This is a genomic window from Mesorhizobium montanum, from assembly GCF_033977145.1.
GTDB lineage: Bacteria > Pseudomonadota > Alphaproteobacteria > Rhizobiales > Rhizobiaceae > Mesorhizobium > Mesorhizobium montanum.
Map to the genome: position 1 here is coordinate 1 of NZ_JAVIJF010000028.1, position 56,274 is coordinate 56,274.

Below are 56,274 nucleotides of genomic sequence, written 5' to 3' on the forward strand. Positions count from 1 at the left end.
GTAATCCGGACCGAACTTCATGCCCCACCGGCGGATTGTCTCATACGAAACCACGATCCCGCGCTCCAGCAGCATTTCTTCGGCCAGACGCTGGCTCAAGGGGAACCTGTAGTAAAGCCAGACTGCATGGGCGATGATCTGCGGCGGGAAACGATGGCGCTTGTAGCTGACGGTCGCGGCGTTCATGCCATGGTCTATGCCGCAAATCCCTGAACGCGAGTTAAGTCAATAACGCCCTGGCCGAACTCCGCCCAGCCCAAGCCGTTCGGCAGCACGCTGGGCGGGATGATGCGAAGGAAAGTCAATCAGAAATGGCATCAATCCCGGATCCGGTGACATTCCTTCACATTACCGCCACCTCGCGATTAGGCGGCTTGGACGAACCCGCTTCGCGGGAGAGGGCTTGCACGGAGGTCATTGATCAGACGGAAGCGAGGCATCCTGGCATGATTGGCCGGACGTAGCCGCCCGCATTCACAGAGGCTTGCTTGAGGCAAGGTGTGCTGCTGCCCACACGCGCAGTGTCACTCTCAAGGAGCCTTCAATGACGCCGCTTCGACTACGCATGATGAACGACATGCAGATCCGCAACCTGTCGCTGCATACACAGGACTCGTATCTGCTGCAGGTTTCGCAGTTTGCCCGTCATTTCGCAAAGTCGCCTGACTTGCTCGGGCCGGAAGATGTCCGCACCTACCAGATCCATCTGACAAATGAGAAGAAGCTGGCGCCGGGGTCGATCAGTGTGGCCGTTTCGGCGCTCCGTTTCCTGTATCGCGTCACGCTCGGCTTCGAATGGGATTTCGATCTGATCATTCCGTGTCCCAAGGTGCCGAAGACGCTTGCCGTCATCCTCGGCCCCGAAGAGGTGCTGCATTTCCTCGGCTGCGTGGAGAGCCTGAAGCACCAGGCGATCCTGACGACATGCTACGCCGCCGGCCTGCGCATTTCGGAAGCGGTGCACCTGAGGCCGGAGGCCATCGATCGACAGCGGATGGTACTGCGGGTCGATCAGGGCAAAGGCCAGAAAGACCGCTACGTCATGTTGTCGGCCCGGCTGCTGGAGACGTTGATCGACTATTGGCGAGCCCTGCGGCCGAAGACGTGGATGTTTCCCGGTGCCTTCGAGGACGTGCCAATAACAACCGGCGCGGTCGAACTTGCTTGTCGCAAGGCGCACCGTTTGTCGAAGCTCACCAAGCCTGTAACCCCTCATTCCCTGAGACATGCCTTCGCCTGTCACCTGCTCGAGGCCGGCACTGATCTTCGCACCATCCAGCTCCTGCTCGGCCACCGCAGCCTGTCGACCACCGCGCAATACCTGCGGATCGCAACCAGCAAGGTCTGCGCGGCGACGAGCCCGCTGGAGCTGTTGCCACGGCCGGTGCCCAAGCCGGCACCAGCGCTACCGCCCGAACATTTCTGACGGCCGTCCCATTATGGGGCGATCGGGTCCGGAGGTGGCGGATGTATTCCGTCGCTATGGTGCTGCATGGCGTGAGCAGCATGGGGCGTCGCTGTCGACCGAACGGCGCGCGGCCATGACTGCCATCGAGCGCTGCCGGACGGCGGCGCTCGGCGGCCATGTCGAACAATGCGATCGCTGCGGCGAGCGACGGATCGCCTATAACAGCTGCCGGTCGCGCAACTGCCCCAAGTGCCAATCGCTCGCGCGCGCGGATTGGGTCGAAGCGCGCCGGGCGGAACTTCTCGACACGCAATATTTCCATGTCGTCTTCACCGTGCCCGACGAGATCGCGGCGATCGCCTTCCAGAATCCCGCGGCGGTCTACGACATCCTGTTCCGCGCGACCGCCGAGACGTTGCGTACCATCGCTGCGGATCCCAAGCATCTCGGCGCCCAGATCGGGTTCTTCGCAGTGCTTCACACCTGGGGGCAAAACCTCTCCCATCACCCCCACCTCCACTGCGTCGTCCCGGGCGGCGGGCTGTCGCCGGACGGGAGCCGGTGGATAGCATGCCGTCCCGGCTTCTTCCTTCCGGTGGCCGTGCTCTCGCGACTGTTTCGCCGGCTGTTCCTGGAAGAGCTGCAGAAGGCCTTCACGGCCGGCAAGCTATGCTTCTTCTCGTCATTGTCGGGGCTCAGCGACGCCGCCGCATTCCGCCGTTATCTGAACCAGGTGCGCGGCATCAACTGGGTGGTCTTCGCCAAGGCCCCCTTTGCCGGTGCCGAGCAGGTGCTGACCTATGTCGGGCGCTACACGCACCGCGTGGCGATAGCCAACAGCCGCATCGTCGACATCGAGGACGGCAAGGTCCGTTTTCGCTGGAAAGACTACCGCGACGGTGACCGGCAGAAGGTGATGACGCTGGAGGCCGGCGAGTTCATCCGACGCTTTCTGGTCCACGTTCTGCCCAACGGGTTCAAGCGCATCCGATATTACGGGCTCCTGGGCAACCGCCATCGCAAGGAGAAGCTCGCCCGCTGCCGCGACCTGCTTGGGATGACGCAAGCCGATGCACAGGCCGAACCAAAAGACAGCGCCGACTATCGCGACAAGGTCGAGAAGCTGACCGGAAGATCCCTGCGCGAGTGCCCGACCTGCCACCAGGGGCTGATGGTATGCGTCGAGGTGCTGGAGCCGGCGGCGTCAAGGACCGTGCCATTTTCGGATACGTCATGACGAGCGGCTGCACGCAACCATCGCCGGTTCGACATGCTGCCCGCCGCGGCGGGCAACGGGCACCTTGTTGCCGGACTTGCCGAATTGGCTGGTCGACACTTCGTTCTTGTCGTCCTTGCGTCTCACGACGACGCGCTTTGACGTGGACTGTTCATCATGAGGCTGCGATTGGTTACGTGCCTCGGGCAAATCAGCGCCAGCATGCGCAAGGGCGAAGCATTCAAAACCCAAAGCAGAAACGTCGCGCCCACGGCTTCGTCCAACACGTTTTTAGCTTACCGGCGCAACTAATGCCGGCGCTCGCATGGGAGCCACTCACGACAGCGCCGCCAACCTAAAAACGCTCTCAAATATGCTCACCTGACCATATTCCGGCGAACCGGGACAGATGTTTTTGTGGGTGCTCACCGCGTCGGTCGCTCGAGGCATAATAGACCGCCGCCGGCGGCGCGGCGCCGCCGAATGACTGATCGTGGCGCACATACGTCCAGATACGGCCTGTTGTGCATTTGCTCTTTGCCAACACGCGGATTGCCGTGTCGTCGCCATGAAGGCTCGGCCGCGAACACATGAGCCTCGATCAGGTTGAAGATTGGCATGAGGGCAAAGGTCCCGTGACCAACCTGAAAGGCCAGTGTCGAGGTCGGCATGTCGATGCCCTCTCACTTGACTCGCGTGCTCTGCCGGTTGAGCGGGATGTGCATACCGAACTTGTCGAAGAGGATGGTCGCCAGCAGCTGTGGGCCGATGAAGCCGCGCGGCGTGACATGGAATGGCGCCGGCGGCTGGGTGATCGCCTCGCAATCCCGGCACGTAAATTTCTCCCGGACCGTTTCAATGACTTGAAGCGGCGCAGAATCTCCTCCAGCGTTCCGGTCACGTCCTCACCCAGCTTGGACAGCCGCGATCCGCCGCAGGCAGTGGGAGGCTCGATGACGACGCGCTCGCGCTCGATATTCTCTGGCCAGGGTTTACGCACCGGCCGCTTGCGCGTGAAGGAACGCACTTTCTGGGTCTTCGCCGCCGCGGCGGCTGCGGCAAGCTCATACTCGCTCGCCGACGTCGCGAGGTCTTGGAGTTGCAAGTCCAACTGCTCGATCAGCCTTGCCGTGCGCTCGGAGCGCTGCCCGTACAGATCGCGTTTCAGCCTCTCGATGCGCAGCTCGAGATGCGCAATCAGCGGCTCGTTGTCGGACAACATGGCCTGCGCGTTGGCGGCTTTCACCTGCCAGTTCCCAGCATCTGCGACAGCCACATCGCATTCAGCCTGCAGCGTCTCACGCTCGGCAAGCAGCGCCATATAGGCGCTGGCAAGATCCGAGGGCAGATCAACCGGCTTTGAAGTCATGCGCCGTTGAATCACATTTCCTTGTTTTTCAATTAAAAATACTACAAGCCCGGATTGGGCGGTATGTTTCCTGAGGATTCCGTCCGTCTATCCCGGACAACATTTAGCTCAGTTTTGCAGGATATACTGATACTACTTCGTCATCAACTGTTGACCAGATGAAGCGACCGCACTCGATCCTTTTGTAAAGGGAGAGCGCTCTGCGCGAATACCGAGCGACACTCGACGATGCAATCCGTGATCGATTGATCGCCATGACGGCCGATTTCAAAACTGTCTGGTGCGACCCCACCTTGCCGAACCGAGAACGCAAGCGGCTCCTTGCCTATCTCGTCGAGACATCACATTGCTCAAGTTCCAGGCCGAGGGAGAGACCCGGATCCACATCCGCTTCAGAGGCGGAAGGAACGACACTTTGACCACCCAGAACCCGAAATCCTCCGCACAGCAGGTAAAGACCCGGCCCGAGATAGTCGATTGCGGAAAAGTTCATCCATCACTCTTTGACCACAGTCATAAGAACTCTGCTATAGGAAAATCTTGTAACTTTGAACGGCGGGACCTCCCTTTTCATCATAAGAGAGATTTGAGCTGAAAGGAAGGGTCGCTCAGTGACGATGGTTCTACTCTCATACGACGCCCAATAAGAATGTCAGATACCCGAATATCTTTAGCGATCGAACCGAGACTTCCGAAGCCGCATGCCCCAATCAAGCGATTTTCGCGATTTAGGTGAAATGACATGTAGGCGTTTTGGGTTGCTCGTTGTACTTCCCTTGCCGCCATGGTCGGGATCCCGGCGATCTGCAAACTGCAGTCGAACTGATCTGACCAGAACCAGGGTACTGCGCTGTAGGTGATCGCAGCTCCCATCATATTCTTGGCCGCGACCTCCCCCTGGAGCCGAGCATTGTTCCAGGCCTCAAGCCGAAAACGCTGGTTTTCGAATAAAGAATGGGGAAATGAACAGCAATCGCCTGCGGCAAAGATATCCCCCTTTGACGTCTGCAGCCGTTCATTAACGACAATGCCATTGTCTATTCTTAGACCTGCCGCCTCCGCGAGAGCGACGTTTGGAATCGCCCCAATGCCAGCGATCACGAGATCTGCGCCGAACGGGCCGTCGCCTTCGGTTTGGGCAAGGGTTTGGCCTTCGTTGTGCTGGATTTGAGTAACTCTGACCCCACAGATTATTTGAACTCCTTCCTTGATGTGGCGATCGACGATCAGCGCTGCGACCTGTTCTGGAACCCCACGCGTGAGAATCCTGGCGCCTGCTTCCAAAATGGTAACATCTTTACCATTGCTGGCTGCAGTCGCCGCAATTTCCAAGCCGATAAAGCCGCCACCGAGGACAATTATCTTCCGAGCTCCAGCAAGAGCTTCTCTGAGCCGAAGGGCGTCGTCAAACGTGCGGAGCGTGAAAACCCTGGCCTTGCCTGCCAGCGGAACTGGCAGCGTGCGTGGCTCGGCACCGAGGGCCAGCAAAAGCTTTGAGTATCCGACCGAGCCTCCTGTTTTCAGGGCGATAAGATGCTCATCTGGCAAAATCCTGGCAACATGGTTGCGCACAAGAGTGATGTTGGCTCTGACAAAGTCAGGCCCGGTGAACAAGAACACTGGCTGAAAGTTGTCGGCCAGCAGTTCCTTCGACAGCGGGGGCCGCTCATAGGGTAAATGAACTTCATCGCCAATCAGTGTGATAGAGCCTTGCCAGCCGGCATTACGCAGCTCAAACGCTGCGGCAACGCCGCTCTGACCGGCCCCAACTATCACCATCCCGCTGTCTGCCACTCTAGGCTCCAGTTGCTACGGGCGCAGTCTCGTCGACCGCGGCCGTCCACAGATCCTCAATAGCCGCCTTGAGCGTGAGCGCCTCCTCCCAGCGATTCGTCGTGTCGTTTCCGTCTCGCCCGGTAATTGAGTAGGGCTTCGGGCCTAGTTCGCAGGTGAAACACAGTGTCGCATCGGGCTCGGCGCGTCTGCGCCAGCTCAGGACACCGTACCGCCACCAGTCGAGGAAGAGATCCAACCACATCCGGTGGTGCGGGAAAGATATCTCGATCTGCACCTGCTCTCGGGAAGCGACCCTGCCGTGCAAGGCCCAACTGTTGTCGAGGACCCGATGGATCATTTCATGGTGTTCTGCGGAAACAGGCCAGGCAAATTCCCGCCCTACCAGAAAGTGCGAGAGATCGGCCAACAGAGGCAAGTCGGGCATTTGATCCAGCAGGTCGAGCACGAAGTAAAGGTCGGTCGTCATCCTGTCGCGATGAGTTTCGATCAGAACGGGAAAATCGACCTGCTCTGCAAGCCGCCTCCATCCTTCGATGAGGCGGAGCCCCCCCGTGACGGTCCTCGGCCGGACGTCCGGCTGCAAGTCAAGGTGATGGATACCCATTTCTGTCGCCAGTTCTAGGCATGGCTTTAGGTCATCGACGGTAGCGGGAAAGCACATCCCTTCTATGACCATCCCTTGCCCCCGCACGCAATCGATGATCCGTCTGACAGCGGCAGTGTTGACACATGACGTGCTTATGCCTGCATACCCGGCGCTCGCTATCATGGCGATGTTCGCCTCCAGTGAGCGCTCCGATTCTTGGGTATGCCGGCGCTCCATCGCCCATAGTGACTGAAGTACCGCCAATTTCTGTGCCATGCTCCCTCCTTGGATGTCTTCGAGCCTCAGCGTGTAGGTGATCATCTGGTCGATCTGGATCTCGCCGTCCATGTACCGTCAACGATCTTCGGCACGTCGGTGCGGCCGCGCGCGCCGCCGAAGGCGGTGCCCATCCAGGTGCGGCCGGTGACCAGTTGGAACGGCCGCGTCGCAATCTCCTGGCCGGCGCCGGCGGCGCCGATGATGACCGACTTGCCCCAGCCGCGATGCGCGGCATCTATTGCCTGGCGCATCACCGTGGTTTTGCCGGTGCTATCGAACGTGTAGTCGGCGCCGCGCTTGGTCATGTTGACGAGGTAAGGCACAATATCGCCGTCGATCTCCTTCGGATTGACGAAATGCGTCATGCCGAACTTCTCGCCCCAGGCCTTCGTTGTTCAAGTCGACACCGATGATCATGTCGGCGCTGGCAAGTTTTAATCCCTGGATGACATTCAGCCCGATGCCGCCGAGGCCGAAGACGACGGCGGTCGCGCCTTGCTCGACCTTGGCGGCGCTGATCACGGCACCGATGCCGGTGGTGACGCAGCAGCCGATGTAGCAGATCTTGTCGAAGGGGGCGCCGGGATTGACCTTGGCCACCGCGATCTCGGGCAGCATCGACCACCAAGCCGGCGCCTTAATGACCGAGAATGGCCGGAAACAGGCCTTCGGGATCAGCGCCCCCGACAGGGTGAATTCATCGGTATGGCAGATGCCGGCTGCCTTGATCTCGTCCACCACCTCGCCCTCGCGCGGACTGTCGAGATCGATCTCCATGACTTCCAGCGGCTTTCCGGCGGCGACAGCAACGGCGGCGCAAACGTCCATCGTGACCTCACGTTTAGGAAACAGGTGATCGAAAGGCGGGCCGATTCAGGGCCCTGCTAGACGACAGCGACCGATCCGCTTCGGTCGCTGTTTGTGTGGTCAGGAAGACTGGCCTTCGCTCTGCGCCTTCTGCTGACGGCTTATGACGCGGCGGTTCATCTTCTCCATAGCCTCGGGGCTGCCGTCGTTAAACGTTCCGAACCAAGCGTCGACGTTCATTATACCACCCACACTATAGTTGCACTCGAAATAGCGGTGATGAAGATAGTGGTAGTAGTCTTCCATCGGAATCTCGATGCCGTCCTTGATAATCAACTTCTCAAAGCCGGCGTGGCCTTTAGCTGTCGAAAGGCTGTTAATCATCAAATTCAACATGGCATGGATCGGATGCGAGGGAACGATCCAGTGGATCAGGACACCAGAAAAATAGAGGATGAGTTCGACTGGATGCATTGACAGGCCCGACCACGGGCCGACGTTGACATTCGCGTGATGAACAGAATGCACCCACCGGTACAGGAATGGCCAGTGGATTGGCCGGTGAATGAGGTAAAAGTGAACACCCAGGAATAACGGCGTCACAAACAAAACTGCCAAGAAGTAGACTGGATGCTCGCTCAACGACACGTAGGGGATATATCCGTTTGCGAACATCCACCACGTCAGGACCTCATAGGCAGTCCAGACCGGTACCGCACTGGTAAAGGTCCAGAATAAATTATCTAAAAGCTGATTTTTGAACAGGAAGTTCGGATTATTTCTGGCGAGCCAGCGGCCATTATACTTGCGATCGAAACCCTGGACCTTTTTGACATAAAGAGGAACATGCAGGCAGCTGACAAATACGATTAGAAGCGTGCAATTGCGCGCGAATATGAAAGCGATCCAGTCCCAGCGGAACGTCTTCATCGTTGCCATGCTTGGCGTCAGGTAGACCATAACAACGACGGAAACCGCTAGGTAGAACAGATTCCACGGTACGAGATAGTGGTACAACCATTTCACGATTCCAAGCGGGCGGATCGGCCACAATTTCGGCGGCCCTTGCAAGAAATGAACAGGCTGCCATTCGGTCCGGCGCTCCTTGTCTGCAGTTCTCCCCTTGTTTCGATTTGGCGCGATATCGTTCGTCTCCATTGTTACTCCACCTTCATTTTGTCTAGCTCTAGCGGACACCCGATGTAGACGCGCCCCCCTTCAACTTTGACCGGATGAGTTGTGAGATTAACGCAGACCGGCGGGCCCTTTATTCGGCCCGTCACATAGCTGAAACGGCCCATATGTTTGGGGCACTCGATTTCATCTCCCATGACCAAACCATCGGCGAGATGCACCCGTTCATGGGTGCAAAGTCCGTCGGTTGCGTAATACCGGTCGTCAGCAGACCGATAGACCGCATAAGTTTTACCGGCGTGATCGAATCGGATGACACCCCCTTGCTCAATGTCGTCCACGCTGCAGACGTCGGTCCAATTTTCCTGCATCAACACGTTCGGAAATCTCCAAGCAAATCTGATCGGCCAAGCAGCACCATAGGAAACGTGCTCACGAATACATGGGCGTTATTCAAGACGCCGTAATATGAAGACCAAGTCGCGCGAAACGGCTTGTTTATGCTGTTGGACTTGTACAATACTATAGGATTCCGCGCGGCTCGTGCGACAGGGCACGTATCTGATGGGCAATTGCCGGAGGCCGAAGGGGCGCCCGCACATGCCGGCGACGGTCCAGTTACGGCGAGCCAGGCGAGGACCAAAGGGTAGATACTGCGCATTCGTCGTTGATCTCGTTGGGTCGGCCCGGGTGGCATTTGCCACGGCGAAGCACCTCAACGTTGGTGCTTATGCCTAAGGAGATCAAATGAAATAAATCATTCCGATGCATTCCTACTCGGAATGCAAGGTCGGATGGAATGGCCTTCCAAGTCTACCTCGTAGAGTTCCGCCTCTCTCGGTAAGAGCCCGAGGCCCGATACCCGGTCGGGTCTGCTGATCCGATCGGAACATTCAATGTCTCATCGATGTTATGATTTCGCATTTTTCATTGCTCTTGAGGCATTCGAAGCCTTTTCATCTTTCGTTTGGCTTGCAGCTTCTGAGTTGAATTTGACACCGGGAGAGATTAGGCTGAATATATCATAGAAGGATGTGCTCTCCGAAAGAGACGACGAAAGCAAAGATTGCGCCGGCTGCGTCACCGTTTTGGACTGGGCAGCGTGACGAGCATGAAAGCGCGAAATCGGCTCGCTCCGTGGTGCTTCAGTATTCTCGTAAGAGAGGGCTCCGCGTGGTGGCGGTCGGGCGCGGCGAGGATATCGCCGCGGATGCGAGAAAGATCGGCGCCTATCGCTACATCGACGCCAACAAGGAAAACGCGGCCGACGTGCTGAACGGCATGGGTGGCGCGAAGGCCATCCGTGCGACGAGCGGCAATTCAGCGGCCATCGCCGCGCCGATGCATGCGCTTGCGCCGGGGGGCGTCTGATCGTACTCAGCGTCGGCAAGGATCCGCTACCGGTCTTGAGGGGATATCTGGTGGGCGCCGAACGTGGCATTATCGGCTCGATTACGGGGTCACCATTCGAAAACGAGAAGACGCTGGATTTCGGCGTCATGACGGGAGCGCGACCGATGATCGAAACCATGCCGCTGGAGCGAGCCGCCGAAGCGGTCCAAAAAATGAGGTCTGACGACGCGAAGTTTCGGATAGTCCTGACGATGGGAGACCAATCCAATGCGCATCAATGATGATCTGACGAAACCGGTAATCGTGCACGCTGCCAGGCTCGACTGGATACAAAGTCCAGCCGCGGGCGTCGATCGCCGCATGATCTATCGCGTTGGCGGCGAAGTTGCTCGGGCGACTTCCATCGTTCGCTACGCTCCCGGGAGTGCCTTTCCGCGCCATGTCCATGCCGGCGGCGAAGAAATTCTCGTGCTGGAGGGAACCTTCCAGGACGAGCATGGTGACTATCCGGCGGGAAGCTATTTCCGCAACCCGCCAGGCACCTCGCATGTGCCAGCGGCGGCAGTCGGTTGCACGATCTTCGTCCGTCTTTGGCAGTTCCGGAAGGGCGACGACGTGCAGATCGTCCGCCGGCCTGGCGAGGGTGAAGCAGCAGCGCTGCGCGAGGGCGCCAAAGAAGCGCGTGTCCTGTTCGACGACGGTGAGGAGCAAGTCTCAACTGAAGTCTGGCGGGCCGGCTCCGCCATGAAGGTCGAAAATCACCGGGGTCTCGAGTTCCTTGTGCTGTCGGGCGACCTCACCGTTGGCGGCGAGAAATTGGAACCGCAAAGTTGGGGTCGCTTGCCTGCGGGCAAGCCGCTCGAGGCGATGACTGGGCCGAACGGCGCTCAGATCTGGATCAAGGACGGTCCCCTTCAGCACGCCGACGTGTTGCCGATGCCAGGTTGATGCCTGCGACGGGGATGTTCATGCGCTGGAAGGTCACCGTTATGGCTGCATTTCGGAACTGAATTTGAGCAATCGCCGGCAAGGGATTAGCGTCCCATTTCCCGCGCAAGCTTCAGGAAACCGTCGATGTAGGAGGTCGTCTCCTCGCCGCGCCGCACACCCAGGTTGATGCTCTTCCGGATGCCGCTGTCTCCCAGGCGCAGTGCTCGTATCGGCAGTCCGGATGCATCCTCCTGCAGGAGCCAATCGGGAAGAACTGTCACGCCCCTGCCCGCACATACCAGTTGCAGCATCAGATCGATGGTTTCGGCAGTGCGATGCTGACGGGGTCTGCAGTTCGCTGGAACAAGGAAGCGGGTGTAGATGTCCAGGCGCTCCAGCGTGACGGGCACCGTAATCAACTCTTCGTCCAGAAGGTCCTGCGGCTGCACGCCTGCTCGGCCGGCGAGTGGATGCGCCTCGTGCACCATGAGCACCAGCTCGTAATCAAAAACGGGAGTGAACAGTAACTCCGGCGTCTCCACGGGGTCCGGCGTTATCAAAAGGTCGATCTCGAAACCCAGCAGCGCTTCAACCCCGTCGAAACGGAAGGCGGTGCGCACGTCGAAGTCGACGTCGGGCCATTGTGTCAAATAGGGAGTTGCAATTCTCGTCAGCCACCGCTGGCAGGGATGGCATTCCATGCCGACGCGAAGCGCGCCCCTCCTCCCCAGCGCGAAGTCCATCAGGACCCGCTGCGCATGCTCCATCTGCGGCAAGACGCGCTCGGCAACGGTCAGCAGGTACTCGCCCGCCTGCGTTAACCGCAGGCCCCGTCCCGTCTTCATCCAGATCTTGATGCCGTGCCGTTCCTCGAACTTGGCGATTGTGTGGCTCAAGGCCGACTGGGTGACGTTCAGCTTTTCCGCTGCCGCGGTGACGCTTCCCCGACGGCTTACTTCTCTCAGGATCGCAAGGTGCTGCCGATCGATCATTATGATTTATTCTCATGAGTAAATGAAATCATACCATTTCCGCTCATAATGCAATGCCGTTAACCTTCCGTCAATCAGGCCGTCAGGGCCGAGCCAGGATCAAGGAAGGAACCGCTGTGACAAAGCTCGCACTTGCCCATCAACTCCGCTCGGAGCATGCGCGGGCCGCGTCGATTTTCGACGAGGTTATCGACCGCAAGAACAGCAACTCCATGAAATGGGCCTGTGCCAGCAAGCTTCTGGCGCCGGACGAAGCTGCGGCCGATCCCTTGCCAATGTGGGTGGCCGACACCGATTTCAAGGCGCCTCAAGCTGTCATCGACGCGCTCCATGCGGCGGTCGACCATGGCGTCTTCGGCTATCCAGGCGGCGCGACCGCATCCTACGTTGATGCGGTCGTCGGCTGGCAGCAGCGACGTTTCGGTTGGGACGTCGCCAAGGAATGGATCCTGCAGACCTCCGGCATCATCACCACGCTGAAGACCGCGGTGCAGGCCTTCTCAGCGCCGGGCGACACCGTTTTGATCCAGCCGCCGGTCTATGCGCATTTCCACAACGATGTCCTGTTGAACGGGCGTCACCTGGCCTATGCGCCGCTCGAATTCACCGGCGATGGCTATCGCTTCAACGAGCAGACTTTCGAGGCTGCCATCCGCGGCAACACGAAGATCTTTATCCTGAGCCATCCACATAATCCGACCGGAAACGTCTGGTCCGAAAGTGAACTGCGGACGATGGGCGAAATCTGCGCCCGCCACGGTGTTCTGGTCATTTCCGATGAGATCCACGAGGATCTCATTCTCGATCCGACCAAGAAGCACATCCCGTTCGCCTCGCTCGGCGAAGAGTTCGCCCAAAACAGCATCACCTGCACGGCGCCGAGCAAGACATTCAACCTGCCCGGCCTGCAGAGCGCCAATGTGTTCGTCCCGAACACTAGATTGCGGGAAGAGCTGCGCCGACAGTACGAGCGCAACGTCTTCGAGTTGGTCAACGTGTTGGGGATGGTTGCCGCCGAAGCCGCCTACGCGCATGGCGAGCCGTGGCTCCAGGACATGCTGGCCTATCTGCGGGCCAATCACGCGCACTTCGCCAAGGCGATCAACGATGCGGATCCGCGCCTGAAGGTCCTTCCGACCGATTCCCTCTACCTGGCGTGGATAGATTGCCGCGGCCTCGGAATGGATGCCGAAGCCCTGAACAGATTCATGCTGACCAAGGCGCGCGTTTGGCTCGACAAGGGTCAGAAGTTCGGGATTGAGGGGCACGGGTTCATGCGCGTCAACCTCGGCTGCCCGCGCTCGGTCGTCGACGAGGCGATCGGGCGCATAACCGGCGCCGTCGCCGAGGTTTAAGGACGAGCCGATGTCTCAAACGATTGAAGGGCGCCTGGTTGAACTCGGGATCGAATTGCCGGCAGCGGCAAAGTCCGTAGCGAATTACCTCCCAGTGGCGCAAGCCGGAAGCATCGTTCTAACGTCGGGCCAGTTGCCGCTCGCCGGAGGCAAATTGCTGGCAGCGGGCCGGCTCGGAAGCGAGCTTGAGACTGGAGCGGGGGCGCTTGCCGCGAAACAGTGCGCGTTGAACATCCTCGCCCAGGCAAAGACCTGTCTGGGCAGCCTCGAGAGGATCGCCAGGATCGTCAAGATCACAGTCTTCGTCGCCTCGAACGCCGATTTCACGGAACAACATCTCGTCGCCAACGGCGCGTCCGATCTTCTCGTCGCTGTCTTTGGCGAGAAGGGCAAGCACGCCCGCTCCGCCGTCGGTGTGGCGGCACTTCCGATGAACGCGCCGGTCGAAATCGAAGCCATCATCGAGATCACTCCAGAACAATAGGCGCCTTCGGTCCTGGCCGAACACGCCAAAGAAGTGGGAACTCAACCGATCCGAGTGGCGGACAATTCGGCAAAAAAGCCACCGCTGCCGGATCACAAACCGGGAGAATGAAAATGAAAATGACGATCGCTCTTGTCACGCTTGCAGCGGCAACGCTGACAGCCGGTATCGCTTCGGCCGGCACGATGGCCGACGTTCAATCGCGCGGTAAGCTGAACTGTGGGGTGACTGGCGGCCAGGCCGGCTTCTCCGCTCCGGACGCGTCTGGAGCATGGCACGGCATGGACGTGGACTACTGCCGGGCTGTCGCGGCTGCGGTCCTGAAAGATCCCAACGCGGTCACCTTCGTGCCCACGACGGGGCAAACGCGGTTCACGGCCCTCGCCTCCGGCGAGATCGACATTTTGTCCCGCACGACGACCTGGACGTTTTCGCGCGATGTGGACCTGAAGTTCACTTTCGCCGGTGTGAACTACTATGACGGACAGGCCTTCATGGTGCCGAAATCTCTCGGTGCGAAGAGCGCCGAGGATCTGAACGGGGCCACCGTTTGCATTCAGACCGGGACCACCACCGAGCTGAACCTTGCGGAATATTTCCGCAAGAACAACATGAAGTATGACCCGGTTCCCGTCGAGAACAACGGGGACGTCCAGCAGAAATACCTGGCCGGTGCTTGCGATGTGATTACAAGCGACGGGTCCGATCTTGCGTCAACCCGCTCGAGCTTCAAGAACCCACAGGATCACATCATCCTTCCGGAAGTCATTTCGAAGGAACCGTTGGGTCCGCTTGTCCGCCAGGGCGACGATCAATGGGCGGACGTGGCGCGCTGGACCTTGAATGCGCTTCTCGCGGCTGAGGAGCTCGGCATAACATCCGAGAACGTGGAGAAGCTTTCCGCGGGCACGGACAACCCGGAAGTCAATCGCCTGCTCGGTAAAGAGGACAAGCTTGGCGAAATGCTGGGGCTGGATCCTGCCTGGGCTAAAAGGGCAATCGCGTCCGTTGGCAACTACGGCGAAATCTTCGCCAGGAACGTTGGCGACAAGACGCCGATCGGATTGGCCCGCGGACAGAACGCGCTGTGGACGCAAGGCGGCCTGATGTATCCGCTGCCCTTCCGCTGAAAACGCCTCAAGGCGCGGGCTTGTCCCGCGCCTTTCGTTTTCCGGCAGCCCTAGCCCAGAACCCACCAGCTGTACGCCGAGGGCTGCACAGCAGACCTTCAGGGAGATCACTCATGGCCATGAAAAGCGAGGCTTCCCGCGAGCCCTTTCACCTGAGCATGCTCTTCAATGACAGCCGCTATAGAGGTCGAACGATCCAGGTCATCGCATTCATCCTGCTCATCCTTACGGCTGCCTGGCTCGTCGACAACACGGTCCGCAATCTGGCTGCCCTTGGAAAGAACTTCTCATTTGGATTCCTCTGGAGCACGGCAGGTTACGACATCTCTCCGCACGCCATCGCGTATTCGAGCACGAGCACCCACGCCCGTGCCGCTATGGTCGGGTTGCTGAACACGCTGATCGTCGCCGCAATGGCCTGCGTGACCGCAACTGTGCTTGGCGTATTGGCCGGTGTGCTCAGACTTTCCAACAACTGGATCGTCGCTCGTCTGATGACCGTCTATGTGGAGAGCTTCCGCAACGTGCCGGCCCTGCTTTGGATCATTGTTGTCGCGGCGATCATGTCGGAGGCCATGCCGACGCCCAGCGCATTCCGCGGTGAGAACCCGACGGCCTCCATGGTCCTGTGGGGCAGCGTCGCTGTCACGAACCGCGGCATCTATCTGCCAGTTCCCGATTTCTCCCGCAGCCTGGGCGCATTCGGCGAGCTTGACCTGAATTACACGGCGATCCTCGGCACGCTCGCCCTTTCGCTTCTCGCTCATCGGTGCCTGGTCAGACGCGCTCAACGGGTTCAAGGCGTGAGTGGGCAACGTCCCGCCACCTGGTGGAAGAGCTCGTGCATTTTTGCCGTGCCGGTAATCGCTCTGCTCTACGCGCTGGGTTTCCATCTTGAGTATCCGGCTCTGAAGGGGCTGAACTTCGCTGGTGGCCTGTTGCTGCGCAATTCCTTTATTGCGCTCTGGATCGGGCTCAGTGTCTATAGCGGCGCCTTCATCGCCGAAAACGTTCGCTCCGGAATTCTTGCGATCTCCCGGGGGCAGACGGAAGCCGCTCATGCGCTTGGGCTTTCTCCACGTCGTACGATGCGGCTGGTGATCCTGCCGCAGGCGCTGCGGATCATTGTGCCTCCGCTCATTTCGCAATTCCTCGACATCACCAAGAACACGTCGCTCGGACTGGCGGTCGGCTATATGGATCTGCGCTCGACGCTCGGCGGCATCACCATCAACCAGACCGGTCGAGAATTGGAGGCGATGCTTTTGATGATGCTGATCTACGTCAGCATCAGCCTGATCATCTCGGGCGTCATGAACGTCTACAACAGCCGGGTCAGGCTGCAGGAGCGCTAAGATGAACCTGCGCAGCGTATCCTGGGTGCGCCAGGAGATGGTTCTCCCATCGGCAAGGCCTACAGGCCAAAATGGTCCGCTGGAGTGGATAAGGAAGAATCTTTTCGACGGCTGGCTGAGCACGCTTCTCACCGTGGCGTCGATGACCGCGCTCGGATGGCTCGCAATGGCCGTCGCCCCTTGGCTAGGCAATTCCATCTGGAAAGCCAACTCACTCACCGAATGCCGACAACTCCTCAACGGAGCGCCAGGCGCGTGCTGGGGCGTCATCCGCGACCGCTGGCCGCAACTTCTGTTCGGCTTCTATCCTGCGCAGCTTTATTGGCGGCCGGTTCTCGCCTTCGCGCTGCTGTTCGCCGCACTTGCGCCGGTCCTGTTCCGTTTACTGCCGTCTCGCGCGCTCTGGTTCAGCGCAGCCTACCCGGGCATTGCGTGTTGGCTGATCTGGGGCGGAAGCCCGTGGTTCCAGATTGTGGTCTCCCTCGGTTTCGCTGTCGCCGCTGGCCTGTTTGCATCGACGGCACGAATCAACCGAGGCCTTGGGGTGAGCATCGCCAGCCTCGGCGCGGCGCTTTGGTGGCTTTATGCCGCTCAGCCTTTTTCGTCAGGCGCAAATAGCGTCTTTCCGATCGCCCTCGAGGCAGTCCCCTCGCGCGAGATCGGCGGGTTTCTGCTTTCGATCATCATCGGCGTGACGGGAATCGCAATGTCATTGCCGCTCGGGATCCTGCTCGCGCTTGGCCGTCGCTCCAGTCTGCCGCTCATCCAGATGCTCAGCGTCGTGTTCATCGAATTCATTCGTGGCGTGCCGCTGATCACGCTGCTGTTCACCGCATCGCTGCTCCTGAACTACTTCCTGCCGCCCGGCACCAACTTCGATCTCGTCCTGCGCGTCGTGATCATGGTGACGCTCTTTGCCAGCGCCTACATGGCCGAGGTCATCCGCGGCGGGTTGGCGGGCCTGCCACGCGGCCAGTATGAGGCCGCGGAAGCTCTCGGCCTGGATTATTGGAAGGCCCAGCGTCTCATCATCCTGCCGCAGGCTCTCAAGATCTCAATTCCGGGAATCGTGAATACTTTCATCGGCCTCTTCAAGGACACGACGCTTGTCATGTTCATCGGTCTTCTCGATCCAATCGCTCTTGCCGCGGCCATCCGCGCCAATACGGAGTGGCAAGGGATCTATTGGGAACTCTTCATCTTCATCGCAGCTGTGTTCTTTATCTTCTGCTTCGGCATGTCGCGCTATTCGATGCATCTCGAGCGCCGGCTGAAGACAGATCATCGTTAGGAGAAATGTGCATGACCAAGATGCTGCGCGGCCTTTCACGCGAAAGCGGCCTTTCAGAAACGGCTGTCGAGATCACATCCATGAACAAGTGGTACGGTGATTTTCATGCCTTGCGAGACATCGATCTGACGGTGCGCCGTGGAGAGCGGATCGTCATTTGCGGGCCATCCGGCTCCGGCAAATCGACGATGATCCGCTGCATCAACAGGCTCGAGGAGCATCAATCAGGCAAAATCTTCGTCGATGGGATCGAATTGACAAGCGACCTGAAGAACATCGAGCAAGTCCGCCGCGAAGTCGGGATGGTGTTCCAGCACTTCAATCTCTTTCCGCACCTGACTATCCTCGAGAATTGCATCCTCGCCCCGATCTGGGTCCGCAAGGTGCCAGAAAGGCAAGCCCGAGAGATCGCCATGCATTTCCTCGAGAAGGTCAGGATACCGGATCAGGCGCATAAGTATCCGGGTCAGCTCTCGGGCGGTCAGCAGCAGCGCGTGGCGATCGCGCGGTCTCTGTGCATGAAGCCACGCATAATGCTGTTCGATGAACCGACTTCGGCTCTCGATCCGGAGATGATCAAGGAAGTGCTCGATACGATGATTACGCTCGCCGAAGAGGGCATGACGATGCTCTGCGTCACGCACGAAATGGGTTTTGCCCAAGCGGTGGCGGATCGGGTGATCTTCATGGATCAGGGCCAGATCGTGGAGCAGAACGAACCGAAGGCATTCTTCCGCGCGCCGCAATCGGAACGCACGCGCACCTTCCTCGGGCAGATCCTGGGCCACTGAGCAACGGCGCCAGCGCCCTGGCGCGCCGGCACCACACTTTACTGAGACCTCTAAGGCATCAGCGGCGATCTCAACGTAGCTCGGAGATCTATTCCGGCCGGCATTGCAGAGGCTTTAAGTTGTCGGAATACGAGGAGCGAGGCGGCGACCGAGGGTTCGCAGCAGAGAGACGACCGGCCTCCTCCACAAGAGGAAAAAGACCTCCTGGATCTCCTGCGTTCCGAAGATCGCGAAACGTGCGCACTTCGGTGACTGCGACTTCGGGTGAGCTCGCGCATACAAAGGCGGGGACAGTCTGCGTCCTTCCCCGCCTGTTTTCGAGCTAAGGCTATCAGCCGTTAACAGTGTCGAAGGCGTCAAGGACACGCGAGGAATAGACCAGGGCTGCTCCCGCATTCAAAGCGATGGCAACACCAAGCGCTTCAGCAATTTCCTCCCGCGTTGCGCCAGCTTTTGCAGCTTCGGCCGTGTGGCTGGCGATACAGCCGTCGCAACGTGTCGTGACCGCGACTGCAAGCGCTATCAACTCGCGGGTCCTGGCATCCAGGCGGCCGGTCTTCTGGCCCGCGCCGCCGAGAGTTCGAACGCCGTCAAGGGTTGCAGGGGATAGGCCCCCCAACTCACTCACCCGCGACGACAGTTGCTTCCGGTATTTTGCCCACTCGAGCATTCGAAACTTCTCCATGAAATTGGGACCGCGACCAGGCAATTTCCAAGCAAAACGTGCAGATACCGCCCGCAGCGGTGCAGGCATATCCGTGAAGCTTCGTGGGCAGAAATGGTATGTTTTCACGGATGCATGAGAAGGCGTCATTCAATAGCGCACCTCACATGCGCGCTTCCTCGCCTCCTGTACGAGTGCTGCGCGTCACCATTGGCGGCGCGCCCGCCATGTCGAGAGCGATGCGCGCCGTCATGAGGGTAATGCGCAACCATTATGAATATTGCTCACGCACCCATGAAATATTGACGCTTAAGGTCATAACGCGGCCGTGATATCTCTTCTTAACGACGCCGCATGATCACCGGCGATGCCAAGTGCAATGTGTCGAGCGACAATGGCACGGTGAGCGGATGGTCCTTCTGGACCAAACGGAACTCCCAATCGCTTCGAGGTGCCAGTTGCAAAGGCCCGTGACAGCTACTCGTCCGGCCCGCTCATAACGGAGAGACCAAATAATGACGGATGCGTCTGCGCAAAGGGAAAAGGTTATCCTGGCTTCGGTCATGGCCGCCAACGCCAATCCCGGCTGGCTGACCAGCGACCGGGTCGAGGCGCTGACTGGCGGGCACGGAATGCTCAATATTCCGGTGGTTGCTGCCTGCAACGTCATCGCTGCTGAACTTCGTCGTGGCGTGAGTCCGGAGGTCAAATTCGCCGACGCGGTGCGCCAGCCTATTGACGACCTCCTGGCGAAGAGCATCGCGGTTGCAAAGGCAGCGGGCGCAGACGGCGCTAATGCGGCGCTGATCGCAGCAACGCTCCTCTATCTGTGCGGCGCCAATGCACAGGTTGGCATCCCAGCAGGCAACCGAAAGCTCGGTTCTTCCGCGCGGATAATTGCGGGGGTCAGCCGTTCCGGCCTAGCGGCAGTGCCAACGGCCAAGATGAACAACAAGATCTCGGGATTCGCGGCGGTTGCCGCGGTTTACGATGCGATGATGAAGGGAGAACTCTCGCCAATTCAAGGCCGCGACATCCCGGAAGGCGTTGGTGGCGGGGTGATGGTCGGCCACGGAGCCCTCGGCGAGGATTTCATCTTCCCCGGCATGGCCGAAAAGGGTGCAGCTATCGGAACCAAAGCGATGATGGATGCCATGTCCGGTGCTGGCATGCCCAGCCAGAAATTCCTCTCAGCACTTTTTGGCGCGGCAGCGATCCTGGAGATCATCCATCCGGATGCCGACGTGGCAGAGGAGTACGGCCCCTATGGCAAAGTCACCAGTGCGTTTGTGGCCGGACGATCGGCCGCTCGTACTGCCGGAGAAAGTGCATGTCCGCATCACAGGCAAGGAAGTCGAGACCGCAAGGCTGATCGGCGATCTCGGACTGATCCTGAAGGATATCGGCGGTCCCACTGTGATCGGCATCATGGCGCTCGATGAAATCATCTCGGTCTTCGAAGAGGGGATTTGCGGCGCCGGCGCGGGTCCGGTCAATCCGCCGCTCGGCCACGTCTGCGGCGATGCGGTCATTGCGCTGATGTGCCTGTTGCAAGACGGATCGACGGAACAGAGCGTGGCGCGGGCTTTGCGCGATCGGCGGCTCGGCTTCAGCTTCGACCCGGAGACCGCAATGGTGGCGATGAATATCGTTGCCCGAAAGGCTACCCAGATTTGCAACGGGCCGGTGACCGAAGCGCTGATCATGTCCTCCACCCCTATGGTCACCAAGGCCCTGCATGCCCGTGCGGCGCGCAGCTATGACGATCTCATGGCCGGTAGGAGCGTTGCCGAAATCGTGCGTGCGATGGACGAGGAACGTCAGCTTCTGGTGGAGGCGCGCGGCTCTGAATTCCTGAGCAAAGTGAAGGGCACCAATATCAAGGTCCATTTCACCAGGATCGGCAAGGGAGCGCGGCGCTCGAGCAAGATGGCTGCACGTTGGCTTGCCTTCGATCCGGCGCTTGATGCCGAAGTGACCGTCGGCGACGAAACGATCCACATGGAGGGCATCATCAATGCCGTCATTCCGGAAGTCGCGCAGGGGATCGGCAAGGAACGCGCACCGTTCCTGACGGCGCTCGCGCCGATCGCAAGTGAACTGCTGCTCGCTGGCAATGTGATCATGAACGTCACAATCCCCGCCGTGGTCGCTGCCGCGATGGGCAAAATGACCGCTTCGGACGCCGCCAGCGAGGCCCAATCGGCAGGCCTGATTTCCGCAGGCATTCCGGGCACGAAGGCCAAGGCAGAGGCTGCGGCTCTGGTCGCAGTCGAATCCATGGCGCTCTGATGGCAGGCGGCGTCATTCTCCTCATGGCCCAGATCGATGATGCGCCCGGCGAGTTGCTCGGGCATGTCATCGACAAGATGACCGAGATGGGCGCCAAAAATGTCCAGCTCCTTTCCAGTCTCGGCAAGAAAGGCCGCCCAGCCTATGTGCTGTTGGTCGACATCAACGCCGAGGACGAGCCGGAATTTGCCTCCCTTCTCGTTGGTGATTTGGGGATTTGGGGCTACCGCGTTCTGGAATCACAACACAAGCACTTCGACGTTCGACGCTATCGGACGCAGCTCGAACTGAAGTGGGCAGGTGGCGCAAGAAGCTTTCCCCTACGCCTAAAACGCATCCTCAACGAGGGTATGTTCATGCGGGCAAAGGCCGAACACGACGATCTTGTCGCCATATCCGCGCAGATCCAAGACAAGCTACCGCTGTCGCTAGCAGCGCTCAAGGCAGCGATTGAGACCACCGTAGGATCGACTGAGCCGGGCGAGACCCTGCGCGTCGATCTGTCCGGTCTGCAGCTTGCGGATCGATAAAGGATGGAGAGGCCCGATGCATATTCATCTTGATGTCCTGGGCGGCATTGCCGGCGATATGTTCGTCGCCGCGATATTGGACGCCTGGCCCGATCTGGCTGAAGTCGTGCAAGAAAACCTTCGTCTTGCCGGCCTGCAAGACGACGTAGAGGCTGTGGTGCGGTCGCATAACGACGGCGTGCTGACCGGCAGCCGCTTTGATGTCACAAAAATGGGCTCCGTACAGGAGGCCGCCAGATCTCATGCCAGTCACTATGCTTATGGGCATGCCCACGAACATGATGACCATGACGAGCGGCATGCCCAACATCACCATGAGCACGTCCATGGCGAGCGCCACTCGCACCATCATCACACCCATTGGCGCGACCTTCGTGCGATGCTTGAGGCAAGCAGCTTGGACGCAACCGTTAAACGCGCCGCAATCGCGATCTTCCATGAGCTCGCCCTGGCCGAAGCCGCGGTTCATGGCAAGGATGTGGACGACGTAGCCTTTCATGAAGTCGGCAACTGGGATTCAATTGCCGACATCGTGGCCGCGGCGACACTGATCGAGGCGGTGGGCGAAGCAAGCTGGTCGGTCGGCTCGCTCCCGCTCGGACGCGGCTGGGTGGAAACCGACCATGGCCGGCTGCCCGTTCCAGCTCCTGCCACGACTTTACTGCTGCGCGGATTTACCTTTCATGACGACGGACGCGCTGGCGAACGTATCACGCCGACGGGAGCGGCGATCCTGCGCTATCTCAGTCCCTCGACCAGTGTTGGCTCCTCCCCCCATGTGCTCGATCGCACCGGAATCGGCTTTGGCGCCCGGCACTTACCTGGGATGAGTAACGTGCTCCGGGTTCTTGCATTCACCGATGAAGCCGCGGTGCAGGAACGGATCGGAGTCATCCAGTTCGAAATCGACGACCAGACCGGTGAGGAATTGGCGGTTGCCCTTGATCATATTCGTGCAGCCGAAGGCGTCATCGATGTGATCCAGTCGCCGGTCTTCGGCAAGAAGGGACGGATGATGGCCTCTGTTCAGATACTCACGCGTCCCGATTCGATTGAGGCAAGCGGTGCACTCTGCTTCCGGCAGACCACGACGCTTGGCCTGCGCAGCCGTACTGAGGCCCGCACCATCCTGCCGCGGCAGGCGGTCACGACCAGCGACGGGATGAGGGTGAAGATCGCCGATCGTCCCGGCGGGCCGACCGCCAAGGCAGAGATGGATGATTTGCAAGCCCTTCGTCAGAGCCACAAGGCCCGGTCTGGGTTGCGCCGCTGCGCGGAGGCAGAGGCGCTGGAGAAAAGCCATGACCACCACTGAAGCGTTCTTGGGCCGTCTCGACGCGGTGTTCGACAGCGCCCATCCCGCGGCTGTGGCCGTCTCCGGTGGCGTTGACAGCATGACTCTGGCTTTCGTGGCCCATCTCCGGTTGGGCGCAGACCTGACCATGTTCCACGCCGCCTCGGCCGCGGTCCCGGTCAGCGCGACCGAACGGGTCAGGGACTATGCGGCGCGCCATGGTTGGGACCTGCGGGTCATCGACGCAGGGGAATTTAGGGACGAACGCTATCTGGCTAATCCTTCCAATCGTTGCTTCTTCTGCAAGTCGAATCTCTACGGCGCATTGTCGTCGCTATCGGACGCGCAGCTCTTTTCCGGAACCAACGCAGATGATCTGGGCGACTGGCGGCCCGGTCTCAAGGCAGCCGAGGCCAATAGCGTGCGCCACCCCTTTGTCGAGGCCGGCATGTCCAAGGCCGACGTGAGGGCGATGGCGGCAGCGCATGGCTTGAATGACCTCGCCGAATTGCCTTCGTCACCCTGCCTTTCGAGTCGCATCGAAACGACCCTCCGGATCGAACCCCAGGCGCTGCGCGCCGTCGATCAGGTCGAGATGCTGGTCAGGCGCGAGCTTTCGCCGAACACGGTTCGTTGCCGCGTCCGTCAGACCGCGGTCGTTGTCGAACTGGATGAAACTACGCTGTCGCGGCTGTCAGACGCCGATCGGGTGGAACTCGCTCGCAAAATCGCTGATGCTTTCGACGGTCCGCCGCCCATCCATTTCCAGGCTTATGTCCGGGGCAGCGCCTTCTTGCGGGAACAAAGCGCATGAACGAACAGATTAGATTGGACTTTCAGCGTCCTGAGCGGCTGGACTTTGATGAGGCCATCCTTTGCGCTCGGAAGTCCGATGCCCAGCTTACCGACATCGTGGACCGGGTGCTGGAGCGCGGGGCGCGCTGCCTAATGACGCGTCTCGATCCCGAAGTTTTTGGTCGCATGGCGCCCATTTATCGCGAAAGGCTGGATTACGATCCCGTCTCGAGGACGGCTTACCTGAACTGGACCGCTCCTGCCGAACTGGAACCGCCTCGGATCGCGGTAGTATCGGCTGGCAGCTCGGACATGCCGCAGGCGGCCGAAGTTACGCGAACGCTCACCTATCTCGGTGCCGCGACGAAGCAATTCATCGATATCGGCGTGGCCGGCCTGTGGCGGTTGTTGGAGAGGGTCGACGAATTGCGGAACTTTCCAGTCATTGTGGCGGTCGCCGGCATGGATGGCGCCCTCCCAAGCGTACTGGGCGGGCTCGTGCCCGGCGTGATCATCTGCCTGCCCACCTCGACCGGATATGGGGTTTCGAACGGAGGAGAAACCGCCCTCCACGCGGCGCTGGCTTCCTGCGCACCCGGACTTGCGGTCGTGAACATCGACAACGGGTACGGCGCGGCATGTGCCGCATTCCGTGTTTTGAATATGATCCGGCGAACTGCAGCCGCTCCGAATGGCTGACGAAGGTTGCGTCGTTGCATAGTCCGATTGTGAATTTATCCAGGAGCTCAGGGAGCTCTCTCCCGCAGTCTTTTCGACGACCAACTTTTCGCGCCAAGGCAAAAATCGCCACCGTTTATGGTTTTCCGATCATCGCAACTATCGTGGCCTGGATCTGAGCTTGGAATGTTGTCAACGGCCAGCCGGTTCTGCTCGGGACAGCCATTGTCGTCGATGGTGTTCTTTACCACGCGTCCGGCCCTCACGATGAGGGATAGGTGGTCGCCCTGGCCGCCGAGCAGCGACATGTTCTCCAGCGGGTCACCGTCGACGGCGATAAGGTCGGCGAAGACGCCGACCTGGAGCGATCCGACCTTGCCGGTCATGCGCAGCAACTCGGCCGCATAGCACGTCGTGGACCTGATCACCTCGATCGGCGGCAGCACCTCGGCGCGTATGGTGAATTCGTCGGACTGGTACCTGTGCAGTTCGCCCAGGAGATCGGTGCCGAACGCTATCGTCACCCCGGCCCTCTGGAGAATTTCGAGCGAGCCTCGGCTGTGCAGCCGGACGTCATCGAGCTTCGCGACGGACACGTCCGGCAGGGCCAGCGCCTTGGCATCCTTGTGCAGCGCTTCGTAGGCCACCAGTGTGGGGCAGGCGATAGCGCCGCGTTCCTTCATGAGGCGCGCTGTCGCCGGCTCGATCAAGTTGGCATGTTCAACCGAGCGCACACCGCACCGCACGGCACGCGAGATCGCCTCGTCGGTGTAGAGATGCGCGGAGACATAGGTCTGAGCGTTCGCCGCCTCTTCGACGATGGCCTCCAGCTCTGATATTGAGAACTGCTGGAAGTTGATGGGATCCGTCGGCGACGACACGCCGCCATTAGCCATCGCCTTAATGAACTGAGCCCCCTGGCGGATTTCGTCGCGGGCAGCGTGACGAACGGCGTCGACGCCGTCGCAGACCCGGCCCATCGCGCCGAGACGGTAGGTCTGGGACTCGGCGCTGCGGTTGTCGAGGAAGCCGCGATAGTCGCTGTGACCGCCGGTTTGGGAGAGCGCCTTGCCGCAGAAGACGAGACGCGGTCCCTCGATCTGGCCGGCTTCCTCAGCCTGGGCCAGCGGCCGCGTCGCCCCGCCGACGTCGCGCACCGTCGTGAAGCCGCGCATCAGCATCTGCTTCATGATGCGCGCCGCGCCGAAGGCGACCGTCACGTCCGGAAGCATCGCCGTGCGGCCAGGGTCGACGGTGATCGCCGTCACATGTACGTGGCAGTCGATAAGCCCTGGCATCAGGGTGCGGCCCTTCAGGTCGATGGTGCGCGCCGCCTCTGACGAGATCGGCTTCTCGGAGATCTCCGCGATCACGCCATCCGCGATGCGCAGCCACGATTCCGACGCCCCGGCGAAGCCGTTTCCGTCAAGCATCCTGGCATTGGCCAGGATCAAATCCTCCGCGGGCATGTTTCCTCATTCTTTGTGCTGGCTGGGTGTGAAGGAGATATGCGTGTGGTTGACGCGCTCGCGAAAACCCCGCCCAAATGCCTCTCAGGACAAGCAGGTTGGCAAATCCAATCACCAGCAGGAACAGTGCAGAAATCGATGTGCCGATGACGCCGCCAATGTCTTGGAAGACGTAAAGCTGGTTCCCGGTGGCTGCGATGACCAAGTAACCCAGAACGACGATGCTGGAATGGCCCAGCAAAAAGAAGAAGCCGACCGAAAACGGGTGTTTGCCTTCGTGTGTGAGCTTGCGCACGACATTGTCTGTTGCCGCAATATGGTCTGCGTCAAATGCATGTCGAAGGCCGAGCATGTCGGCAGGGCCTAGCACCTACGAATGAGGTGCTCGCCCATATTGCACGGCGTAAGGTTGAGGAACAGCCTGGACAGGGTCCGGTCTGCCCTCAAGTCTTTCATTGGGCGTTTTCGGCGCTTCTAAATGCCGAAGGTTCAATCGCCGACCTGTTAGAAGCGGTAAGTGACACCTGCACCAATCAACCAGGGGTCTAGCTTGGCCTTGCCCTTCAGATCGGCGCCGGCCACTTTGACGGTAAAATCTGGTTCCAGGAAAAGCTTCTTGACATCGACATTGATCCCCCAGTGGCGATCCAACATGTAGTCGAAGCCGACCTGCAGCGCGGCACCAAACGTGTTCTTCACATGAAGAGCATCGGCGCTGCCGGCACTCTGATTGTAGAAGACGGTGTAGTTCAGGCCGGCGCCGACATAGGGTCGGAAGGCCCCGAAGTGGGTGATATGATACTGCAGCGTGAGCGTGGGTGGCAGTGTCCATACCTTGCCGACATTCCCTAGCGCGCCGATTGCTCCGGTGCCATCAACGTTGGCGTAGGTAGTGGCGAGTATGAGTTCGGCAGCGATGTTTTCGGTGAAGAAATAGGAGATGTCGAATTCCGGCGTCACGGTGTCTGAATAGGAGAGATTGGAACCGGCAATTCCACCGACGTAACCTGAATCGTTGGTTTTCACTCCCAACGCGCGCACGCGGATCTGCCACGGGCTCGACGCCTCCGCTGTCCCCTGGTCCTGTGCGATGTAACGTTGCGCAGGGTCTGCCGCAAAAGCGTGCTGACCCACCCCCATAAGGACGATGAGCGCTATCGCACCCTGCGCCGCAACCATACGCACTTTTGTCATCATGTTCTCTCCTGGTATCTGATAACGGTAGACTCTATCGTTTGTGCGCGCGGGATTATTTCTCATCACTCGCATACAGACGATCTGCGAAGCGCACTGCATTTGTCGTGCCAACGAGAAGAACATTGGAAACCGCACGATTCGCTTCCGACACGCTCGTGTCTCGGAGCTGATACTGTCGTGTTTCGAGCTGATATTGTCGTGTTTTGCACAAACGGACTAACGACCGAAAGCACGCGAGAGCTATATCTGACACATTGGCAGAGAATGAAGGAGACAATACCTCACGAGGTGATCGCGACGTTGGTCATGCGAGGCGGGCTCTTCCATCCACAACTTCAATGACTCATACGAGAGGATTTGGCCTGCCAATCAGGTTTGAGTTGATCGCAATCTTTCGCGTTAGCGCGCTATCGTGCGCGGCGAGCATGGTCATATCGAGCATGTGATCTTTCTCCAAGCCGCTCACGCCAGGCTGGAAACTCTCTTCGAACGCGATCGAGAAGATAAGGCCGCACGTCGAATTCAATGCGGTGGCTCTCTCCGGAGATCGCTCACGCAGCTTGGCTGGTGCTGGATTTCTCACAGGGCATCGAGCCGCTCGATCCTCCACCTCGCACTCAGGGCGATGGAAACCCGGAAAACAGATCGCATTCACGGGCGCCCGAGCGAGCGCTCTTCTTGCTTTCATGATCTCATCGGCAAACCCGCCACGGCCGAGTGACCGCCGTCGAGCAACCGCCCAGATGCCAGACCCAAAGCAGTCTGAATTTTGGGCGCTGCCCGCCAGCGTCGCCAAGTGTTTGCGGTTCGTGGCGATATCAATAGGCGGCTGCGGCGACCGCTCCATATGCACTAGTTAGCTCTACGCTCTGCAGCCGTCGCGGCGACTCCCAGCCGGGCCGCTGCTGACGCGGCCCGCACGGGTCAGCCGTTTCGAAAGGTGTAACCGTAGGCGTTGATCGCCGGCGCACCGCCGAGATGCGTGAAAAGAACCCTCGATCCCTTGGCAAAAAAACCTTTCTGGACCAGGTCGATCATTCCTTGCATCGATTTGCCTTCGTAAACGGGATCGACGATCATACCTTCGAGCCGCGCGCACAGACGGATGGCATCCTTAGTTTCCGGGGACGGTATGCCATAACATGGGTAAGCGTACTCCTGGAGCAACACCACATCATCCTCGACCAGTTCCATTTCAAGATCGACGAGCTCCGCTGTATGTTGAGCAATACCCAGCACTTGCGCCTTGGTTTGCGAGGGAGTGGCAGAGGCATCGATCCCGATGACGTTGCGATGTCGACCGTCATTGGCAAATCCGACGATCATGCCGGCATGCGTCGAGCCCGTGACCGTGCAAACGACGATGAAGTCAAATGCAAACCCAAGCTGTTTCTCCTGATCGCGCAACTCCTCTGCGAACCCCACGTAACCGAGACCGCCATATACGGGTGAACGGACGCGCCAGCTGGGATCGCATAGGGTCTGCCGCCCCTTGCCTTGACCTCGTAGAGCGCCTTTTCCCAACTGCGACGGATGCCGATGTCAAAGCCCTCGTCGACCAGATGCACTTCTGCGCCCATGATGCGGCTTAAGAGAATGTTGCCGACCCGATCGTAGACGGCATCCTCATGTGGAACCCAGCTCTCCTGAACTAGGAGGCATTTCATGCCGATCCTGGCCGCGACCGCGGCGACCATTCGCGTGTGGTTGGACTGTACGCCGCCGATGGAGACAAGCGTATCGGCATCTGAGGCGATGGCGTCGGGGATGATGTATTCGAGCTTGCGCAGTTTGTTTCCGCCAAACGCGAGTCCGGAGTTGCAGTCCTCGCGTTTGGCGTAGATTTCCACCTTTCCACCTAGATGCTTGCTGAGCCGGTCGAGCTTCTCGATGTGCGTCGGTCCAAAGGTAAGTGGATAGCGTTCGAACGTAATTACTCACGCCCTTGTCAGGGGCAAGAATCCCTGAATCTATGGGGATATGGATCGCACTGATTTGCAGCGTCTGACGAAGGAAGAGTTGATCGATCTGGTGCTGCGGATGCAGCGGCCAGAGAAGACATCACGCACGTCGTCCAAGCCACCTTCGAGCGATCGCAAGGCGCGTCGGGACAGGGCAAAGCCTGGCGGCGCCAAGGCGGGTCATGAAGGTCACAGCCGCGCCATGAGTGAGGATGCCGATCGCATCATCGATCATCATCCAAGCCAATGCCTTTGCTGCCGCGCCAGCCTGTCGAGCGATCTTGCTGCCGAAACCGTCAGCGAGCACGACAAGATTGAGCTTCCCGCGATCAGGCCTTTGATTGAGCGCCATCGGCGTCTGGCAGTCCGTTGCCCGTCCTGCGGCACGCTGGTCGTCGCGGCTGTGCCAGATGCGGCGAAGGGGACGCCGTTCGGGCCACGCGTGCACGCCGTAGCGACCTATCTCAAGACTTTCCAGGCCCTGTCCTACGAGCGGCTGCAGGGCGCGTTCGCGAACCTTTTCGGTCTCACCATTAGCCAGGGCGGACTGATGAACATGTTGCGCCGTGCGCAGGGCGCGTTCGCGGCCGAGCGCGACAAGGCCGTCGCGGCGTTGCGCCGGGCCAAGGTCATCGCCTCCGATGAGACCGGCGTGCGGATCGAAGGAAGCAACGCCTACCACTGGGTGTTTCGCTGCGCCGAAGCGGTTGTTCATCAAGCGGCGCCAACGCGCGGCGCCGTCGTGGTCCGGAGCCTGATGGACGGCCATCGGCCCGACGTCTGGTGTTCCGATCGCTATGCCGCGCAACAAGGTCACGCAGATGCGCATCAGACCTGCCTGGCGCATCTCGCCCGCGACGTCGCCTATGCGGACGAGGCAAGTGAGGACATGCTGCCCTCACGGCTCAAGCGTTGGCTGCAAAGGGCCTTCGCCCTAGCCGACGGTATCGAAACCTTCGCCGCCTCGACCATCGCCGGCAAGCGTCGCGCCCTGGAGCGAAGTCTGGACCATATCTTCGCCACCACAACGTCGTGCGATCTGGCCCGCGACATCCAAAACAAGTTCAGGCGAGCTCGCGATCAACTTTTGCCCTTTGCCCAATGGCCAGGAATGGTCGACGCGACGAACAACGCCTGCGAACGGGCGCTGAGACCCGCCGTCGTTCAACGGAAGATCACCAACGGCTATCGCGCCATGTGGGCCGCCCAGGGCGAAGCCGACATTCGAACCGTCGTCGACACGGCTCGTCTCGCGCCAGGCACGAACCCCTTCAAAATCATCCTTCAAACCGTCAGCGCCTGAAATCCGCTATGACTGAGCCCGCGACCTTGATCTTGCGAGCCTCTCTTCGGGCACGGCTTTGTCGGGACATCGAGGTGTCGAGTTCGAGCACGCTAGCGGATCTGGCCGAAGCCATCGTAGCGGCATTTGGCTTCGACTTGGACCACGCCTACGGCTTCTATTCAAAGCTGACGGGAAAGCTGTTCGACTCGCCCCTGCGGTTCGAACTCTTCGCCGACATGGAGGCGAGCGGCTCTCGCAGCGTGAGGGGCACGCGCGTCACCACAGCCTTCCAGAAGGTGGGCTCGGCAATGACCTTCTTGTACGACTACGGTGACGAGTGGCGCTTCCGCGTTGAAGTTATTGGAACAGGGCAGGCGCAGCCCGATGCCAATTACCCGAGGATCGTCAGCAAGATCGGCAAGGCTCCCCCGCAGTACCCAGACATCGACGACGAGTGACGACGCACCATGCCGCATCGAGGGGGCGAGGGGGTGGGTAATTACGTTCGAACTTTTCCAGCATGTTCTCTCCGGCGATGCGTGAATGAGCCGAGAGTAGCTATGCACATCAGCTTAAGGGGCGTGTTTGGTCTGAGGTCAGCTGCGCTGTCCGACATCTTAGAAGAGCTTCGTCACATTCCAGCGCCTCATTCGCCGTCCCGACACGCAACGGCAACGTCGGCGTCCCCACCAATGCCTGTCGCACCAAAAACTGCGTCGCCGGGATTGGTACGACGGAATGCGGTCGCCGTCGACCGCACCAGGCATAGCATTCCTTGAAAGATCCACCCGATGTTCACGGTTGATCCGAAGTGGCGTGAATCTGACTTTGATCTCGTCATCTCGCCTCAGTGGCGCAGCGATATGCCGCCCATCGGAAAGACCGGAGGCACATTGGAAGATTTGTTCCTCACCACCTCATCATCATCTGGCGGCTGACATTCCAACTGCGTCGCAACTCCGAAATGTTCAGCCCTTTGGCCAGATCTGCTAGTGCCGCCAGACCGCCAGATCAGAAAGAGCACGCTTGCGAAATAGGCTATCTGGAGGAGCAGCGAACAAGCCAGCGTTGTGAGGACTACTGTGCGGATGGAATGAGAAGCAAAGTAGACAGCCAAAGCGTTGCTGCACAGGACCAGCCAAAAAACGCGATAAAATATTCTGAAGGGCAACGCCGTTCTCCTGGTTTTCTCGCCACATCATGCAGCGACCTTGTCGGCGGCAACATGTGTCTGGCAGTTCTTCGGGCAGACGCGGGCGCAGGCTCCGCAGCCGACGCAGCGGCCTGCATGGTCGACGACCATGATCATGCGATTGAGCTCGCCATCGAAGTCGTCGTCTTCGTCGTTGCAGGGGCCGAGGATTTCGCCTGCGTCATCGACGCCGTAAAGGTGCATGACCTCGCGCGAGCAAACCTTAAAGCAGCGTCCGCAGCCTATGCAGGTCGTGCCGTCGATAGCGGTGAGATATTGCGGCATCCATTTGGAGCCGTCGCGGGTGACGAACGCGCTCGTCATCGCGCATTCTCCGATGCAGCGAGATCTCTCTTGGCAGCGTCCCACTCGGCAAAAACGGCGAACGTTCTCTCGGCAATCACCTTGATCTCGGTCCAGTTGACCGGCAGGTCTTCGGCAAGGTCGTGCAATTCCATCTTCGCCGTTCCCGCACGCGACTGCAGCTTGCGGACCTTCTTCTGCAGCTCTTCACGGTTTGACATTAATCCTTCCTCGAATACGGCTTCCATCACGCCAGCGCGACGTCGGGACTGACTTCGGTGTCTGCGGTCGCATCGTCGACCAGTTTCGTACCGGCCTCCGCGAGTTGTCGGAACGTCTCGAAGCCGAAGCGGTGGATGTCCGGACAGAACGACCCAACGCCTGGCACCGAAAAGCCCGCGCCCAGAGGCCTCACGGGTTTGGCCTCCACAATTGGCGATGTCGCCGGGTGGAAACGCTCAGCGATCGCAAGCCCGACGGCGCTGTAAAACATGTCGAGCCTCCACAGCGCGTGGGGATCGGGATAGCCCATGCCAGGGATCGCGCGGCCCTTCTTTCCGGTGACGATGAAGGCGGCGAGCAGCGCTGCGTCCGATTTGCCTTCCCATAAGCAGTAGGACTCCTCAGCACGGATCAGCCGCACGAGGCATTTGACGAACGGGGTGGCAAGGGCGGCATCGTCCTCGTTGATAGCAGCGCAGGTCGCGGCTTCGGGCAATTTCATATTCTCCCCAGTTCAGGCCTCTTCGTCGAATTTCCTTTTTCGGCAGCGCCTAGCTCGGGCACACGTGCGCGGCCGATGCCCGGCTCGGAGCGGGCAATTCCAAGCAATTGACGTCCCGGTGAGCGTTCTTGGACGCGTCTTCGACCGCGAGGCCTTCCACCATGGCGAGAATTCGCGTCCAACATCACTTGCGCCGCTGCGCGGCCGCGGGTCATCGCAAAATTCGAGCTTTGAAACTGCCGCAAGCGATCCACCCGGTGCTGCATAGGGCCTACTTGCTGCGGCCACGCCAGGCAAATGGACGAATTGGCCAGTAAACATTCAGATTGACGCCTCTTTTTATGTATTTTTTCGGCCGCTCGCGCTTTGGTGTCGGGGGGAAAATGTTTTGCGAACCCGCGAAGAGAGCGCTGCAACGGCCCTCCCAGCCTTGTAGCTGGCTAGGGTCTGCAGCAAATCCGGTAGAAGGTGCTGTTTCTGTGCGTCCGGAATAAGCTCCGGACCTTCAGGCGACTTCAGTGCCAACCTGAGCAACTCGATCGCGCGATCCTTGTTGCCGCTGTCGTAATAGTACCTAGCGACCGCCGGATAAGACCGGAACTTAGGGCCGTCGGCTTGCGGGGGATTGAGTGCCAAGATGTGTTCGGACAGCTTTTTGCCCATCGCGAAACGCTCACCAGATGGAAAGTGCGAATGATCGTGCGCCGGACTGAAGAGCTGGCCTAGCGCTGCAAGCATCCAGTTCTCGGAGTTTCTATCGATTGCGTCGCGAACCAATTGGCGCATGACGGGCATGCCTTTTTGCATGTCGTTCATTCTGTGAAGTAACAGATGCACATGAGCCAGGCGAAAACTGATATTGTCTGGCATCAAGGCGATGCCCTCTTCGATCGCCGAGAGCGCCATCGTCCAATCCTCTGCCTTTATCGCCGCCCAGAATTTGTCATTGATTGGCTTCTTCAAGCCCTGTTCGCGCGCTATTGCGCCATTTCTGGCGATCCGCGCCGTGTCGGCGGCCTTCGCTTCATCGCTGGCGCGCCAACTGCCGTTCAGCACTTTCGGCAAGACCTCGTCGAGTTGCCTCGGATGACCGATAAAGGCGATGTGGCCGTCCCGGTCGACCACGAACGAGGTCGGAATTCCGACCGAAAAGCTGGGCTCCCTCCAAAGCTTGTTCATTTCGCCTGTAGGGTCGAACGCGATCCGATAGTTCAGATCCGGGCATTTTTCGGCCAACCACGCGCCCAACTTGGCTCGGACCTCAACGGGCGAGGAAGCGTCTTCATCAGCCGCGACTCCGACGACCTCAAGTCCGGCGTCCTTGTATTTCTCCTGCAGTTGCACCAGTTGGAGTGCCGCGGCCGCACATGGTCCGCACCAAGTCGCCCAAAACTCGACGACGTACACTTTGCCGGGCTGGAAACTCGCAAACGGCTCGCCACGCAGCCAGGTCTCGACCTTGATCGGGGGAGCCTGTGTCTCCATCTGCAATGCCATGTTGCTCTCCAAGGCTATTGCCAAAGGTTGCGCGACTTTGCGCGCGAGCTTGTTTCCCACTAAGCGAGGGGCACACGGGTTCAAGGAAAGCGAGCATCACCCGTCTCGCGCGTCTGCGCGCAGTGAGCGTTTACTCAGTCTTGCCGGCATCCAGTGTTGCCGAATCTCCACTTGCAAAGGCTGTGCCAGTGCGCTCGGCGTGCAGTAAGGCGTGGTTTCGCTTGAAAACCCACCATGCGACGAAGATGGCCGGTTGTATTGAACCCGACATGTTTGCCGCCGTTGTCAGGTTTTGGACATGCATCACGCGCTGCGCGCCGCCAGAAGAGCCTGGCCACGGACCACTCAACATGTATACCGGCCAAGGGATGAGCAGATGGACATCATGACTGCGTCGGCTATCGCCAGGCTCGTCATCATCGTCCGCTTCGTGCCCATTGGGTTGAGCTGTGGGCCGTTACGGTTCCTCAGGCGGTAGCGGAACTCGGCATTTCAATTGCAAGGCGCCGCTCCATGCGCGTGCCGCTGTGCCCCCTCGCCCGCCTTGCGATTGAATTTCTCGGCTGGTGACATGGGCGTCCTCAACGACGACGCTGGTCCAACTGCGGCCCGCCACTACCGCCATCGCCAATGCCGCCATTTTCAGATAGACTATGACGATCGTGGCGGACTGGCCAGGAGTGCTGGTGCCGGCCGGTGAACTCTGGGGGCTTCCTGCTTTGGTGCTACCTTTGTGTGTTTCTGGCGCCCGGGCGCTACAGCGCCCGCCCGGGTACGAATGCGAACATTGTCGGATTTGATCAGCCCAAGACCATTCGACCGCCACGCGGGTCCGGCCGGACCGACTGAATACACTGAAGATGCGGCCTTCCTCGCCGCTCTACCATCTCAGCCAATGACATTATGATTGTTGCCATCGCTTGCCGCCCAATCCGGCAAGGGCCCGACTGTCCAGACTCGAAGTCGAGGGTCTTGGCCGCGCGGTACTATGATTGCGTTGTTCAGCCCCAACCCAATAGTGAGGGCGATCCCTGATTTCGCCCATGCGGATGCCGATGCGGGTCCGAACGGCGTGCCGCGTCGAAAGGATTCTCGTTTTCGACCTGACGCCGACCTGCGAACCCTTGAGTTTGAATGCATTGAGAAGCCCAGTACGTCGGCGCGGCCGTTAAGTTCCGCTCACGGATCATCTCGGGCGAGCAGAAGCCATCCTAAGGGCACACTGGAGACGTGCGGGATGCCTCGGGCCGTGGCGCTTGTAAATCGTCTCGAGGCGCTCCGCGAAAACCTGCGCGTTTGCCGCGACCTTGGCCGACTTGGCATCAGGATAGGCGAGCAGCGAAGCAGAGCTTCGAACAGAATAGGTGCCCCTTCGGAACCGTCACCGCGCCAAAAACAGCGGCAATGGCGGCTTTGCTTCTATCCATCTCCTCACGCCACCGAAGAGCCGCTCGCGCAGCCGCCGGCTTCCATAAGCGCCCATGACAATCATGTTGGCAGACGTGTCGATTGCGTGCTGCGCGAGCACTGTTGCCGCCGGCTTGCCGGCGCTCGGCAGCCGGTCGACCGACACCCGAGCACCATGCCGGGTGAGATAGGCAGCGACGTCGGCTCCCGGCTCGATGCCGTTTCCGGTGCAGGTCACCTCCGGATCGACTAATGTGAGGCGAACTTCCTCGGCACCGGACAGCAACTCCAGTGCTTCCCGAACCGCACGGGACGCCTCGACGCGCGAATCCCAGCCGACCAGCACGCGCCGTGGCGACAGAGTCGCCTCGGCACCCTTCGGTACGACGAGCACCGGCTTTCCGGTATCAAACAAGCTGCCGTTGATAACAAGAGGTCCGAGATCGATGTCGTTGAGAAGTGCGGGGCCGACGATGGTCAGGTCACTGCAGAGCGCCCGCTGTCGCACCGCGTCGCCGACGCTGTCCTGATCGCAGTATTCGGTATCGACGTCATAGCAAATCCACAGGGCTCCCAGCTGTTTTTGAATATCCCTGGACGTCTTTTCCAGAATGGCCATGTCGTGTGAAAATTTCTCGATTTGCCTATAGCGCTTTTCCAGTTTGGCAATGGCCGCTGCACGTCGTTTTGGCCACTCGGGGATGGAACCGCAAAGCGGCGGAGACCCGATAATAAGTACCGAAAGGTTCGCACCGCCCTCAGCACACAAGCCGGCAGCTATTGTGACGTCCTTATCGGAGTGGTGAGCTCCCGTCACACTGAGTACGCTTTTGAAGGCCATGGACTGCTTCTTTTCGAGTATGTTGTACCTGCAGGCGTTTCGAAGCCGCTAGACTTGCCCTCGCGAGGGAGAGGGGAAATGGCAAACCGGCTTGCCATTCAGCCATCCGGCTTCTCCAGCGAGTAACCTGCCGATCTGACGGTACGAATGACGCTGTCGGGCGAGGCCGCCTTCAGCGCCTTTCTGATCCGGCTGATATGAACGTCGACGGTGCGCGCACCGATATGGATATTGTTGGGCCAGGCCGCGTCGATCAGCTCATCTCGGCTAAAGACCTTGCCGGGGGCCTCAAGCAAATGCCGCAGCAGGTTGAACTCGAGCGGTCCGAGATGGATGTCATGGCCATTACCGCGAACTCGGTAGGCATCGAGCTTCATCTCAAGGCCGCCGCAGCAGAGCCAGCTGCCGTTTTCGGCCCCGTTTGAACCCGGCTTCGGCAGCGCCAGCTTCGTGCGCAGACAGTCAAGCAGCGTGGCCGGCGCGATCGGCCGCACAAAACTCTCGTCGATGCCTGCCTTCAACAGATCGAGGTGCTGGTTCTCGGCGCCGGGGGCAATCAGGGCAATAACGGGAAGGCCACCCGTCCGGGGCTCGCTCTTGAATGTTGCGCAGATTGTGGAGCCCGTTGCGCTTGCTGGCCCGCAATCCAGCACCACCGCCTGGAGTTCTCGTTCATCGGCCGCTGCAATTGCTTCCTTCACGCCGCCGGCCGGCTCACTCGTGAAGCCGTCCACCCCCAGAATGTGACTGAGGAACAGATACAACTCCGCATCTTGCGAACAGATCAGGACCAATGGCTTCATCGGCGCTACCCCAAGAAGCAAATCGGCCTCGACCGCCCCGGTTGGGTAGGCGGGCCATGGCATGTCTTCAACGCCTGGCATGATCCCCTTGCTCGAAAATCGCTTCCATCACGCCCGCGCCACATCGGGATAGGCTTCAATGGCCCCGATCGCATCACCGGCCAGTTTCGTACCCGCCGCCGCAAGTTTCCAGAACGTCTCGAAGCCGAACCGGTGGACGTCGCGCAGGGTCTTCGACAGAACGACCAGCCGCCCGGCCGTGAAGAGGACGCGCCCGAAGCCCTCATGGCTCATCTCCATCATCGGCGATGCCATCAGGCCGGAACGCTCTTCGATCGCGAGCCCGACGGCGGTGTAAAACATGTCGAGCCTCCACAGGACGTCAGGATCGGGATCGCCGATAATCGGGATCGCACGGCGCTGTTCCTTTGTGATGATGAAGTCGCCCAGGAGCTCGACGTCCGATTTGCCTTCCCATGTTCCGTAGGAATCTTGAGCACGGATCAGCCGCACGAGGCATTTGACGAACGGGGTGGCAAGGGCCGCCTCGTCCTCGGCGACATCAGGGCTGACCACGGCGTCAAACATTTCGCCCACTCCTCATTTGAAGTCCTCGTCTTCGAAGCACGGTTTCTTTTCGGCAACGCCGGCCTGGCCCAGCACCTTGCGCAGCCAGGGGGGAGGAGCCTTCCTGAGCATCGTTTGCGTGCGCAACAGCACCTCTTGGATGGTTTGGGGCTGCGGCACTTTGATCGGATGGATTTTCGCCGAAATAACCTTGGCCGCCGAAGGTCCCCCAATAGCCAGGCAAAACAGGAGGTGACAGCCCTTCAGCGCCTCCACCTTCGGAGTGATGCGATCGTCGCCCTCGCTGCGATGCGTCCCGCTCTCATCGGAAACGTCGTCGAAGGCCACGGCTTCCACAAGTTGCCATTCCTCGCGCGTCACGTCGTAGACCGCAAAGCGCTTGGCCGACCCGAAGTGAGCGTTGAGGTTGTTCATGTCTTGCGTAGCGATCGCCACGCGCAAAGCGCCGGCTTGCCGTAGCGGCATCGATGCGTGAACCTCGTCAGAGACGAGCGAGAGGCGACGAACTGAGCTCATCTGGCATTTCTCGGTGTCGGAATGGATCAAGCGCCTCAGGCGTCGGCGCATGTCGATTGGCCTGGAAGATGTTGGCAACCTCGAAGATCAGGTCGCGGGTTCCCTGATAGAGTATTGTGAGCTTGTGCTGGCTGCCGAGCCGGTCAAAGATCGGGAAGCCGACGCGCATGAGCGGGATGCCAAGGTGCTGCGCCGCCTGGCGGCCGTGGGAATGGGTGACGAGGAGATCAGCGCCTGCGCCAAGAGCTTCCAAATCGCCGAGATCGCCGATCTGAACCGAGTCCGCCGGTACTTTCTCCAGAATTTTCGACATATTGGTCGTGGTGACCGCCGCCGCGATTTCGGAGCCCATGGAGACGAAGAAAGTCGCGAGTTGGTAGAGCTGGTCTGGTTCGGCAGCGATCGCAATTTTCTTGCCTCCGAAATGGAAATGTCCGTCGAGCAACGCGTCCTGCAACTGCGCCCGACGCCGGCGCACCCCGGCCGGCACCGGCGCGCCCGAAATCGCTGACAGCAGCGAGACGAACCGGTCTGCGGCCTTCAATCCAGCCAGGGACTGGAACATCGCGTAAGGCACGCCGGTCAACCTGTGCAGCAGCTCGGCCGGGCGGCGCATATGCTCACCGATGACAATGCATCGCACGGCCGTGCCAAGCTCGCGGATGTCCTCGACGCTGGTACCGCCATAGGTGGTCGTGACCCAGCGGTCTGGCACTGTACCGTCGAGCGAGCCGGAGACGTCCGGCACAATCACCGGCTTGAGCCCAAAGCTTTCGACCATGTCGCGCAAATGCTCGATATCGGCCACAGTGAGATTCCAGCCGGGCAGGATCGCGATCTTCTTCGATTGCCGCGCCTGCTCGCCGGGACGCGTGATCCTTCCGATCATCGCCGTGACAGCCTTGGCCCAGCCCTCTTCGATCGCCCCCTCGAAATCCGGCGTGTTGGCCAGCACGATCTCCGTACCCGCGAGTTCTTCCGCGCGCTTCTGCCTGATATTGGCGATATCCCCTGCGAAATCCTCACCTCGGGTTTCCGTTAGCGCCGTCGTGCAGACCCCGATCAACTTTGGCTTTGTGCGAGTCTTGAGATTGAGGATCGCCTCTTCCAGATGATCCGCCCCGCCAAGGATCGTCGCCACTTCGTCCATCGCGGTAGTCTGCAGGGGGATGGCTTCCTTGAAATGCCGCACGAAAAGCACGAGCGCGAAGCTGGTGCACCCCTGGCTGCCGTGGAACAACGGCATCGCACCATCGATCCCAAGAAAGGCCAGGGCTGCACCCAGCGGCTGCGACGACTTCAGTGGATTGACGGCCGCGGCTTTTGTCTGGGGAAGGATGCGGACCATCTTTCCTCAACACTCGCCGAAATCGTCGGCCGTCGTGCCGGCGAATTTCTTGAAACCCTGGACGGTCGCGGTCTCACCCTTCGTGCTCGGCGGTTCGTCCCCTGCGGGGAGCCGGCACTCCCACGGTGGTGGCTCCCGCACCTGGCGCCAGATCGGGTTGTGGATGGCGAGGTCGATTTGGCGCACGAGTTCCACCATGCCGTCATAACCGGCATAGGGCTGGTGACGCTCCTGGTTGATATCGAGCCAGGGTACCTTGGCCTTCAGTGCGATAAACTGCGTGCGCCCTCCCGACAGCATGATGTCGGCCTCGTGTTTTGAGAGCATTGCGTAAAGCTCGCGCGGTGCCATGGCCTCGAACATGTGGTTTTCGTCCTTGAGTATCTTCTTGATGCGCTCCTTGTCTTCGGGCGTTGATTTCTTGACCGAGGTGCCGACGATCTCGATGCCGATCTCCATCAGCGCGTGGACGACCGACCAGGACTTCACACCGCCGGTGTTGAGAAGCACGCGCTTGCCTTCGAGCCTCGGCCGGTAGGCCGCGAGCTTCTTCCAGGCAATCGCCTCCTCTTCAGCAATCAATGCCTCGGTGCGGCCGAGGATCTCCGGATCCGCACCCTTCTTCACGAGCAGTCTGGAGATCTGCCGCAGCGCTTCAGAGGTGTCGGTGATGCCGTAGAAGGAGCCTTCGAAAAACGGGATGTCCCAGCGCTGCTCCATCTTGCGCGCCAGATTAATGAGGGCGGTCGAGCACACGATCATGGTCGCCCGGGCGCGGTGCGCTGACGCAACGTCGAGGTAGCGGGCGTCGCCCGGAATTGAGGCGCGCACCCGGATGCCGAGCCGATCAAGGAGCGGCTTCACCAGCCAAAATTCGCCCGAGAGGTTGAATTCACCAAGGATATTGATGTCGTAAGGGCCGGCATCGTCGGGCTCCGCCGTGCCGATGACATGGTCGAGCAGCGCCTCGCCGGCAAGCTTGTTGCCGAGATTCTTGGACCCGACGAAGCCCGGCGCATTGACCGGCACCACCGGCAGGTCGAACTTTTCGGCCGCGCGTTTGCACACGGCCTCGATGTCGTCGCCGATCAGCGCCGTCACACAGGTCGAATAGACGAAGATCGCGGGCGGCGCGTAAGCTTCCTTGATCTCGCGGATCGCTTTGAAAAGCTTCCGCTCGCCCTGCCCCATCATCACGTCGAGTTCGGTGACATCGGTCGTGAAGCTTGTGCGCCATAGCGTTGGCCCGGACGAAGCCGTGCCCCGGTTGTCCCAGGAATTGCCCTCGCAGGCGAGCGGTGCATGGACCAGATGCGCGACATCGGTGATCGGCTGCAGCACGATTTTTGCGCCGTCGAAGGCACAGCCGCCGGCTGCCGCCCCGGGGGTCAGCGGCTTGGAGCAGCCCTTCTTGCGCGCCTTGGCGTCCTTGCCGCGGTTGTTTTCGCAGGCAGGCTCGTTGAAGACATCTTGGATTTTGGCATTGAGCGAGGACATTGCGCCGGTCTCCAAAGTCAATCGAGAAGACGGACCGATCGTAAAAGCCGGCCACCGCTCTTAGCGGGTGAGGTCATAAGAATAGTCCGTCACCCCCGTCTCGCTTGTCTCGCGATCGAGTTTGTCGAAGATCTTGTCGAGGATTGTCGTCAGTACGCGCAACCCGCCTTGGTAGCCCATGAGCGCAAAGCGATGGTGGTGGTGCCGGTCGAAGATCGGAAACATCAGCCGGATCAGCGGCGTGCCGGTGTCGCGCTCCAGATACTTGCCATAGGAATTGCCGATCAACAGGTCCACGGGCTCGGTGAAGAGCAGCGATCGCATCGCCCACAGGTCCTTGCCCGCCCAGACTTGAGCCTCCTTGCCGAAGGGCGAGGATGCAAGCAGCTCCTTCATCTGGTCTTCCCACGCCTTCGTGCCGTTGGTGGCGAGGCAGTGAGTCGGCTCGCCGCCTGTCTCCATGATGAAGCGGGCCATGGCGTGGACAAAGTCCGGGTCGCCGTAGAGTGCGTATTTCTTGCCGTGCAGCCACGATTGGCTGTCCGCCATGGCGTCAACAAGTCGGCCACGCTCCAGTCGGATTGCCTCGGGGATTTCCTTGCCGGAGATCGCGGAGACCTCCACGAGGAATTCGTCGGTCGCCTGGACGCCCAGCGGGTAATGGAACGAGGCTGTGGCCTGGCCGACCTCCTCGCAATATTCCAGCGTCTTTCGGGTGTTGTAATGCTGTAGCGAAAGTGTCGCCTCGGCGTTGAGTGCGTTCCTCACGTCTTGGATTTTCGTGCCGCCGTCATACATGCGGTATTCGCCGTCCGATGGTGTGTCGAACTGGTCAGAGGCATCTTGGATGAACGTGTAGGACACGCCCATCAGATCGAGCAGGCGTTTGAGTTCCCGGTTGTTGCCAACGCAAAAGCCGTCGAAGCCCGGAATGATGTTGATCGTCCCTGGGGCTTCCGTTCGCTCATGGCCTTTCCAGAAGTGTTCCAAAATGCCCTTGACCGTACCATCATAGCCGTCGATGTGGCTGCCGACGAAGGCCGGCGTGTGCGCGAAGGGCACGTCGAAGTCGCGCGGGACCGAGCCTTCTTCCTTCGCGTTCTCTATGAAGCTGTGCAGGTCGTCGCCAATGACCTCGGCCATACAAGTCGTCGATACGGCGATCATCTTCGGGTCATAGAGTTGATACGTGTTGGCGAGCCCGTCGACCATGTTCTTCAGGCCGCCGAACACTGCCGCGTCTTCGGTCATCGAGGAAGAAACCGCCGAAGCAGGCTCCTTGAAATGGCGCGACAGGTGCGAGCGGTAGTAAGCCACGCAACCCTGACTACCGTGCACGAAGGGCATGGTTCGCTCGAAGCCCGTGGCCGCGAACACCGCGCCGAGCGGCTGGCAGGCCTTGGCGGGGTTGATGACAAGCGCTTCGCGAGCGAAGTTTTTTTCCCGGTATTCCCAGGTCTCGGTGAACTCGCGTTGATCGGTAACGACCTGATCCTGGTGCGGACATTCGAAATTCAGCTTCTTCTCGGCCAGCATCTGCCTGTATTCCGGCTCGCGGAAGAGGGGCGCATGGTCGAGAATTTTTTCGGCCGACTGCGGCATGGTGGTCACCTCTTTTTCTATCTGACCGCGCCATACGGCGGGACAGGAACATCAAACGTTTCTGGTCTTCCGCGTATCACGGGGTCGCGGGGTTTATCGTCTCCTTGGGAAGACCAGGCTAAGGGCCTGGCATTTATTCGGCAGCCATCGCCCGTCCACGGCTCGGACGCCTTTTCCAAGGCGCCTCGAATAGGCCCCAGACCGGGTTGTTGATGGCAAGATCCACATCACGGGCGAAAACGGCAAAGCCGTCATAGCCATGATAGGGCCCCGAATAATCCCAGGAGTGCATCTGACGGAACGGTATGCCCATCTTTTGCACGGGGTATTTTTCCTTGATCCCCGAGCCTACGAGATTAGGGCGAACCCCCTCGATGAACTTCTCCAACTCATAACCGGTCACGTCGTCATAGATCAGCGTGCCGTTCTTCACGTAGTGAGCAGTGCGTTGATAATCGTCATTGTGGCCGAACTCGTAACCTGTGCCGACGATCACCATGCCGAGGTCCTCGTAGGCTGTGATGACGTGGCGGGGGCGCAGGCCGCCGACATAGAGCATCACCGTATTGCCTTCGAGGCGCGGTCGGTATTTGGCGATTACCTCGTCGACCAAGGGGCGGTACTTGGCGATCACCTTTTCGGTCTTCTCCTCGATTTCCGGCCCAAAATGCTTGGCAATCTTGCGCAGGGAGGCTTCGATCTGGGAGGGACCGAAGAAATTGTACTCCATCCAAGCGATGCCGTACTTTTCCTCCATGTGCCGACAGATGTAGTTCATAGACCTGTAGCAATGGATGAGATTGAGCTTGGCCTTCGGCGCGCGCTCTATCTCGGCGAGCGTGGCGTCGCCCGACCAATTGCCGACCACGCGCAGGCCGATCTCCTCAAGCAGGATTCGCGAAGCCCAGGCGTCGCCGCCGATATTGTAGTCGCCGACCACGTTGACGTCGTACGGGCCACCCTCGAACTCGACGTCCCTCTTCTCGAACACCCAGTCGCGGATCGCATCATTGGCGATGTGGTGGCCGAGCGATTGCGAGACGCCGCGGAAGCCCTCGCAGCGCACCGGCACGATCGTCTTTTCGATCTCCTTGGCCTTCTTGCGCGAAACCGCTTCGGTGTCGTCGCCTATGAGGCCGATCGGGCACTCGGACTGCACGGTGATGCCCTTGTTCAACGGAAAAAGTTCTTCAATCTCGTCGATGATCTGTTCCAGCTTTTTGTCGCCGCCGAAAACAATGTCTTTCTCCTGGAAATCGGAGGTGAACTGCATTGTCCCGAAGGTGTCGATGCCGGTGGTGCCGACATAGTAGTTGCGGCGCTGCGACCAGGAGTATTGCCCGCAGCCGACGGGGCCGTGCGAGATATGGACCATGTCCTTGACCGGACCCCACACCACGCCTTTTGAGCCGGCATAGGCGCAGCCGCGAATGGTCATCACGCCGGGAATGGACTTGATATTCGATTTGACGTCACATTCGGAAAGGACCTCCCCTTCCTCGCCGGCCTCGTCCCCGCTCTTTGCAACGTTGAGGTGCTTTTTGCGGCGCTTCGCCGTCTTGTCGGGATATTGCGACAACACCTCCTCGATAAGCTTCGCATGAAGAGCACCGTCATTTTCGTATTCCAGGCTCATGGGACCCCTTTCAAGGTTCGTGTGACGCCTCACCGGCGAGGCGCCGTTACAAAGGCGCGCTTGGTCAAGGCCGCACCTCAAGTCGACAACGCTTGTTACAGTGCGGCCGCCTTCGCCGTTTCCTTGGCTTGGAGTTCGGCAAGCATCTGCTCGTCTGTCTTCATGATGCCGAAGTCGAGCAGCATGTCCTCGAGCTCCTCCATGGTGATTGGGGTCGGGATGGTGCCCTGGCGCGAATTGGCATGGATCTTCTCGGCCAGCGCACGGTATTCCCCGGCCTGCTTTGAGTCCGGCGCATACTGGATCACCGACATCTTCCTGAGCTCGGCGTGCTGGACGATATTGTCGCGTGGCACGAAATGGATGAGCTTGGAATTGAGCTTGGACGCCAGTGCTTCGGCGAGGTCGAGCTCGCGGTCGGTTTGGCGCTCGTTGCAAATCAGGCCGCCGAGCCGCACGCCGCCCGAATGGGCGTATTTCAAAATGCCCTTGGCGATGTTGTTGGCGGCATAGAGCGCCATCATCTCGCCGGACATGACGATGTAGATTTCCTGAGCCTTGTTCTCGCGGATCGGCATTGCAAAACCGCCGCACACCACGTCCCCGAGCACGTCGTAGGAAACATAGTCGACATCATCGTAGGCGCCGTTCTCCTCGAGGAAGTTGATCGAGGTGATGACGCCGCGGCCGGCGCAGCCTACACCCGGCTCGGGGCCGCCCGACTCCACGCACTTGATGCCTCTGTAGCCGATCTTGAGCACGTCTTCGAGTTCGAGGTCTTCCACCGAACCTTCCTTTGCAGCAAGGTGCAGCACGGTATCCTGCGCCTTCGAGTTCAGGATCAGGCGGGTGGAGTCGGCCTTGGGATCGCAGCCGACGATGAGTATCCTCTGCCCGAGATCGACAAGGGCGGCGAGCGTATTTTGGGAGGTGGTGGACTTGCCGATGCCGCCCTTGCCGTAAAAGGCGATCTGACGCAGACCTGACATGTAGCTTTCCTTCCTTCGTTCCATTCATCGCGGCTGCCCGCGACATGAATGCCGGTCGGCAGCTTTTTCGCCGCCTCGTAATGCAAGGTTCAAAACTCGTGCCAATTTTATTGACCGATCGAAGAAAGTTTTTTGTTCTTCCTTTTCAGTTATTTGACCTGAGCAAAATAAGGGAATGGCTAACCGAGCCCGTGTCGCGAACCTGACAAGACCAACGAAACCTGTCGGAGAGCGTAAATATGACAGCCATACCTCACGCCGGGACCGAAAGGCACAAACGCTGTCGTCCACTCCTCGTGAGTGGCACGCCTCCCCGGAAAATCGCCCGCGCGAGAGAGTGGTGTCTCGATGAGCGTCGCATGGTCGGGGAGGGAATCTCGCCTGCGCAGGAGAAGCAGCGACAGAAGCGCCGCTTGAAGGAAGCCAAGAGTTTCGGTGAGTTCGGGGAGCGTTGGTTCAGGAAGCGCGTATGGCTGACAGTACACGCGCCATGCGCCGGGCGATCTTCGACCGCGACATTGTGCCGACCTGGAGAAACCGGCTCCTCAAGGAGATCTCGCCGGACGATCGCCGGGGGCTCTGCAAGAAAGTGAAGGATCGAGGAGCACCGGCAACGGCTATCCACGTCCGCGACATCGTCAAGCAGATCTTCGCGTTCGTGATCCTGCATGGCGCGACGATCCGCTTGGGCCTGCGACTCATACTGCTGACCATGGTTCGAAAAAGCGAATTGCAGGATGCGGTCTGGGATGAAGTCGATTTGCCGTGTGGAGCATTCCCAAAGAGCGCATGAAGCGCTCCAAGCCTCATAATGTTTATCTGTCGCGCCAATCCGTCGATATCATGATCGCACTCAGGACATGCGCCGGGAACTCACGCTATGTTCTTCCATCGCGCTACGATGCTGACGCGCCGATGTCTCGAGCCACGTTTACAGAACGGTGGAAGGGCTGCTTGCCGACTTCCCCTCTCCGGTGTAATAGAATGTCGGAACTTACCTGTAATTGCCGACAGTTTGATACATGACCGGATCCCTTGAAACCTCTCAGCGCGACCTTGCAGTCAGTCTGATTGAGCACCACGGGATCATGCGCCTGTCGGATCTGAAACGCCGAGGCATCAATCCGGCTACACTTGCGCGTCTGGTAGACGAGGGCATCCTCCATCGCCCCTCACGTGGGCTCTACGAACGCGCGGATGCCGACGTCGACATTTCTCATTCCCTGGCCGAGATCGCAACCCGAGTTCCGAAAGGCGTGATCTGCCTCGTATCGGCGCTCCAGTTTCATGAGATCACGCTGCAGCTTCCGCGCAGCGTCTGGATCGCAATCGGCTCCAAGGACCGCAAGCCGACGATCGACTATCCGCCGATCCGGGTTGCTCGCTTCGGCGAAAAGGCGCTCACCATTGGCGTCAAGACCTACACCATCGATTCGGTACCTGTCCGGATCTTTGATCCGGCCAAGTCGATCGTGGACTGCTTCCGCTTCCGTAATGCCGTCGGCCTCGACGTTGCAATGGAAGCGCTCCGCATGGGCTGGCGGTCCAGAAAGGCCAGGCCCGACGACATTGCCCGATATGCGCAGGCGCTGCGCATCTGGAGTGTCGTTCGTCCTTATCTTGAAAGCACAGTTGCTGATGAAGGATAGGCCGGCGAATCTTCCAGCATCGATTCTTGCTCGGCTCCGCAACATCGCGCGGGACAAACAGACGGACAATCAGCTCATCCTGAGAAGATACGCCATCGAGAGGCTGCTTTATCGGCTGAGCATCTCCCCGCATCGAGATCAGTTCATCCTGAAGGGCGCGATGCTCTTCACAGCGTGGCTCAACGATCCGTTTCGCCCTACGCAGGACCTCGATCTTCTTGGATTCGGCAATCCAGCCGTAACGGCGATCCGATCCGTTTTCGAAACAATTTGCCGGATCGAGGCCGAAAGAGACGGACTGGTGTACGATGCGAACGGCCTGAGCGTCGAGGTGATCCGTGAAGGCCAGCAATATGGCGGCGTCAGGGTGCAGACGACAGCGTTTCTCGGGAGGACCCGGATCCCGATACAAGTCGACATCGGCTTTGGTGACGCTGTTACGCCGACGGCGCAGGAACTGGAGTTTCCGTCGCTTCTGTCGGCCGAGGGTCCTCGACTGAGAGCCTATCCCAGGGAAACCGTGGTTGCCGAAAAACTCCAGGCAATCGTCGTGCTTGGCCAGGCGAACAGTCGCACGAAGGATTTTTACGACCTGCTGGCGCTGTCGCGGCTGTTCGCGTTCGAAGGTGGATCGCTGGTCCAGGCAATCCGAGCGACATTTGAACGCCGTGACACGCTACTGCCAACGGAGACTCCGCTTGGACTCAGTACCGCTTTTGCCGAGGACAGCGAGAAGGCAAGGCAATGGACGGCGTTCGTCGGAAGGGAACCGCTTCTCTTGCAGCACCGAATCTCCCGGCCGCGATCGTCGCGATTGGCGAGTTCGTTTTTCCGCCGCTCCAGGCTGCAGCCTTAGCCGACGGTTTCGAGCGTCATTGGCCGGCCGGCGGCCCTTGGACATAAAGCTCGGACTTGCTTTGTTCCACGGGCGGTTCACGGCTCTCGAAATCGTTACGGATCGATCGGCTGCCACGGCAGCGGATCAGCTTGGGGCGCGGAGGTGTCGACCTGTCGACATAGCACTTCGAAGTGCTTTTTCGCTAGGCCGATGCTTTTATTGCATTGCGGGATGACATTTGTGCGTTGCAATATCTGACGCGGAAGCTACTATGAGGGTGTCGGCCATCAACTCTCTCGATGCGATGCCGATCTTGAATGCGGCACACCCCCTCTAGTGCCGTTTTCGAATCGGGCCCGTTGCCACCTCCTCCCGGCAGCGGGCCTTTTCTCTCCAAGGCTGCCTCTTGGCCAAGCACGGTGCCGCCATCAATTCGAGCGCAGAATTTCGAGTTGAATTTCTGGCGATCCAGCAGCTATTGAACTCCGGCGTCGCGCCTGTACACCGAAACCCTGTCGGTGGAGATATCGCTCAAGGCAAAATGAGGTACGCCGGAAAATACGATGATTTTCAGCTCCTTAATGAGCGGCAGACTCTAGAAATTCGCGCTATTCGGTAGCAATGCCACCAAATCCCTTCGGCATTATTCAGCGGCAGGCGACGCGTCTTCTTCGAAGGGCCAGTTACCTGAAGGCTTTGGCTATGGCGTGGATTTGGGCTCGGGAATAGCCTCCGCAATCTCCCTCATGCGATCGAGGCAGACGTCGGCAATAGGTCGCCATTCTTCAGCAATATTGAGTTCCCCCAATTCATTGCGAACATAATCTTCTTGGAGGTTGATTAACCTAGTGCCAATAGCCGCCTTCAAATGCGACACGAAACGTAGGTTGTCCTGCAGCACATCCGGGAATAGGTGGTCCACTACTGCGATATCGAATATGTCGCGGACCTTCAACAAAGTGCCACGATAGTTCAGCTTCTTTAAGGCTATCTCCACCGGGTGTTCGATTTCAATCGAATGGGAAAGTCGCTGACTAAGTTCAGTCGGGTCAATGATTGTTCGCCCCGTTGGCACATCAGTAATGTAAGACGCGACGATAAAATCGATCTCGCCTTCTGGGTAGATGAGTTTGAGGTAGTTTGCCGCCTCATCATATGCCTGATGATCCCAGATGCCTTCGCCACCCAATCGGGGCGAAAGGATCGACAAATACTGGGGGTCATCGATGAAAGCGTCGATGTCCTTGCTCAGGCGATGACCAGTGTGGACCATCAGAGCGGTACCGCCCCCGAGCACCCAATCGGGGACGGGTTGCCCTTTCGCGCGGAGTCGATCGAGGCCTGTTACTGCTCTATCGAGGAGAAGGCGCCAGTGAGACAAGTTCGCTCTCCAAATCCGGATTGTACTCGCCCGTCGCGGCCTTCGTTGCCATGTAAGCCTTGGCGAGCTTGGATTTAGAGATACCGTGAGCGCTTGCAAACTGAAAAACGAGAAAAGGCTCCACGTCTGTGAAGAAAGTGGCGACATGGACGGGCCAGTCGTCCAGTTTGGCCTTGGCAATACACTCCCGCAGCGCCGCTACGCTGATATCCCGCTTGTAGGGCGCGTTGACCGTAGCCAATACAAGCCCGTCCACTGCTGAAAAGCCTTCAGCAGCGCCAATGATATGGGTCTTCGTAATCGCGCGAACCATGCTGGGTATATAGTTCTTTCGCCCGACAAAGTCGACCACGGGCAATTTGGCATCGCGCCTCACAATAGAATTCACCGCGGCACAACGACCCGTTCCGATCGTCAGCCCAAAATGCAAGGAACCGATCGACTCCCGCCGCCATATCCAAGGGCCCGCCCCATGTTGAGGGGATAAGCATACGACGCTCGGGCCTCCCACGGCCGCCGCTTCGCCCATTGCGTATCGACGACTGCCCAGTCCAGGAGCCTGAACCTGAACCCCAGGCCTCTAATTCTCCCTCGCACCGCCTGACCCCCAGGATTTTGGAGGGTCCGGTGTGGTTCGAAGATAGCCATCGCGATCCGAGAACGAAACGCGGGGGTGTGAATTACCGAACGAGCAGCATTTCCTGATGTCCCTGGCATGCCGGGACATGCCCATCCAGGATCTCGTCGAATTGACGAGGAGGAAGCCTACACGACCTTCTGCCATTTCCGCTGGCCAAAGACGAATGGCGAGCCCGTCTGCCCGCATTGCGGCCTTCTCGGCTGCTACGCGCTCCGCAGGCGCGCTTTCAAGTGCTCTGGCTGCCGCCGCGAGTTCTTACCGACGTGCCGAAGAGAGCGCAGAGTTCATTGACATGAACGAACTTAGTCCGGCCCTTTCCCATTCGGCTACGCGCGGACGAAGCTGCGCTTCGGGTTCAGCATGAGTATCGTCTCCGTTCCACCACTTCTCCCTTCTCGCGGCCCAGCCCTGCCCTTGGTAGAGCTTCCGACATTTTCGTCCACCTTCTGACACAAGAAGGTTCGTCGCACGTGGAAACGCCTTGTATGTTTCCCGAGCATTAGCTGCTTGAGGTGTTACAAGTTCAGCCCGATGAGATCGCCGTCTTAGACGGAAGCCTTTCCTCCATGGCGACCCCGAAAGCAGGTCCCTCTACTCAAGGTAAAAATCGCTTCCATCCCTGCTGCAAGTCAGATGGCACGGCATTTGCGACAGCTCATTAGAACCATCGAACCACAAACAAAGCGACGAGTGAACCATTGGTGACTCCGTACAAGCGCTTGAGGCGACGGTGACTATTGCGGATAAACATCGGGAGGTCGTCCCCTCCAGGCGTCAGTGCTCGCTAGCTTTTCTGCGCAGGTGTGGTCGGAGGCCGACATCCAACAGCGCGGCATGCGCCCAATTGCTGCTTGCCCGTCCTCATCAGCATGTGAATGCCGAAGCACTGCATCGAGGGGTCACTCCAACCGACGTCGGCGCGCCACTGGCAACCATCTACAATACGCAGAACCACTTTCGTGAAGCGAGACTCTTGCGCGACCTCAACGTTGCGGCGCCACACGGCTATTTCGAGATTGACACTGTCGATCACCACCACTTTCTCCTCGACGACAAGCAGCCAGTCATCCACATCCCTTCCAGCGCCACTTGCCGCAAAAGGGTTGCTCGATCCCGCCCAAATCACTCATATTGGCCAGGCCATTCGGATGACGAAGAGGGTGGGCCCAAGGCCTTCCCGTACCACCGGATGGAAGAGCGATTTGGAAGCCGCCAAGGCCTTCATCTCATGTCCGGCATGCCTGCCGAGTCGACGTTGCGTCGGCCCAAACCGAGAAGCCATGCCAGGTTTCTTCTAAAAGGAGCTACTTGATGACCATCACGAAGAAGGTCCCCTTCGTTACTTTTCGCACGCGTGTTCGCGATGAGTCCGTCGAGGGGCCAAATCCATACCGCTGGCAAGACAAGACATCCGACGACTATTTCGATGGCAAGCGCGTCATCCTGTTCTCGCTGCCTGGCGCCTTCACCCCGACCTGCTCGACCTACCAACTGCCCAATTTCGAAAAGCTCTATGACGAGTTCAGGAAGGAAGGAATTGACGCAATCTACTGCATCTCCGTCAACGATGCCTTCGTCATGAATGCGTGGGGCAAGTCCTTGGGGCTACAGAAGGTCGAGCTTATCCCGGACGGCTCAGGCGAGTTCACGCGCAAAATGGGTATGCTGGTTGCGAAGGACAATCTCGGCTTCGGAATGCGCTCCTGGCGCTACGCCGCCCTGATCAACGACGGTGCGGTGGAGCAATGGTTCGAGGAAGAAGGGTTCTCCGACAACTGCGAGACCGATCCCTATGCCGTCTCGTCCCCGCAGAACGTTCTTGAAACACTGCAGGCCGCCGCATGATTAAGTGAGCGTCTGGCAATCCCATTAACGCACGGCCAAGCGCCTCCTCGATCGGAGTTTCGCGTACAACATGCTGTCCTCGGCAAGGCTGCTTCAACGCCAGAAGCAATCTATGGTGGCATCGCCTCAGCTCATTGAGTCGATTCGCCTGTTGCAACTGGCTCGCGCCGAACTGCATCAATTTGTGGAGCAGGAACTCGAGAAAAATCCGCTTTTGGAGCCAGCTTCAAACGACGGTGAGGCTCTTGGCGACGTGCCGATTTCGGCAGATCAGTCCACCGGCGCACGCGAAAAAGACACGGATAGGCCGACGAGCGGGGCGGCCGCCGAGCGACTGGGGGAATGGAAATCGCTGCGCAACACGACGAATACCCCTGCGGATAGTCGCCCTGCCCTGGACGAGTTTGCCGCCTGCACCGAAACCTTGCACGACCGCGTCGCTGGTCAGATCGCGCTCACTGCATTCACACCACAGGAGCGGCTGATTGCCGGCGAGCTCGCAGCCCATCTGGAAGATACGGGCTATCTTCGGGTGGACCTTGTGGAACTGGCCGGCAAACTGGACGCCCGCGAGACGGATGTGGAACGGGTTCTCGCAACCTTGCAGCAGTTTGATCCACCTGGAATTTTTGCTCGTACTCTCAGCGAATGTCTCGAGATCCAGTTGCGTCAGCGAGACCGGTTCGACCCGGCGATGGCCGCCTTGGTTGCGAACCTTGAGATGGTTGCCAGACGCGATTTTCAGGCGTTGAAGCAGCATTGCTGCGTCGATGAAGAAGACCTTCTCGAGATGTTGCATGAAATCCGTGCGCTCGATCCCAAGCCTGGCAACCGATTCCAATCCGGAGCGCCCGAATCCATCATACCCGACGTCTGGGTCACGCCCTCACCCGGAGGTGGATGGCAGATCGAACTTGATCCGGACGCATTGCCCAAAGTTTTGATCAACCAAACCTATTTCGCAGAAGTTTCGCGACACACCGTCCAGAATTCGAAAGATCAAGCGTTTCTGAACGAATGTCTGCAAAACGCGAATTGGTTAATCCGCAGCCTGGATCAGCGGGCCAAGACGATTCTTAAGGTTGCGACTGAAATCGTGCGCCAACAGGATGCCTTTTTCCAACATGGCGTGGCCCATCTGCGGCCTCTCAATCTCAGGACTGTCGCTGAGGCGATCAACGTGCATGAATCGACGGTGAGCCGGGTGACCTCGAACAAGTATATGCTTACCCCACGCGGGGTGTTCGAACTGAAGTATTTTTTCACCGTCGCGATTGCCTCCTGCCAGGGCGGCGACGCGCACTCCGCCGAAGCTGTCCGCCATCGGATCAAAGCGATAATTGCTCAAGAATCGCCCGGTGACGTGCTTTCCGACGACGAGATCGCCGTCCGGCTGAAGGAAACCGGCATCAATGTTGCGCGCCGCACCGTCACAAAATATCGCGAGGCGATGAACATCCCCTCCTCCGTGGGACGGCGCCGGGAAAAGCGGCTATGGCTCATTGGCGATCAAGATTGAAGCAGGCGTCTGGCCCTTTCTCGGCTTCTATTAGCCGCCCTCGAAGGATTATGCGGTCACGGCGCCGGCCGGGGTGTCGTCGCGACGCTCGGCGGCAAGGTGGGATAGGTGACCTTCGGCTGGTCCCCGGTGAGCGCCTGTAGGAAAGCGGTGATCTTGTCGACTTCCTCAGGGCTCAGCTGCGTACCAAGCTGGGTCGTGCCCATCACCGCCACGGCTTGCTCTAGATCCCATGCATGGCCGCTGTGAAAGTAGGGGGCGGTGAGTGCAACGTTCCTCAAGGTAGGGACCTTGAAGACATAGTCGTCATCCACCTTCCGTGTCACCTCGACGCGTCCCTTGTCGTCAGGCGGCAGGAACTCCCAGCCGGGCTTTTCGACCACCCCAAAAGGAGCGTACATGCTCCCACCGAGGTTGATGCCGTTGTGGCAAGACGAGCATCCTTTGTCGGTGAAAAGCCTGAGCCCCTCCTTCTGTTCAGTGGTGAGCGCGTTTTCGTTACCCTCGAGATACCTGTCGAAGGGTGCGTTAGGCGTGATCAGCGTCGCCTCGAACACGGCGATGGCTCTCGCGATGTTGTCATATCTGAGGGGATCGATTTCATCAGGGAAGGCTTTGCCGAACGCCTCAACGTACCCAGGAATGCCCTTGAGCTCTTCGACGGCGTGCCCGGGAGTGGTCCCCATCTCCGTTGGGTTGGAGATCGGGCCGCCGGCCTGCTCCGTCAGATCCGCTCCCCGTCCGTCCCAAAACTGAGCGATGTTGAACACCGCGTTGAATACAGTTGGCGCATTGCGGCCGCCGCGCTGCCAGTTATGGCCAATAGAGGTGGAGCGGCCATCGCCGCCAGCACGGCCGATTTGATGGCAGGTGTTGCAGCTGATGTTGTGTGCTTGCGAGAGCCGCGGTTCGAAAATAGAGCATCTTGCCCAACTCGAGCTTCTCTAAGGTCGCCGGATTGCCGTCCAGGTCTGCAGCACGCTTGGGAATGGGGCTAAACAGCGATCTCGCAACATCCAGCAGGTTGTCCTGCCCCATGGCCGTGGAGGCAAGCAGGCAGCCTGTGAGTGCAGCACATACAAACGCCAATCCCGCCGCCAAGCGGAAGACGGAGACAATAAATGTCTTAACCAAGCCCATCGACGTAAGTACCCACTATTGCTTTGATGAAGCTTTCTAGGGATTCAAGCGAACTACCGCAGCGCCCGGACCGCGTCTTCGCAACTAGAGTTGGAAGTCATTCCTGAATTGCATGAATGCCCAAGACGGGGACTTTCGGGGCGAAGCCCTCGCGCCCCTTAAGGCGAATCTGAGGCTGACCAAAGATTGAGTCTCTTTCCGGTCGTATCATCCTTTTTCTCCATTTGGGTTTTGCGAGCGGACCCGTCGCGTTCTTGCCCGCGGCGATCACATCGAATGGAAAACAACAAGGATCATGCCATTTCAGGCCAACCGAGATTTTTCTCAAACTTGCAGCGGTTACGCTCGAAGAGCCTGTCTCGGTCGAGCTACAGTTGTCGCCAATCCGACAAAATCGACAGCGGAAAAGTCGGGAGTTTGTGCGGCGACCGCTCCTAATCACGGCGGGCGCGGGTGTTTATTCATCAGCCGCGTCGAACTCTAAGTCTGCCGCCTGGGGCTGCGGAGTTATCTGTACACTCGGTTATGACGTCGATGGCGGCGAGGACCGGAGTCGCTGCCGCAATACCGCCTCGGCTTCGTCTTCAAAGCCCTCCCCGGCAATTTTATCTGGACTTCGCCTGCGAAATCGAGCGGTCTTCAAGGCCGCGCAGACCTTCCAAGGAACCCCGGCGATAGAGTTCGCGTCTCAGTCGAGCCTAGCGATCTGGCCGCGCAGCTCAAGCAGCCAGGCAGCCGCTGTGACGCGATCGGCCGCGATTGCACAGGACCAGCCGGCTATCACTTGGCCGTAGCAGGACTTGCTACGAAAGGATTGCCGGCGTCCTTGTCGCCTCCGAGTTTGCTTCGGCTGTGCGCAGGGGCTATGTCGGATTTGAAGGCCTTACAGGTTTGGCCGGTCAATTCCACCCTATGGCGCATCGACCTGGGGGAGGCATTGCGCCCACTACCGAGATTTGCGTGCCGCCGACTTCCTTTCGGGATTGCTGACAGCCTTGTGGCCGAGACCGCTCGACTTCGCCAGCGCCGACCGTTGGGCCGCATAGTTCGGCGCCACCATGGGGTAGTCGGACTTCAATCCCCATTTCTCGCGATATTCGTTGGGCGTCAGGCCGTAGTGGACGTTGAGATGACGCTTAAGCGATTTGAATTTCTTGCCGTCCTCTAGGCAGATGATGTGGTCGGGAAACACCGACCGCTTCGGATTAACCGCAGGCGCTTGGGCTGGCTTCTCTGGCTCGACCGCCTGCCCAAGATTCGACAATGACGAATTCACGCTTGCGATAAGCTCTGGCAGTGACGCGGGGGGAACGGCGTTTTTGCTGACATAGGCAGATACAATATCTGCCGTAAGTTCAATCAACAGGCCTCGGCTATTTGCGGTGTCCTCGTGCATTCAATTACTCCTATTCCGTGACAACACGGGGAACTCTTTTACCGGCTTTGTCGGGGAAGGCCAGCATGATCTGCCTATGTCGGCGTTAGTCCACCACTTCTGGCTATCGCAGCAGAAGATTCATTGAAGGCTTGAATGATCCGATAAAACTGCATTTGCAGCAGCCGACCAGTTTGGCAATTCCTGCTGGGCTGAGACCGTCGGCAAGCAGTACCATGATAATCCCTGTCAAGCCGCTGTTTGCCACCTTATAGGTGTTACGTTGTTCGATTTCCGTCGCGCCCGCGTTCCGTGATAAACCGCAACCTCAATTTGAACGACCATGCCAACGACGGTGAGCACGAAATGAACCATATCGGCCCTCGTTAAAAGATGAGGATCGAGCACCGCGACAAACGCGCCATTCTGATGTGCTTATGCGCAGTGAATGGCTCACCATCGCGCGTTCAACAAAAAGGGCTGGGCCGTCGTCAAGCAACTA

At 59.4% G+C, this 56,274-nt stretch carries 56 protein-coding genes and 6 pseudogenes (1 of these 62 only partly in view); 27 read left to right on the forward strand and 35 right to left on the reverse strand.

The features are described 5' to 3' along the window. Positions 1–186, reverse strand: a pseudogene (locus RFM68_RS29190) (IS6 family transposase); the annotation flags it as partial. 358 nt (positions 187–544) lie between these two features. Here RFM68_RS29190 and RFM68_RS29195 point away from each other — a divergent pair. Continuing rightward, positions 545–1,426, forward strand: coding sequence for a site-specific integrase (locus RFM68_RS29195; RefSeq protein ID WP_128314742.1), 882 nt, complete (start codon positions 545–547; stop codon positions 1,424–1,426). Positions 1,427–1,439: 13 nt separating this feature from the next. Further along, the gene (locus RFM68_RS29200; RefSeq protein ID WP_320236470.1) at positions 1,440–2,645 is read left to right on the forward strand and encodes an IS91 family transposase; all 1,206 of its coding nucleotides are present in this window, start codon (positions 1,440–1,442) and stop codon (positions 2,643–2,645) included. Here the strand turns inward: RFM68_RS29200 and RFM68_RS29205 are convergent. The 9 genes and pseudogenes from RFM68_RS29205 to RFM68_RS29240 all read right to left on the reverse strand — a co-directional run bounded on the left by RFM68_RS29205 (position 2,640) and on the right by RFM68_RS29240 (position 8,967). Then, positions 2,640–2,771 carry a hypothetical protein gene (locus RFM68_RS29205; RefSeq protein WP_320236471.1) on the reverse strand — a complete coding sequence of 44 codons (132 nt, stop codon included), beginning with the start codon at positions 2,769–2,771 and terminating at the stop codon, positions 2,640–2,642. The genes RFM68_RS29200 and RFM68_RS29205 overlap by 6 nt on opposite strands. 220 nt (positions 2,772–2,991) lie before the next feature. After that, a complete protein-coding gene (locus RFM68_RS33700) occupies positions 2,992–3,216 on the reverse strand; it encodes an IS66 family transposase (protein ID WP_430694970.1) in 225 nt (74 codons plus the stop codon). A 9-nt stretch (positions 3,217–3,225) separates the two neighbouring features. Next, the gene (locus RFM68_RS29210; RefSeq protein ID WP_430694971.1) at positions 3,226–3,993 is read right to left on the reverse strand and encodes an IS66 family transposase; all 768 of its coding nucleotides are present in this window, start codon (positions 3,991–3,993) and stop codon (positions 3,226–3,228) included. A gap of 325 nt (positions 3,994–4,318) precedes the next feature. Continuing rightward, entirely contained in the window at positions 4,319–4,486 is a 168-nt protein-coding gene (locus RFM68_RS29215; RefSeq protein ID WP_320236472.1) for a hypothetical protein, read from the reverse strand. A gap of 80 nt (positions 4,487–4,566) precedes the next feature. After that, complete coding sequence (locus RFM68_RS29220; RefSeq protein WP_320236473.1) at positions 4,567–5,787, reverse strand: NAD(P)/FAD-dependent oxidoreductase; 1,221 nt, start codon at positions 5,785–5,787, stop codon at positions 4,567–4,569. Position 5,788: 1 nt separating this feature from the next. Next, positions 5,789–6,652 carry a sugar phosphate isomerase/epimerase family protein gene (locus RFM68_RS29225; protein ID WP_320236528.1) on the reverse strand — a complete coding sequence of 288 codons (864 nt, stop codon included), beginning with the start codon at positions 6,650–6,652 and terminating at the stop codon, positions 5,789–5,791. Positions 6,653–6,655: 3 nt separating this feature from the next. Then, positions 6,656–7,483, reverse strand: a pseudogene (locus tag RFM68_RS29230) (zinc-binding dehydrogenase); the annotation flags it as partial. 99 nt (positions 7,484–7,582) lie between these two features. Further along, positions 7,583–8,620, reverse strand: a complete 1,038-nt coding sequence (locus RFM68_RS29235; protein WP_320236474.1) for a sterol desaturase family protein — start codon at positions 8,618–8,620, stop codon at positions 7,583–7,585. Between the two features lie 2 nt (positions 8,621–8,622). Continuing rightward, positions 8,623–8,967: a MocE family 2Fe-2S type ferredoxin gene (locus RFM68_RS29240; protein WP_320236529.1), complete on the reverse strand. Its 345-nt coding sequence runs from the start codon at positions 8,965–8,967 to the stop codon at positions 8,623–8,625. Between the two features lie 802 nt (positions 8,968–9,769). On the opposite strand from RFM68_RS29240, the gene RFM68_RS29245 reads away from it, so the two are divergent. Genes RFM68_RS29245 through RFM68_RS29255 form a run of 3 tightly spaced genes read left to right on the forward strand, consistent with a single transcriptional unit; the run spans position 9,770 to position 10,897 of the window. Then, positions 9,770–9,967, forward strand: a complete 198-nt coding sequence (locus RFM68_RS29245; protein ID WP_320236475.1) for a hypothetical protein — start codon at positions 9,770–9,772, stop codon at positions 9,965–9,967. A gap of 50 nt (positions 9,968–10,017) precedes the next feature. Next, the gene (locus RFM68_RS29250) at positions 10,018–10,230 is read left to right on the forward strand and encodes a hypothetical protein (protein WP_320236476.1); all 213 of its coding nucleotides are present in this window, start codon (positions 10,018–10,020) and stop codon (positions 10,228–10,230) included. Further along, positions 10,217–10,897 carry a cupin domain-containing protein gene (locus tag RFM68_RS29255; RefSeq protein ID WP_320236477.1) on the forward strand — a complete coding sequence of 227 codons (681 nt, stop codon included), beginning with the start codon at positions 10,217–10,219 and terminating at the stop codon, positions 10,895–10,897. The genes RFM68_RS29250 and RFM68_RS29255 overlap by 14 nt, the downstream gene beginning before the upstream one ends. A gap of 86 nt (positions 10,898–10,983) precedes the next feature. Here RFM68_RS29255 and RFM68_RS29260 read toward each other — a convergent pair whose 3' ends face one another. Continuing rightward, positions 10,984–11,871 (reverse strand): LysR family transcriptional regulator, encoded by an 888-nt coding sequence (locus RFM68_RS29260; RefSeq protein ID WP_320236478.1) that lies wholly within the window; start codon positions 11,869–11,871, stop codon positions 10,984–10,986. Between the two features lie 116 nt (positions 11,872–11,987). On the opposite strand from RFM68_RS29260, the gene RFM68_RS29265 reads away from it, so the two are divergent. The 6 genes from RFM68_RS29265 to RFM68_RS29290 all read left to right on the forward strand — a co-directional run bounded on the left by RFM68_RS29265 (position 11,988) and on the right by RFM68_RS29290 (position 18,277). Continuing rightward, positions 11,988–13,226: a MalY/PatB family protein gene (locus RFM68_RS29265; protein WP_320236479.1), complete on the forward strand. Its 1,239-nt coding sequence runs from the start codon at positions 11,988–11,990 to the stop codon at positions 13,224–13,226. 10 nt (positions 13,227–13,236) lie between these two features. Beyond that, complete coding sequence (locus RFM68_RS29270; RefSeq protein ID WP_320236480.1) at positions 13,237–13,710, forward strand: RidA family protein; 474 nt, start codon at positions 13,237–13,239, stop codon at positions 13,708–13,710. Between the two features lie 113 nt (positions 13,711–13,823). Continuing rightward, a complete protein-coding gene (locus RFM68_RS29275; protein WP_320236481.1) occupies positions 13,824–14,840 on the forward strand; it encodes an amino acid ABC transporter substrate-binding protein in 1,017 nt (338 codons plus the stop codon). A gap of 113 nt (positions 14,841–14,953) precedes the next feature. Further along, on the forward strand, positions 14,954–16,195 hold the full coding sequence (locus RFM68_RS29280) for an amino acid ABC transporter permease (protein ID WP_320236482.1): 1,242 nt from the start codon (positions 14,954–14,956) through the stop codon (positions 16,193–16,195). Position 16,196: 1 nt separating this feature from the next. Next, positions 16,197–17,486 (forward strand): amino acid ABC transporter permease, encoded by a 1,290-nt coding sequence (locus RFM68_RS29285; protein ID WP_320236483.1) that lies wholly within the window; start codon positions 16,197–16,199, stop codon positions 17,484–17,486. Positions 17,487–17,497: 11 nt separating this feature from the next. Beyond that, positions 17,498–18,277 (forward strand): amino acid ABC transporter ATP-binding protein, encoded by a 780-nt coding sequence (locus tag RFM68_RS29290; protein ID WP_430694972.1) that lies wholly within the window; start codon positions 17,498–17,500, stop codon positions 18,275–18,277. 331 nt (positions 18,278–18,608) lie between these two features. On the opposite strand, the gene RFM68_RS29295 is transcribed toward RFM68_RS29290, so the two are convergent. Then, positions 18,609–18,947: a carboxymuconolactone decarboxylase family protein gene (locus RFM68_RS29295; RefSeq protein WP_320236484.1), complete on the reverse strand. Its 339-nt coding sequence runs from the start codon at positions 18,945–18,947 to the stop codon at positions 18,609–18,611. Between the two features lie 509 nt (positions 18,948–19,456). Here RFM68_RS29295 and RFM68_RS29300 point away from each other — a divergent pair. Genes RFM68_RS29300 through larB form a run of 6 tightly spaced genes read left to right on the forward strand, consistent with a single transcriptional unit; the run spans position 19,457 to position 24,551 of the window. Beyond that, on the forward strand, positions 19,457–20,383 hold the full coding sequence (locus tag RFM68_RS29300) for a hypothetical protein (protein WP_320236485.1): 927 nt from the start codon (positions 19,457–19,459) through the stop codon (positions 20,381–20,383). Continuing rightward, positions 20,358–21,233: a hypothetical protein gene (locus RFM68_RS29305; RefSeq protein ID WP_320236486.1), complete on the forward strand. Its 876-nt coding sequence runs from the start codon at positions 20,358–20,360 to the stop codon at positions 21,231–21,233. The genes RFM68_RS29300 and RFM68_RS29305 overlap by 26 nt, the downstream gene beginning before the upstream one ends. Beyond that, on the forward strand, positions 21,233–21,763 hold the full coding sequence (gene larC2, locus RFM68_RS29310; RefSeq protein ID WP_320236487.1) for a nickel pincer cofactor biosynthesis protein LarC2: 531 nt from the start codon (positions 21,233–21,235) through the stop codon (positions 21,761–21,763). The genes RFM68_RS29305 and larC2 overlap by 1 nt, the downstream gene beginning before the upstream one ends. A gap of 16 nt (positions 21,764–21,779) precedes the next feature. Next, positions 21,780–23,078, forward strand: a complete 1,299-nt coding sequence (larC, locus tag RFM68_RS29315; RefSeq protein WP_320236488.1) for a nickel pincer cofactor biosynthesis protein LarC — start codon at positions 21,780–21,782, stop codon at positions 23,076–23,078. Then, a complete protein-coding gene (gene larE, locus RFM68_RS29320) occupies positions 23,065–23,871 on the forward strand; it encodes an ATP-dependent sacrificial sulfur transferase LarE (protein WP_320236489.1) in 807 nt (268 codons plus the stop codon). Before larC ends, larE begins: the two co-directional genes overlap by 14 nt. Further along, a complete protein-coding gene (larB, locus tag RFM68_RS29325) occupies positions 23,868–24,551 on the forward strand; it encodes a nickel pincer cofactor biosynthesis protein LarB (RefSeq protein WP_320236490.1) in 684 nt (227 codons plus the stop codon). Before larE ends, larB begins: the two co-directional genes overlap by 4 nt. Positions 24,552–24,598: 47 nt before the next feature. Here larB and RFM68_RS29330 read toward each other — a convergent pair whose 3' ends face one another. From RFM68_RS29330 to RFM68_RS29345, 4 genes and pseudogenes are all read right to left on the reverse strand, one after another. Then, positions 24,599–25,999 (reverse strand): metal-dependent hydrolase family protein, encoded by a 1,401-nt coding sequence (locus RFM68_RS29330; RefSeq protein ID WP_320236491.1) that lies wholly within the window; start codon positions 25,997–25,999, stop codon positions 24,599–24,601. A 49-nt stretch (positions 26,000–26,048) separates the two neighbouring features. Further along, positions 26,049–26,357 (reverse strand): annotated as a pseudogene (locus RFM68_RS29335) (HoxN/HupN/NixA family nickel/cobalt transporter); the annotation flags it as partial. A gap of 146 nt (positions 26,358–26,503) precedes the next feature. After that, positions 26,504–27,193, reverse strand: a complete 690-nt coding sequence (locus RFM68_RS29340) for an OmpW/AlkL family protein (RefSeq protein WP_320236531.1) — start codon at positions 27,191–27,193, stop codon at positions 26,504–26,506. A 927-nt stretch (positions 27,194–28,120) separates the two neighbouring features. After that, positions 28,121–29,130, reverse strand: a pseudogene (locus tag RFM68_RS29345) (1-aminocyclopropane-1-carboxylate deaminase). Positions 29,131–29,176: 46 nt separating this feature from the next. On the opposite strand from RFM68_RS29345, the gene tnpC reads away from it, so the two are divergent. From tnpC to RFM68_RS29360, 3 genes are all read left to right on the forward strand, one after another. Next, a complete protein-coding gene (gene tnpC, locus RFM68_RS29350) occupies positions 29,177–30,460 on the forward strand; it encodes an IS66 family transposase (RefSeq protein WP_320236492.1) in 1,284 nt (427 codons plus the stop codon). Positions 30,461–30,468: 8 nt separating this feature from the next. Next, the gene (locus RFM68_RS29355; protein ID WP_320217619.1) at positions 30,469–30,900 is read left to right on the forward strand and encodes an IS1096 element passenger TnpR family protein; all 432 of its coding nucleotides are present in this window, start codon (positions 30,469–30,471) and stop codon (positions 30,898–30,900) included. Positions 30,901–31,233: 333 nt separating this feature from the next. Then, entirely contained in the window at positions 31,234–31,380 is a 147-nt protein-coding gene (locus RFM68_RS29360; protein ID WP_320236535.1) for a hypothetical protein, read from the forward strand. 80 nt (positions 31,381–31,460) lie between these two features. On the opposite strand, the pseudogene RFM68_RS29365 reads toward RFM68_RS29360, so the two are convergent. The 14 genes and pseudogenes from RFM68_RS29365 to nifH all read right to left on the reverse strand — a co-directional run. After that, positions 31,461–31,613 (reverse strand): annotated as a pseudogene (locus RFM68_RS29365) (exopolysaccharide production repressor protein); the annotation flags it as partial. Between the two features lie 27 nt (positions 31,614–31,640). Next, positions 31,641–31,958, reverse strand: coding sequence for a ferredoxin III, nif-specific (gene fdxB / locus RFM68_RS29370; RefSeq protein WP_320215349.1), 318 nt, complete (start codon positions 31,956–31,958; stop codon positions 31,641–31,643). After that, complete coding sequence (locus RFM68_RS29375) at positions 31,955–32,158, reverse strand: CCE_0567 family metalloprotein (protein WP_320236493.1); 204 nt, start codon at positions 32,156–32,158, stop codon at positions 31,955–31,957. Before RFM68_RS29375 ends, fdxB begins: the two co-directional genes overlap by 4 nt. 26 nt (positions 32,159–32,184) lie before the next feature. Further along, positions 32,185–32,655, reverse strand: a complete 471-nt coding sequence (locus RFM68_RS29380; RefSeq protein ID WP_430694973.1) for a DUF269 domain-containing protein — start codon at positions 32,653–32,655, stop codon at positions 32,185–32,187. 345 nt (positions 32,656–33,000) lie between these two features. Next, positions 33,001–34,158: a TlpA disulfide reductase family protein gene (locus RFM68_RS29385; protein WP_320236495.1), complete on the reverse strand. Its 1,158-nt coding sequence runs from the start codon at positions 34,156–34,158 to the stop codon at positions 33,001–33,003. Positions 34,159–35,539: 1,381 nt separating this feature from the next. After that, positions 35,540–36,406, reverse strand: coding sequence for a universal stress protein (locus RFM68_RS29390; RefSeq protein WP_320236496.1), 867 nt, complete (start codon positions 36,404–36,406; stop codon positions 35,540–35,542). Positions 36,407–36,504: 98 nt separating this feature from the next. Continuing rightward, entirely contained in the window at positions 36,505–37,290 is a 786-nt protein-coding gene (locus RFM68_RS29395; protein WP_320236497.1) for a winged helix-turn-helix transcriptional regulator, read from the reverse strand. A 27-nt stretch (positions 37,291–37,317) separates the two neighbouring features. Beyond that, on the reverse strand, positions 37,318–37,797 hold the full coding sequence (locus RFM68_RS29400) for a NifX-associated nitrogen fixation protein (RefSeq protein ID WP_320236498.1): 480 nt from the start codon (positions 37,795–37,797) through the stop codon (positions 37,318–37,320). Positions 37,798–37,809: 12 nt separating this feature from the next. Further along, a complete protein-coding gene (gene nifX / locus RFM68_RS29405) occupies positions 37,810–38,313 on the reverse strand; it encodes a nitrogen fixation protein NifX (protein WP_320236532.1) in 504 nt (167 codons plus the stop codon). Then, positions 38,279–39,661: a nitrogenase iron-molybdenum cofactor biosynthesis protein NifN gene (gene nifN, locus RFM68_RS29410; RefSeq protein WP_320236499.1), complete on the reverse strand. Its 1,383-nt coding sequence runs from the start codon at positions 39,659–39,661 to the stop codon at positions 38,279–38,281. Before nifN ends, nifX begins: the two co-directional genes overlap by 35 nt. 6 nt (positions 39,662–39,667) lie before the next feature. After that, a complete protein-coding gene (gene nifE / locus RFM68_RS29415; RefSeq protein ID WP_320236500.1) occupies positions 39,668–41,158 on the reverse strand; it encodes a nitrogenase iron-molybdenum cofactor biosynthesis protein NifE in 1,491 nt (496 codons plus the stop codon). Positions 41,159–41,218: 60 nt separating this feature from the next. Beyond that, positions 41,219–42,760, reverse strand: a complete 1,542-nt coding sequence (nifK, locus tag RFM68_RS29420; protein WP_320236533.1) for a nitrogenase molybdenum-iron protein subunit beta — start codon at positions 42,758–42,760, stop codon at positions 41,219–41,221. A gap of 133 nt (positions 42,761–42,893) precedes the next feature. After that, on the reverse strand, positions 42,894–44,396 hold the full coding sequence (nifD, locus tag RFM68_RS29425; RefSeq protein ID WP_320215359.1) for a nitrogenase molybdenum-iron protein alpha chain: 1,503 nt from the start codon (positions 44,394–44,396) through the stop codon (positions 42,894–42,896). Between the two features lie 95 nt (positions 44,397–44,491). Continuing rightward, positions 44,492–45,385 carry a nitrogenase iron protein gene (gene nifH, locus RFM68_RS29430; RefSeq protein WP_320215360.1) on the reverse strand — a complete coding sequence of 298 codons (894 nt, stop codon included), beginning with the start codon at positions 45,383–45,385 and terminating at the stop codon, positions 44,492–44,494. A gap of 320 nt (positions 45,386–45,705) precedes the next feature. Here nifH and RFM68_RS29435 point away from each other — a divergent pair. From RFM68_RS29435 to RFM68_RS29445, 3 genes and pseudogenes are all read left to right on the forward strand, one after another. Beyond that, positions 45,706–46,318, forward strand: a pseudogene (locus RFM68_RS29435) (tyrosine-type recombinase/integrase); the annotation flags it as partial. 89 nt (positions 46,319–46,407) lie between these two features. Further along, complete coding sequence (locus RFM68_RS29440) at positions 46,408–47,034, forward strand: type IV toxin-antitoxin system AbiEi family antitoxin domain-containing protein (protein WP_320215364.1); 627 nt, start codon at positions 46,408–46,410, stop codon at positions 47,032–47,034. Next, positions 47,024–47,890 (forward strand): nucleotidyl transferase AbiEii/AbiGii toxin family protein, encoded by an 867-nt coding sequence (locus tag RFM68_RS29445; protein WP_320236501.1) that lies wholly within the window; start codon positions 47,024–47,026, stop codon positions 47,888–47,890. Before RFM68_RS29440 ends, RFM68_RS29445 begins: the two co-directional genes overlap by 11 nt. Positions 47,891–48,572: 682 nt before the next feature. Here RFM68_RS29445 and RFM68_RS29450 read toward each other — a convergent pair. Together RFM68_RS29450 and RFM68_RS29455 are read right to left on the reverse strand one after the other, a co-directional pair. Then, a complete protein-coding gene (locus tag RFM68_RS29450) occupies positions 48,573–49,253 on the reverse strand; it encodes a nucleotidyl transferase AbiEii/AbiGii toxin family protein (protein WP_320236502.1) in 681 nt (226 codons plus the stop codon). Continuing rightward, complete coding sequence (locus tag RFM68_RS29455) at positions 49,225–49,611, reverse strand: hypothetical protein (RefSeq protein WP_320236503.1); 387 nt, start codon at positions 49,609–49,611, stop codon at positions 49,225–49,227. Before RFM68_RS29455 ends, RFM68_RS29450 begins: the two co-directional genes overlap by 29 nt. A gap of 357 nt (positions 49,612–49,968) precedes the next feature. Here RFM68_RS29455 and RFM68_RS29460 point away from each other — a divergent pair, with 357 nt between their 5' ends. The 4 genes from RFM68_RS29460 (at position 49,969) to rpoN (ending at position 53,257) form a co-directional block, all read left to right on the forward strand. Further along, on the forward strand, positions 49,969–50,184 hold the full coding sequence (locus RFM68_RS29460) for a transposase (protein WP_320236504.1): 216 nt from the start codon (positions 49,969–49,971) through the stop codon (positions 50,182–50,184). Positions 50,185–50,764: 580 nt separating this feature from the next. Beyond that, positions 50,765–51,205 carry a transcriptional repressor gene (locus tag RFM68_RS33705; RefSeq protein WP_430694974.1) on the forward strand — a complete coding sequence of 147 codons (441 nt, stop codon included), beginning with the start codon at positions 50,765–50,767 and terminating at the stop codon, positions 51,203–51,205. Beyond that, positions 51,205–51,738, forward strand: coding sequence for a peroxiredoxin (locus RFM68_RS29470; RefSeq protein ID WP_320215367.1), 534 nt, complete (start codon positions 51,205–51,207; stop codon positions 51,736–51,738). Before RFM68_RS33705 ends, RFM68_RS29470 begins: the two co-directional genes overlap by 1 nt. A gap of 70 nt (positions 51,739–51,808) precedes the next feature. Beyond that, positions 51,809–53,257 (forward strand): RNA polymerase factor sigma-54, encoded by a 1,449-nt coding sequence (gene rpoN, locus RFM68_RS29475; protein ID WP_320236506.1) that lies wholly within the window; start codon positions 51,809–51,811, stop codon positions 53,255–53,257. A 56-nt stretch (positions 53,258–53,313) separates the two neighbouring features. Here the strand turns inward: rpoN and RFM68_RS29480 are convergent, their stop codons facing one another. From RFM68_RS29480 to RFM68_RS29490, 3 genes are all read right to left on the reverse strand, one after another. Then, complete coding sequence (locus RFM68_RS29480; protein WP_320236534.1) at positions 53,314–54,174, reverse strand: cytochrome-c peroxidase; 861 nt, start codon at positions 54,172–54,174, stop codon at positions 53,314–53,316. 1,169 nt (positions 54,175–55,343) lie between these two features. Continuing rightward, complete coding sequence (locus RFM68_RS29485; protein ID WP_320215370.1) at positions 55,344–55,793, reverse strand: Ros/MucR family transcriptional regulator; 450 nt, start codon at positions 55,791–55,793, stop codon at positions 55,344–55,346. A gap of 470 nt (positions 55,794–56,263) precedes the next feature. Further along, on the reverse strand, positions 56,264–56,274 hold the 3' portion of the coding sequence (locus tag RFM68_RS29490; protein WP_320236507.1) for a cold-shock protein. 553 nt of this gene lie beyond the right edge of the window; the window shows 11 of its 564 coding nt (coding positions 554–564); its start codon lies off the right edge, out of view; it ends in the stop codon at positions 56,264–56,266.

Coding starts and splice junctions, on each gene's coding strand:
- RFM68_RS29195 (WP_128314742.1), top strand. CDS start 545: ATGACGCCGCTTCGACTACGCATGATGAACGACATGCAGATCCGCAAC.
- RFM68_RS29200 (WP_320236470.1), top strand. CDS start 1,440: ATGGGGCGATCGGGTCCGGAGGTGGCGGATGTATTCCGTCGCTATGGT.
- RFM68_RS33700 (WP_430694970.1), bottom strand. CDS start 3,216: ATGTGTTCGCGGCCGAGCCTTCATGGCGACGACACGGCAATCCGCGTG.
- RFM68_RS29210 (WP_430694971.1), bottom strand. CDS start 3,993: ATGACTTCAAAGCCGGTTGATCTGCCCTCGGATCTTGCCAGCGCCTAT.
- RFM68_RS29215 (WP_320236472.1), bottom strand. CDS start 4,486: ATGAACTTTTCCGCAATCGACTATCTCGGGCCGGGTCTTTACCTGCTG.
- RFM68_RS29225 (WP_320236528.1), bottom strand. CDS start 6,652: ATGGCACAGAAATTGGCGGTACTTCAGTCACTATGGGCGATGGAGCGC.
- RFM68_RS29235 (WP_320236474.1), bottom strand. CDS start 8,620: ATGGAGACGAACGATATCGCGCCAAATCGAAACAAGGGGAGAACTGCA.
- RFM68_RS29240 (WP_320236529.1), bottom strand. CDS start 8,967: ATGCAGGAAAATTGGACCGACGTCTGCAGCGTGGACGACATTGAGCAA.
- RFM68_RS29255 (WP_320236477.1), top strand. CDS start 10,217: ATGCGCATCAATGATGATCTGACGAAACCGGTAATCGTGCACGCTGCC.
- RFM68_RS29260 (WP_320236478.1), bottom strand. CDS start 11,871: ATGATCGATCGGCAGCACCTTGCGATCCTGAGAGAAGTAAGCCGTCGG.
- RFM68_RS29270 (WP_320236480.1), top strand. CDS start 13,237: ATGTCTCAAACGATTGAAGGGCGCCTGGTTGAACTCGGGATCGAATTG.
- RFM68_RS29275 (WP_320236481.1), top strand. CDS start 13,824: ATGAAAATGACGATCGCTCTTGTCACGCTTGCAGCGGCAACGCTGACA.
- RFM68_RS29280 (WP_320236482.1), top strand. CDS start 14,954: ATGGCCATGAAAAGCGAGGCTTCCCGCGAGCCCTTTCACCTGAGCATG.
- RFM68_RS29285 (WP_320236483.1), top strand. CDS start 16,197: ATGAACCTGCGCAGCGTATCCTGGGTGCGCCAGGAGATGGTTCTCCCA.
- RFM68_RS29290 (WP_430694972.1), top strand. CDS start 17,498: ATGACCAAGATGCTGCGCGGCCTTTCACGCGAAAGCGGCCTTTCAGAA.
- RFM68_RS29295 (WP_320236484.1), bottom strand. CDS start 18,947: ATGCTCGAGTGGGCAAAATACCGGAAGCAACTGTCGTCGCGGGTGAGT.
- RFM68_RS29300 (WP_320236485.1), top strand. CDS start 19,457: ATGACGGATGCGTCTGCGCAAAGGGAAAAGGTTATCCTGGCTTCGGTC.
- larC2 (WP_320236487.1), top strand. CDS start 21,233: ATGGCAGGCGGCGTCATTCTCCTCATGGCCCAGATCGATGATGCGCCC.
- larC (WP_320236488.1), top strand. CDS start 21,780: ATGCATATTCATCTTGATGTCCTGGGCGGCATTGCCGGCGATATGTTC.
- larE (WP_320236489.1), top strand. CDS start 23,065: ATGACCACCACTGAAGCGTTCTTGGGCCGTCTCGACGCGGTGTTCGAC.
- larB (WP_320236490.1), top strand. CDS start 23,868: ATGAACGAACAGATTAGATTGGACTTTCAGCGTCCTGAGCGGCTGGAC.
- RFM68_RS29330 (WP_320236491.1), bottom strand. CDS start 25,999: ATGCCCGCGGAGGATTTGATCCTGGCCAATGCCAGGATGCTTGACGGA.
- RFM68_RS29340 (WP_320236531.1), bottom strand. CDS start 27,193: ATGACAAAAGTGCGTATGGTTGCGGCGCAGGGTGCGATAGCGCTCATC.
- tnpC (WP_320236492.1), top strand. CDS start 29,177: ATGGATCGCACTGATTTGCAGCGTCTGACGAAGGAAGAGTTGATCGAT.
- RFM68_RS29355 (WP_320217619.1), top strand. CDS start 30,469: ATGACTGAGCCCGCGACCTTGATCTTGCGAGCCTCTCTTCGGGCACGG.
- RFM68_RS29360 (WP_320236535.1), top strand. CDS start 31,234: ATGTTCACGGTTGATCCGAAGTGGCGTGAATCTGACTTTGATCTCGTC.
- fdxB (WP_320215349.1), bottom strand. CDS start 31,958: ATGACGAGCGCGTTCGTCACCCGCGACGGCTCCAAATGGATGCCGCAA.
- RFM68_RS29375 (WP_320236493.1), bottom strand. CDS start 32,158: ATGTCAAACCGTGAAGAGCTGCAGAAGAAGGTCCGCAAGCTGCAGTCG.
- RFM68_RS29385 (WP_320236495.1), bottom strand. CDS start 34,158: ATGGCATTGCAGATGGAGACACAGGCTCCCCCGATCAAGGTCGAGACC.
- RFM68_RS29390 (WP_320236496.1), bottom strand. CDS start 36,406: ATGGCCTTCAAAAGCGTACTCAGTGTGACGGGAGCTCACCACTCCGAT.
- RFM68_RS29395 (WP_320236497.1), bottom strand. CDS start 37,290: ATGCCAGGCGTTGAAGACATGCCATGGCCCGCCTACCCAACCGGGGCG.
- RFM68_RS29400 (WP_320236498.1), bottom strand. CDS start 37,797: ATGTTTGACGCCGTGGTCAGCCCTGATGTCGCCGAGGACGAGGCGGCC.
- nifX (WP_320236532.1), bottom strand. CDS start 38,313: ATGAGCTCAGTTCGTCGCCTCTCGCTCGTCTCTGACGAGGTTCACGCA.
- nifN (WP_320236499.1), bottom strand. CDS start 39,661: ATGGTCCGCATCCTTCCCCAGACAAAAGCCGCGGCCGTCAATCCACTG.
- nifE (WP_320236500.1), bottom strand. CDS start 41,158: ATGTCCTCGCTCAATGCCAAAATCCAAGATGTCTTCAACGAGCCTGCC.
- nifK (WP_320236533.1), bottom strand. CDS start 42,760: ATGCCGCAGTCGGCCGAAAAAATTCTCGACCATGCGCCCCTCTTCCGC.
- nifD (WP_320215359.1), bottom strand. CDS start 44,396: ATGAGCCTGGAATACGAAAATGACGGTGCTCTTCATGCGAAGCTTATC.
- nifH (WP_320215360.1), bottom strand. CDS start 45,385: ATGTCAGGTCTGCGTCAGATCGCCTTTTACGGCAAGGGCGGCATCGGC.
- RFM68_RS29440 (WP_320215364.1), top strand. CDS start 46,408: ATGACCGGATCCCTTGAAACCTCTCAGCGCGACCTTGCAGTCAGTCTG.
- RFM68_RS29445 (WP_320236501.1), top strand. CDS start 47,024: ATGAAGGATAGGCCGGCGAATCTTCCAGCATCGATTCTTGCTCGGCTC.
- RFM68_RS29460 (WP_320236504.1), top strand. CDS start 49,969: ATGCCGGGACATGCCCATCCAGGATCTCGTCGAATTGACGAGGAGGAA.
- RFM68_RS29470 (WP_320215367.1), top strand. CDS start 51,205: ATGACCATCACGAAGAAGGTCCCCTTCGTTACTTTTCGCACGCGTGTT.
- rpoN (WP_320236506.1), top strand. CDS start 51,809: ATGCTGTCCTCGGCAAGGCTGCTTCAACGCCAGAAGCAATCTATGGTG.
- RFM68_RS29485 (WP_320215370.1), bottom strand. CDS start 55,793: ATGCACGAGGACACCGCAAATAGCCGAGGCCTGTTGATTGAACTTACG.